A 56,351-nucleotide genomic window follows, 5' to 3' on the forward strand; every position below is an offset into this window, starting at 1 on the left:
GCATGGACAGCTATCGCATCGGTGCTCAGGAACAGCTCAAGACGCTGGGCCGGATCCTCAATGTGTCGGTGACCCATGTCGACCCGGGTCAATCCCTGGTGCAGGCGCTGGAGCCGCTGCTGCGCAAACGCGTGGTGCTGATCGATACCGCCGGCCTTCAGGCCAGCGATCCGGCACTGCGCATGCAGCTCGAAAGCCTGGCCGGGCGCGGCATCAAATCAAAAAATTATCTGGTCTTGGCAACCACCAGCCAGAAACAGGTTCTAACCGCCGCTTATCACAGTTACAAACGCTGCGGCCTCGCCGGCTGCATCCTGACTAAACTGGATGAAACGGCAAGTCTGGGCGAGGTGTTGAGCCTGGCTATCAGTCATGAGTTGCCGGTGGCTTACCTGACCGATGGTCCGCGGATCCCGGATGATTTGCATCTGCCGCGTCGTCATCAACTGGTCAGCCGCGCCGTTAGCGTGCAAATGCAGGAAGAACCCAGCGAAGAAGCCATGGCTGACATGTTCGCTGATATTTACCACAGCCCGACCAAGCAGGTTGGCTGAGGTATTAATGAACATTTTTTGTACCTACATCGATGGTCTGCCATGCATTGTTCCGATGGTGAACGCGCAGCCAGTAATGTGGCCTCCGTCTAAGTAAGACAAGGTAAAGAAATAACATGGGCAGCATGCATCCCGTACAGGTGATCGCGGTGACCGGCGGCAAAGGTGGCGTCGGGAAGACTAACGTGTCAGTGAACTTGTCCCTGGCTCTAGCTGAGCTCGGCCGGCGCGTCATGCTGCTGGATGCCGATCTGGGGCTGGCGAACGTCGACGTTCTGTTGGGACTGACACCCAAACGCACGCTGGCCGACGTGATCGAAGGTCGCTGTGAGCTGCGTGACGTGTTATTGCAAGGGCCTGGCGGTATCCGCATCGTCCCGGCCGCCTCCGGCACCCAGAGCATGGTTCATCTGAGCCCGGCCCAGCATGCCGGCCTGATTCAGGCGTTCAGCGACATCGGCGACAACCTCGACGTATTGGTGATCGACACCGCTGCGGGCATTGGTGACTCAGTAGTCAGCTTCGTGCGCGCCGCGCAGGAAGTCTTGCTGGTGGTGTGTGACGAGCCGACCTCGATCACCGACGCCTACGCGCTGATCAAATTGCTTAACCGCGACTACGGCATGAACCGATTCCGCGTCCTGGCCAACATGGCGCAGAGCCCGCAGGAAGGCCGCAACCTGTTCGCCAAATTGACCAAGGTCACGGATCGCTTCCTTGACGTCGCCTTACAGTACGTCGGCGCAGTGCCTTACGACGAAAGCGTGCGCAAGGCGGTACAGAAGCAACGCGCGGTGTATGAAGCTTTCCCACGCTCCAAGTGCGCCCTGGCGTTCAAGGCCATTGCGCAGAAAGTCGATACCTGGCCGCTGCCGGCCAACCCGCGTGGGCACCTGGAGTTTTTCGTCGAGCGCCTCGTGCAACAAACGGCAGGACCCGTGTTATGACAGCCAGCGGTTACAACCTCTACAAGCAGTCGGCACGTGACGCGCAGTACGAGCTGATCGAGCGTTACGCGCCACTGGTCAAACGCATTGCCTACCACTTGCTGGCGCGTCTGCCGGCCAGTGTCCAGGTCGAAGACCTGATTCAGGCCGGGATGATCGGCCTGCTAGAAGTATCAACCAAATATGACGCCAGCAAAGGCGCGAGTTTCGAGACGTACGCGGGTATTCGAATCCGCGGCGCGATGCTCGATGAAGTGCGCAAGGGGGACTGGGCGCCACGTTCGGTCCACCGCAATACCCGCATGGTCAGCGACGCGATTCGCTCGATTGAAGCTAAAACCGGCCGTGACGCTAAAGATCACGAAGTTGCGGCCGAACTCCAATTGAGTCTCGACGATTATTACGGGATTTTGAACGACACCCTGGGCAGCCGGTTATTCAGCTTCGACGATCTGTTGCAGGACGGCGAACACGAAGGGCTGCATGAGGATGGCGCGAGTGCTCATCTCGAGCCGTCACGCGATCTGGAAGATGAACGCTTCCAGGCGGCGCTGGCGGACGCGATTGCCAATTTGCCGGAGCGTGAGCGACTGGTGTTGGCGCTGTACTACGACGAAGAGTTGAATCTCAAGGAAATCGGTGAGGTCCTGGGGGTCAGTGAATCTCGGGTCAGCCAGTTACACAGCCAGTGCGCGGCCCGTTTGCGGGGGCGTTTGGGGGAGTGGCGAGCGCGCTGAAGGCAGTGTGGGGACACTGCGAATGGAGCTGGTGTGGTGTTGAACCGTACCGGTCTCGATCTGTTGTGCTCCAGACAGTCATTGAGTGCTTTGCCGGATTGATTGAAATGGCGCGCCCAGGTGCTGGGCGCGTTTAAGACTGCTTGGAGGTCGAATTGGACAAGAACATGAAAATCCTCATCGTTGATGACTTCTCAACGATGCGGCGGATCATAAAAAACCTGTTGCGTGACCTTGGGTTCACCAACACCGCCGAGGCCGATGACGGATTGACCGGGTTGCCGATGCTGCAAAGCGGTAACTTCGATTTTCTGGTGACCGACTGGAACATGCCCGGGATGACCGGCATCGACCTGCTTCGTGCGGTGCGCGCCGATGAAAGGCTCAAGCATCTGCCGGTGCTGATGGTGACCGCTGAAGCCAAGCGCGAGCAGATCATCGAAGCGGCCCAGGCCGGTGTTAACGGCTATGTGGTCAAACCCTTCACGGCCCAGGCGTTGAAAGAAAAAATCGAGAAGATTTTCGAACGCATCGGTTGAGAAACTGCGCCACGGGGGAGCTATGGAGCATATCGAATCTTCAAAGGGCGATTTTGAGTCGACCCTGAAAAAACACGCGGTCGAACTGGTCGAAAGCCTTGAAAAGGGCAGGTTCGGCGACGCTGTGCAACTGATCCATGAGCTCAACCAGACCCGTGACCGTGGCCTGTATCAGGAAGTGGGCAAGCTCACCCGCGAGCTGCATAGCGCGATCGTCAATTTCCAGATTGACCCGCACATGCCGCAAGCCGAGGAAGTGTCTCAGATCACGGATGCCACCGAGCGCCTGTCCTATGTGGTCAAGCTGACCGAGGCCGCGGCCAACCGCACCATGGACCTGGTGGAGAACGCCACGCCGCTGATCAACAGCCTGAGCGACGAAGCTCAGGCGCTGAGCACGGATTGGGGACGGTTCATGCGCCGCGAAGTCGGGGCTGAAGAGTTCCGCGAGTTGGCCCGGCGGGTCGACGGTTTCCTGACACGCAGCAGTGAAGACAACCGCGTCGTGTCGAGCAACCTCAACGACATTCTGCTGGCCCAGGATTACCAGGACCTCACCGGTCAGGTGATCAAGCGTGTGACCCAACTGGTCACCGAAGTTGAAAGCAACCTGCTCAAGCTCGTACTCATGGCCAGTCAGGTAGACCGCTTTGCGGGTATCGAACATGACCGTGAAGCGATGCTGGCTGAAAAAGATCCACAAAAACATCTCTCTCAGGGTGAAGGTCCGCAGATTCATGCCGATAAAAGAGAAGACGTTGTGTCCGGTCAGGACGATGTGGACGATTTGTTATCCAGCCTAGGATTTTAGAGTTTTAGCATTTTAGGTTTTTTAGGTTTTTAGACCTCAGGAGCACCCCCTTAATGAGCTTCGGCGCCGATGAAGAGATCCTTCAGGATTTCCTGGTTGAGGCCGGCGAGATTCTAGAGCAACTGTCCGAGCAGCTGGTCGAGCTGGAAAGCCGACCCGATGATGCGGACTTGCTCAATGCAATTTTTCGCGGTTTTCACACTGTAAAAGGGGGCGCCGGCTTCCTCCAGCTCAACGAGCTGGTGGAGTGCTGTCACATCGCCGAGAACGTGTTCGACATCCTGCGCAAGGGTGAGCGTCGCGTCGACTCGGAACTGATGGACGTGGTTCTCGAAGCGCTGGACGCGGTGAACAGCATGTTCAGCGAAGTCCGTGAACGCAGCCCGATCACGGCTGCCACGCCTGAATTACTCGCGGCGCTGGCCCGTCTGGCCGAGCCGCAAATGGAAGCCGCACCGGCGCCGGTCGCTGAAGTGGTTGAAGCACCGGTCGCTGAAAGCGAATCGGGCGACATTACCGATAACGAATTCGAACAACTGCTGGACTCGCTGAACGCCGTCAAGGCCCAGGCCGAGGCGCCCATAGCGGCTGCTCAGCCTGCTTCGCTGCCTGCCGCCGATGCGGCCGCCAGTGACGAAATCACCGATGCCGAGTTCGAGTCGTTGCTCGATCAACTGCACGGCAAAGGCCAGTTCGCCGCCGATGCCGTGGCCGCAGCGCCCGCTGCACCGGCTGCCCCTAAAGCGGCAGGCGACAGCTCCGACATCACCGATGACGAGTTCGAAGCACTGCTCGACCAGTTGCACGGCAAAGGCAACTTTGCGGTCGATGCGCTTGAGTCGGCAATCGCTTCGGCCCCAGCCCCGGCTGCGCCAACCGCCGCTGTGGCCGGTAGCGATCTGATCTCCGATCACGAATTCGAATCGCTGCTCGACGAATTGCACGGCAAGGGCAAGTTCACTGAAGTGGGCACGGCTTCTGCCTCTGCTGTTGTTGCAGCGCCGGCTCCAGTGGCCAAGGCTGCGGCGCCAGCCCCTGTTGCCAAAGCGCCCGAGCCCAAAGCCGAAGCGCCAAAACCTGCTGCTGCCCCGGCACCGGCTGCTGCTCGTGCCCCGGCCGCACCGCCCGCGGAAAAGCCAACCAGCGAAGCCGAGACCACCGTGCGGGTCGACACCGCGCGTCTCGACGAAATCATGAACATGGTCGGCGAGCTGGTACTGGTGCGTAACCGCTTGGTTCGTCTGGGCCTCAACAGCGGCGACGAAGCCATGTCCAAGGCCGTGTCGAACCTCGACGTGGTCACGGCCGACCTGCAAACCGCGGTCATGAAGACCCGGATGCAACCGATCAAGAAAGTCTTCGGGCGCTTCCCGCGTCTGGTTCGCGACTTGGCTCGCCAGCTCAAGAAAGAGATCAACCTGGAGTTGGTCGGCGAAGAAACCGACCTCGACAAGAACCTCGTCGAGGCCCTGGCCGACCCGTTGGTCCACTTGGTGCGCAACTCGGTCGACCACGGTATCGAAGAGCCGGCTGATCGCGAAGCGATGGGCAAGCCTCGCAGCGGCAAAGTGATCCTGTCCGCTGAACAGGAAGGCGACCACATCCTGCTGTCCATCTCCGATGACGGCAAGGGCATGGATGCCGATGTTCTGCGCGGCATCGCCGTGAAAAAAGGTTTGATGGACAAGGATGCGGCGGACCGTCTCAGCGAGTCCGATTGCTTCAACCTGATCTTCGCGCCGGGCTTCTCGACCAAAACCGAGATCTCCGACGTGTCCGGTCGTGGCGTGGGCATGGACGTGGTGAAAACCAAGATCGCCCAGCTCAACGGCACCATCAATATCTACTCGACCAAGGGCAAAGGCTCGAAGATCGTCATCAAGGTCCCGTTGACCCTGGCGATCATGCCGACGCTGATGGTCATGCTCGGCAACCAGGCGTTCGCGTTCCCGCTGGTGAACGTCAACGAGATCTTCCACCTCGACCTGTCGCGCACCAACGTGGTGGACGGCCAGGAAGTGGTGATCGTGCGGGACAAGGCGCTGCCCTTGTTCTACCTCAAGCGCTGGCTGGTCAGCTCCGCCGCTCATGAAGAGCAGCGCGAGGGCCATGTGGTGATCCTTTCGGTGGGTACTCAACGGATCGGCTTCGTCGTCGATCAGTTGGTGGGCCAGGAAGAAGTGGTCATCAAGCCATTGGGCAAAATGCTCCAGGGAACCCCGGGCATGTCCGGCGCCACCATCACCGGTGACGGCCGCATTGCACTGATTCTCGATGTTCCGAGCATGCTCAAGCGTTACGCCGCACGGCGTATTTGATTCTGGGGGAGCGGGGCGCCAGAGCCTCGCCCCGTCTAACGGAGTGTTTATGGCAGTCAAAGTCCTGGTGGTGGACGATTCGGGGTTTTTCCGCCGCCGCGTCTCGGAAATTCTTGCAGCGGATACAAATATCCAGGTCGTCGGTACGGCGACCAACGGAAAAGAGGCGATCGATCAGGCCCTGGCCCTCAAGCCAGACGTGATCACCATGGACTACGAGATGCCGATGATGGATGGCATCACGGCGGTGCGGCACATCATGCAGCGCTGTCCGACCCCGGTGTTGATGTTCTCCTCGCTGACCCACGAAGGCGCCCGGGTCACTCTCGACGCGCTGGACGCCGGCGCAGTGGACTTCCTGCCGAAGAATTTCGAAGACATCTCCCGTAACCCGGAGAAGGTCAAACAATTGCTGTGCGAGAAGATTCTCAGCATCTCGCGCAGTAACCGTCGCGTCAGTGCCTACACCCCTCCGGCACCGGTCGCCGCGCCAGCCCCGACGCCTGCGCCTTCGAGCATCGGCAGCTACGGCAGCAGCGCGCCTGCGCGTCCGGCACCGGCACCGATTGCGGCGCGTCCCCAGGCTGCGACTCCGTCGTCTCCTGCGCCGAAACGCAAAGCCTACAAGCTGGTCGCCATCGGCACCTCCACCGGCGGCCCGGTTGCGCTGCAACGGGTGCTGACACAGTTGCCGGCCAACTTCCCGGCCCCCATCGTGTTGATCCAGCACATGCCGGCAGCCTTCACCAAGGCCTTCGCCGAGCGTCTGGACAAGCTGTGCCGCATCAGCGTCAAGGAAGCCGAGGATGGCGACATCCTGCGTCCGGGTTTGGCGTTGCTGGCACCGGGTGGCAAGCAGATGATGATCGACGGCCGTGGTGCGGTGAAAATCCTGCCGGGCGACGAGCGTCTGAACTACAAGCCGTGCGTGGACATCACCTTCGGTTCCGCCGCCAAGTCCTACGGCGACAAAGTTCTGGCGGTGGTCTTGACCGGCATGGGCGCCGACGGCCGTGAAGGCGCGCGTCTGCTCAAGCAGGGCGGCAGTGCGATCTGGGCCCAGGATGAAGCCAGCTGCGTGATCTACGGCATGCCGATGGCCATCGTCAAAGCCGAACTCGCGGACGCGGTCTATAGCCTCGACGACATCGGTCGGCATCTGGTCGAGGCTTGCATCTGATGGATGTGCTCAGCCTTATCGGGATCATCATGGCGTTCGTCGCCATCATCGGCGGCAACTACCTTGAAGGCGGTCACCTCGGCGCGCTGGCCAACGGCCCGGCGGCGTTGATCGTGCTCGGTGGCACCATCGGTGCCGCGCTGCTGCAATCGCCGATGAGTGCCTTTAAGCGCGCCATCCAGATTCTTGCCTGGATTCTGTTTCCGCCTCGTGTGGACCTGGCCGGCGGCATCGATCGCGTGGTGAACTGGAGCCTGACCGCCCGCAAGGAAGGTTTGCTCGGGCTGGAAGGAGTGGCCGACGCCGAACCCGACAGTTACTCGCGCAAAGGCCTGCAACTGCTGGTCGACGGTGCCGAGCCGGAAGCGATTCGCAGCATTCTGGAAGTGGATTTCTACACTCAGGAAAGCCGCGACATCGAAGCCGCCAAAGTCTTTGAAAGCATGGGCGGCTACGCGCCGACCATCGGTATCATCGGTGCGGTGATGGGCCTGATCCACGTCATGGGCAACCTGGCCGACCCATCGCAACTGGGCAGCGGCATTGCCGTTGCCTTCGTCGCCACCATCTACGGCGTGGCCAGTGCCAACCTGGTGCTGCTGCCGATTGCCGCCAAGCTCAAGTCCATCGCGTTGCGGCAGTCACGCTATCGCGAAATGTTGCTGGAAGGGATCCTGTCGATCGCCGAAGGTGAAAACCCTCGCTCTATTGAGTTGAAGCTTCAGGGCTTCATGGATTGATGGGAGACATGGACCATGGCACGTCGCAGGCAACCTGAAGAACATGTGAACCATGAACGTTGGCTCGTCTCCTACGCCGACTTCATCACCTTGCTGTTCGCGTTCTTCGTGGTGATGTACTCGATCTCGTCGATCAACGAAGGTAAGTACAAGATCATTTCCGAGGCGTTGATCGGGGTGTTTACCGACTCTGACCGCGCCCTCAAGCCGATCCCCATCGGCGAAGAGCGACCGCTGACCGTGACCCCGGCCAAGCCGCTGGTCAAGGACAGCGAGCAGGTCGACGCCGGCATTGCCGGTGCCAGCGACCCGCTCAAAAGCATCGCCGATGACATCAGCGCGGCGTTCGGCGACTTGATCAGTTCCAACCAGATGACCGTGCGCGGCAACGAGTTGTGGGTCGAGATCGAACTCAACTCCAGCCTGTTGTTCGGCAGCGGCGACGCGATGCCCAGCGACATTGCGTTCAACATCATCGACAAGGTCGCCGCGATCCTCCGGCCCTTCGACAACCCGATCCACGTCGAAGGCTTCACCGACGATCAACCGATCCGTACCGCGCAATACCCGACTAACTGGGAACTGTCCTCGGCCCGTTCGGCAAGCATCGTGCGCATGCTGGCGATGCAGGGTGTGAACCCTGGTCGACTGGCGTCGGTGGGTTACGGCGAGTTCCAGCCGGTGGCCAACAACGCCACCGCCGAAGGCCGCGCACGCAACCGTCGCGTGGTGCTGGTGGTGTCACGCAATCTCGATGTACGCCGCAGCCTCACCGGCACCGGCACCGCCAATGCGAAACCGGATGCCGCGTTGAAGCGGGCTGGCACACAAACTGCACCGACCCCGGTCAAGTCGCCGGGACGAGAGAGCGCCGTCAATTCTCCGTCACCCGCATTAATACGTTGAGCTATTTCTCGGTCGACGTTTTCGACCGGGAGGAACAATCCGAATGAGAGTCTGGGCAGTTGCCAATCAAAAGGGTGGTGTCGGTAAAACCACTTCCTCCATCGCTTTAGCCGGTTTGCTGGCTGAGGCGGGCAAGCGCGTGGTTATGGTCGATCTCGATCCCCACGGCTCCATGACCAGTTACTTCGGTTACGACCCCGACAGCCTGGAACACAGCAGCTACGACCTGTTTCTGCACAAGGGCAGCGTGCCGCAAGGCTTGCCCGGTCAGTTGCTGATGCCCACCAGTGACGAACGCATTTCCCTGTTGCCATCGAGCACCGCGCTGGCCACCCTTGAGCGCCAGTCGCCGGGCCAGAGTGGTTTGGGCCTGGTAATCGCCAAGAGCCTGGCGCAATTGTGGCAGGACTTCGATTACGCCGTGATCGACAGCCCGCCGTTGCTCGGCGTGCTGATGGTCAATGCCTTGGCGGCCAGCCAGCAGTTGGTGATTCCGGTGCAGACCGAGCACCTGGCGGTCAAAGGCCTGGAACGCATGGTCAACACCTTGGCGATGATCAACCGCTCGCGCAAACAAGCGCTGCCGTTCAACATCGTGCCGACCCTGTTCGACCGCCGCACCCAGGCTTCTCTCGGGACCCTTCGCGTGTTGCGCGACAAGTACCCGGAAGAAATCTGGCAAGGCTACATTCCGATCGACACCCGCTTGCGTGACGCGAGCCGGGCAGGGTTGACGCCTTCGCAATTCGACGGCAAGAGCCGTGGCGTTCTCGCTTACCGCGCACTGCTCAAGCATCTGCTCGCCCAGCAACTTGTTCCGCAGGTGGCTTGAGATGAGCCTGATTCCTACGATGGTATTCGCATGACCCGGCCGGTGAAAGTCACCTCGCGTCCGCAACTGGCTCTTCAGTCCTATCTGGACGGCTTGCTGCAGGACGCAACCGAAGAGTTGCTGCCGGAAATCGAGGTGCTGCCCGAGGTTGTGGAGTCTGAAGCCGCTCTGGACGAGTTCCAGGCGGCGGTGCTCGAAGAGCAGGCTCGCGATGCGCAGACACCCGCAGTGGCCGCAGCCCCCATCGTCGCGCCAGTGGTGAAAGCACCGGTGGCCGTGATCGAAGCGCCGGCACCGATTCTGGCGCCCGTGTTGACGATTGCACCGTTGCTGCAAGCGTTGGTGCCGCCGGTGGTGGAAGTTCATCTGCCGCCGAGCAACACACCGCCTCCGGTGGAAACCGACGGTCGTCCGGCCTGGGCGGCCGAACCGTTCGAATGCCTATTGTTCGACGTCGCCGGGTTGACCCTGGCGGTGCCGCTGGTGTGCCTGGGCTCGATTTATTCTCTGGCCGGTCACGAGCTGACGCCGTTGTTCGGTCAGCCGGAGTGGTTCCTCGGGATCCTGCCGAGCCAGGCCGGCAACCTGAAAGTGCTGGATACCGCACGCTGGGTCATGCCGGACCGTTACCGCGACGATTTCCGCCAGGGCCTGCAATACGTTATTTCGGTTCAGGGCTACGAATGGGGGCTGGCAGTGCATCAGGTCAGCCGCTCGTTGCGCCTGGACCCGAATGAAATCAAATGGAGAAGTCACCGGGGGCAGCGGCCATGGCTTGCCGGCACGGTGATTGAACACATGTGCGCCTTGCTCGATGTTGCCGCACTGGCCGAATTGATCGCCAGCGGTGGGGCGAAGCACATGAGCGGCAGTAAGCCGAGCCACAAACCGACATAAAAAAACACGCATCGGCATTCAAGTGCCGGTGCACTGAATACACACCGCTAGGGCGGTTTTTCGAGGGGTCAGGGTATGAATGACAAGGCGACGGCGGCAAAAGGTTCCGAAGATCCGATCCTGCAATGGGTCACCTTCAAGCTGGACAATGAAACCTACGGCATCAACGTGATGCGCGTTCAGGAAGTCCTGCGCTACACCGAAATCGCTCCGGTGCCGGGTGCCCCGAGCTACGTGCTGGGCATCATCAACCTGCGCGGCAACGTGGTCACTGTGATCGACACCCGCCAGCGTTTCGGGCTGGGCACGGTCGACGTCAGCGACAACACTCGCATCGTCATCATCGAAGCCGACAAGCAAGTGGTCGGGATCATGGTCGACAGCGTGGCAGAAGTGGTTTACCTGCGTCAGTCGGAAATCGAGACCGCACCGAACGTCGGTAACGAAGAGTCCGCCAAGTTCATTCAAGGCGTGTGCAACAAGAACAACGAATTGCTGATCCTGGTCGAGCTGGACAAGATGATGAGCGAAGAAGAATGGTCGGAACTGGAGAGTATCTGATTGATTCTTGAGGTGGCTGTCATTGTCCTGTTCCTCTTGTGGGCAGGCACGCTGGTGATGTTCCTGGCGTACATCCGCGCTCAAAGGCAGATCGCCGCACAACAGGCCCAGGGCGATGCGCTGCGCGATCAGCGCATCAAGGACCTGGCCAAGCGCGTCGACGACTACCAGAGCGGCAATGTGCGCATGGGTGAAGACCTGCACGAGTTGCGCGCGGTGGTCGGGCCGTTGCCGGACAAACTGGCGCAGTTGGAGCAGCGTGATCCGTCGAGCCTTTCATTCGCCCAGGCCGCGCGTCTGGTGGGGATGGGGGCCAGCGTCGATGAGCTGACTCAGTCTTGCGGGTTGACCCAGGCTGAGGCGGAGTTGATGAGCAAGTTGCACAGAAACTGAGAAGAGCAAAAGATCATAGATCGCAGTCTTCGGCAGCTACAGGGGAGTACGTATTCCTGTAGCTGCCGAAGGCTGCGATCTATTGCGTTTAAACACCAATGAATAATCCGTCCTCAGATAGGGATTACGTTGCCGTAGTCCCCTGCCTATAGTTTTTCCGGATTCCTCCGGCTTGTGATCGCGCCTCGCCATCGGTAGCTTGATCATCAATTCCATGTTCCATCGCCGATGGACAACGAGGCTTGTTCCAGACATGTACGGTGCCAAGGAGGCCTATGCTCGATATTCTGCGTGGTACACCGCTATGGGTTTATGCGGTCTTTTTTATCCTGACTTGTTGCGGTGTTCTTGCCTGCTTCAAGAATCATGAATCGAAAAGATCTTTGCAGATCACACCGGCGATATTCGTTGCCATTTCCTTGGCGTCGCTGAAACTCTCCCAAGGCGCTGCAATCCCGCTCTCGGCATATGGACTAGGTTTGTTGGCTGGGTGGGTGCTGGCATTGCGCTTTTACTCGTACCACAACGTGGAACGCGAGGGGGACAGTCTGGTGCTGGGTGGCACCGTCAAGGTACTGCTTGTGTATTGGTGTTTCTTTGCCTGGCGTTACTACTGTGGTTACCAGGCGGCTATGCATCCGGAGCTGTCCAATGAGGTGCCGGTGGTGGCATGGTCAGCATTAGGGGCCGGACTTATAAATGGGTTGATTGTCGGTCGTAGCCTCAGGCTGTTGCGTTTTTTCAAGTCCGCTAACGTGAAGGCGGGGGGATGATGAGCAAGTTGCACAGAAACTGATTTTTGCGGTGTGATTTAGATCGCTATCGCGGGCAAGCCCGCTCCCACAGGATCTGTGTCGTACACAAATAGTGTGAACACCACCAATCACTGTGGGAGCGGGCTTGCCCGCGAAGGCATCCTCGAAACCTCAGTAATCGTCCCCGCGTTCAGTGACATCCTTCTCGACCCTCGGCGCTTGCGGATCCTGCCCCTCGGGAAACTTGCCCTTCAAATTCCACGCAAACGCAATAATCTCGGCAATCGTGCGGTACAACTCCTCGGGAATACTCTCTCCCAATTCCATCCGCGCCAGCAGTTTCACCAACTCGGCGTTCTCGTAAATTGGCACCTCATAATCCCGGGCGATCCGCAGGATTTCTTCAGCCAGTTCTTCGTCGCCTTTGGCGGTGAGGGTTGGGGCGTGGCTGCCGTCGTATTTGAGGGCGATGGCCTGGCGCGGTTCGGTGGTTTCGTTCATGCGGTTTCGTCGACCCAGCGTTGTTCGAGACGAGTTTGAGGGCCTTGTGGCGGTGTGCCGAGGTGGCAATCCAGATCGCCGACGTTCAGCCCTGACGCCAGCAGGCGTTCGCGCAGCCCGGCCAGATTGCTTTCGATCAGGCTTGCGGTGTACGGCCGTTCGGCCCACAGCTGACTGGAGAGGCTGCCCTTGATCAGTTGGGCCTGAATCTGCAGCGGCCCCAACGGTTCCATGTCGAATGCCAGCTCGACGCGCCACAACTGTTGCTTGGGCTCGCGCTCGTCGCGGCGTTCGTGGGGGTGTTCTTGCTCGGGCGCTTCTTCGCGCTGGAACTTGACCTGCAACGGCACGATGTCCTGCAAGTTGCGCATGGGGATTTCCAGCTGCCAGGTACTGAGCAGCCGGCCGTCGTCGGTGATGCCGGTCTGTTCCAGGCTCGACAGTTGATGGCTTTGCAGACGCGAGACGGCTGCCGCTGCCAGACGCAGCAAATGCTCCAGATCGTTTTCACCGTCCTGACTTTGCAACAGGCGTTCGGGCAGCGGAAAACTGGTCGGCGATGGCTTGGCACTGACCTGCCCGAGCAGGCCGAGGGCATTGCGCACGAAACTCGGCATAGCCTGGACCAGGGTGTTGGCGGCAATGATCGCATTGAGATTGGTGTTGGTCGGCAGACCCGGCGTCAGCTGGGCGATCAGCTTGAGCAGGTCGCCTTTCATGTCTGGCGTCAGCGTCGGGTTTTGTCCGGTCAGTAATTTGGCTTCGAGAAACAGGCCGCTATTGGCCAGCGCCTGGGCCAGGCCTTTGGGCGTACTCAATTGTTGGGCGTCCGGCAGGCCAGCGAGCAGTTTGTCCACGGCGGCGCGCAGGTCACTGGAGGTCTGATCCGATGGCGGCAGGTTTTGCAGGACTTTGATCAAGCCGTCCAGAGAACCCTGGCGACTTTGTTGGCTGACCAATTGTTGCGTCACCGCCAACTGTTCCTGACGGCTGCTCAGCGGCACGAATTTGAGTGTCTGGGTGTCTTGCACCAAGGCGCTCAGCAAGGTGCCGATGCGCAGCGGCGTCGGGCTGTCGATGCTCAAGGTGCTGCCGCTCAGCGCGGTGTTGAGCAGGCTCACCATCGAGCGAAACGCCGTCGGCTGACCCGGCACCTGCGGCATCACTTGAGAGGTCAGCACTTTGCCTTGCAGCAGGGTGCCGACCGGCAGCTGTGCCGTGTCGATACGAGTAAGGGTGGCGACGTTGGAGGCGATGGTCTGTTGCACCGTGACCGCCAGATTGCCCGCCGACGGCTGGGTGATCGACAGGCTGGTGCCTTGGGGTAACGGCTGAGTGCTGGTGGCCTGGACCGTGGTCTGGCGGCCGCTGTCGAGGGTGACCTTGAGCAACAGTTGAAAGGTCTGATCCGCCTGCTTGAGCGACAGCACTTCGGCCTTGGCGGTCTGACCGGCCGTGATCAGGCCCTCCATCGGCGTCAGCAGATTGAGCAACTCGCCGCTGATCACCAACGGACGCGCAGTCGCCGGGGTGGTTGGCGGGAGCGGGAGGATGTTCATTTCGCCTGTCATACGCGGACACAACCTGAGGAAATTGCACTCTTGAGAGTGAGACACGGCATGTATAATGCCGCCCGTCTTCCGCTGAGTGGCGAAAACATTGCAATTGATTGACGCAGCTCTCTAGAACAAGCCGTCATTGCATCTATGCTGCATCTCTTTAACGGCCGCGCCAGAGCCGACTTGAACCGTATAAGGCCCGTGAACCCTTGACCAGTCCTGTCCTGCAAACCGTTGCCCTTGCCTGTGAGCGAGACCTTCGGCTGCTCTTCGAAAATCTCGAATTGCGACTGGCCAGTGGCGAAATGTTACAGATCAGCGGCCCCAACGGCAGTGGCAAGACCAGCCTGTTACGTCTGTTGTGCGGCTTGATGCACCCGACCGCCGGTCAAGTGTTGCTCAACGGCCAGCCATTGAACGAACAACGCAGCGAACTGGCGCGTAACCTGCTGTGGATCGGCCATGCCGCCGGGATCAAGGATTTGTTGACCCCCGAGGAAAACCTCAGTTGGCTCTGTGCCTTGCACCAACCGGCCTCCCATGAGGCGATCTGGCAAGCGCTGGCGGCGGTGGGGCTGCGTGGTTTCGAGGATGTTCCCTGCCATACCTTGTCTGCCGGCCAGCAACGTCGTGTGGCGTTGGCGCGGTTGTACCTGGACAGCCCGCCGCTGTGGATTCTCGACGAGCCGTTCACCGCGCTCGACAAACAAGGCGTGGCGCAACTCGAAGAACACCTGGCCGCACACTGTGAGCGCGGCGGCATGGTAGTGCTGACCACTCACCACACGCTGAGCCGGATGCCGGCCGGCTATCGCGACATTGATTTGGGGAACTGGGCCGTATGAGTGTTTTCGGCCTGTTGGTCGCCCGTGAGGCCCGTTTGCTGTTCCGCCGTCCTGCCGAATTGGCGAACCCGTTGGTATTTTTCGCCATCGTCGTTTCCTTGTTCCCATTGGCGGTCGGTCCCGAGACTCAATTGTTGCAAACCTTGTCTCCGGGGTTGGTCTGGGTGGCGGCGCTTTTATCGGTTTTGCTCTCGCTGGATGGGCTTTTCCGCAGTGATTTCGAAGACGGGTCCCTTGAACAGTGGGTCCTTTCGTCGCACCCTCTGCCTCTTCTGGTGCTGGCAAAAGTGCTGGCACACTGGGCCTTTTCCGGCCTGGCACTGGTTTTGCTCGCGCCGTTGCTGGCGCTGATGCTTGGTTTGCCTGCCGCTTGTCTGCCGGTGTTGCTGCTTTCTTTATTGCTCGGTACACCAGTGTTGAGCCTGCTCGGTGCGGTGGGCGCGGCGCTGACGGTAGGATTGAAGCGTGGTGGCCTGTTGCTGGCGCTGCTGATTCTGCCGCTGTACATCCCGGTGTTGATTCTCGGCAGTGGCGCCTTGCAGGCGACCTTGCAGGGCATGCCGGCGACCGGTTATCTCTTGTGGCTTGGTAGCCTGACCGCCCTGGCGATAACCCTGACACCTTTTGCAATAGCTGCTGGCCTGAAGATCAGTGTCGGCGAATAATAATGAGGTCTGGTTATTTTTTAACCACTTCTTTTGAAGAAAGGCCGACCCTTTGGCTGTTTCGTGATAACGAGCAGCAACCGTGATGGAAACAGCAATGAACTGGACCTGGTTTCATAAGCTCGGCTCGCCCAAATGGTTTTACGGCATCAGCGGCAAATGGCTGCCATGGCTGAGCGTCGCGGCGTTGCTGCTGATCGGCATTGGCGTGGTCTGGGGCTTGGCCTTCGCGCCGCCGGACTACCAGCAAGGCAATAGCTTTCGAATCATCTATATCCACGTTCCCGCCGCCATGCTGGCGCAGTCGATCTACGTGATGCTGGCCGTGTGCGGCATTGTCGGGCTGGTGTGGAAAATGAAGCTGGCCGACGTCGCCCTGCAATGCGCCGCGCCGGTCGGTGCCTGGATGACCGCGGTGGCGCTGGTTACCGGGGCGATCTGGGGCAAACCGACCTGGGGTTCATGGTGGGTCTGGGATGCGCGACTTACGTCCATGTTGATTCTGCTGTTTCTGTACTTCGGTCTTATTGCGCTGGGCAACGCCATCAGCAATCGTGACAGCGCGGCCAAGGCCTGCGCGGTGCTGGCGATTGTCGGTGTGATCAACATCCCGATCATCAAATACTCGGTGGAGTGGTGGAACACCCTGCACCAGGGCGCGACGTTCACCCTCACCGAAAGACCGGCGATGCCCGCCGAGATGTGGCTGCCACTGCTGCTGACGGTGCTGGGTTTCTACTGTTTCTTCGGCGCGGTGCTGTTGCTGCGCATGCGCCTTGAAGTGCTCAAGCGCGAAGCCCGGGCGAGTTGGGTGAAATCCGAAGTGCAGAACAGTCTGGAGGCCGCTCGATGAGTTTCGCGTCATTCGGCGACTTTCTCGCCATGGGCCATCACGGCCTGTATGTCTGGTCAGCCTATGGCATTAGCCTGGCGGTGCTGGCCCTTAACGTGGCGGCGCCGATCCTGGCCCGCAAGCGGTATCTGCAACAAGAGGCGCGACGTCTGCGCCGGGAGAACGACCAGTGAATCCGCTGCGTAAAAAGCGTCTTGTCATCATTTTCGCGATCCTGGTCGGTGTCGGCGCTGCCGTCGGCCTGGCCCTGAGTGCCCTGCAGCAGAACATCAATCTGTTTTACACCCCGACCCAGATCGCCAATGGCGAAGCCCCACAAGACACGCGCATCCGCGCAGGCGGCATGGTCGAAAAAGGTTCGCTGCAACGTTCCGGCGACTCCCTGGACGTGAAATTCATCGTCACCGACTTCAACAAATCCGTGACCATCAGCTACCGAGGCATCCTTCCGGACCTGTTCCGCGAAGGGCAGGGTATCGTTGCCCTCGGCAAGCTCAACGCTGACGGCGTGGTGGTGGCCGACGAAGTGCTGGCCAAGCACGACGAGAAGTACATGCCGCCGGAAGTGACCAAGGCGTTGAAAGACAGTGGTCAGTCGGCACCTACGCCAGCCAAGGAGGGCTAACGGATGACTTCCGCACTTTTCAGTTCAGGGTTGTTCATCCCCGAACTCGGCCATCTGGCCATGATCCTGGCGCTGTGTTTCGCGCTGGTGCAGGCCGTGGTGCCGTTGCTCGGTGCCTGGCGCGGCGACCGCTTGTGGATGAGCCTGGCCCGGCCGGCCGCATGGGGACAGTTCGCTTTTTTGCTGTTTGCTTTCGGTTGCCTGACCTATGCGTTCATGGCGGACGACTTCTCCGTTGCTTATGTGGCCAGCAACTCCAACAGCGCGCTGCCGTGGTACTACAAGTTCAGCGCCGTATGGGGCGCTCACGAAGGTTCGTTACTGTTGTGGGCGCTGATCCTCGGCGGCTGGACCTTCGCGGTATCGGTATTCTCCCGGCAGTTGCCGCAAGTGATGCTGGCTCGGGTGCTGGCGGTGATGGGCATGATCAGCACCGGTTTCCTGCTGTTTCTGATCCTGACGTCCAACCCGTTCACCCGGATCCTGCCGCAGATGCCGGCGGACGGGCGCGATCTTAATCCTCTGCTGCAAGACATCGGCCTGATTGTTCATCCGCCGATGCTGTACATGGGTTATGTCGGCTTCTCCGTGGCCTTCGCCTTCGCCATCGCCGCGCTGTTGGGCGGTCGTCTCGATGCGGCGTGGGCGCGCTGGTCACGTCCGTGGACCATCGTTGCCTGGGCCTTTCTCGGTATCGGTATCACGCTGGGTTCCTGGTGGGCCTACTACGAACTCGGCTGGGGCGGCTGGTGGTTCTGGGATCCGGTAGAAAACGCCTCCTTCATGCCTTGGCTGGTGGGCACGGCGCTGATTCACTCGTTGGCGGTCACGGAAAAACGTGGCGTGTTCAAGAGCTGGACCGTGTTGTTGGCCATCGCCGCGTTCTCGTTGAGCCTGCTGGGGACTTTCCTGGTGCGTTCCGGGGTGCTGACCTCGGTTCACGCCTTTGCCTCCGATCCTGCGCGTGGCGTGTTCATCCTGATTTTCCTGCTGTTTGTGGTCGGCGGTTCGCTGACGCTGTTCGCCTTGCGCGCTCCGGTGGTCAAGAGCCATGTCGGCTTCAACCTCTGGTCCCGGGAAACCCTGCTGCTGGGCAACAACCTGGTGCTGGTGGTGGCTGCTTCGATGATCCTGCTCGGCACCTTGTACCCGCTGATCCTTGATGCGATGACCGGCGCGAAACTGTCGGTCGGCCCGCCGTACTTCAACGCGCTGTTCATTCCGTTGATGGCGATACTGATGGCGGTGATGGCGGTCGGTATGCTGGTGCGCTGGAAAGACACCCCGGTCAAATGGCTGATGAGCATGCTGACCCCGGTGTTGCTTGGCAGCGCTGCGCTGGCCGTGGTGGCGGGCGTCGCTTACGGCGATTTCAACTGGGCGGTGTTGGCGACCTTCATGCTGGCTGCCTGGGTGTTGTTGGCCGGTGTGCGGGATATCCTCGACAAGACCCGTCACAAGGGCCTGATCAAAGGCCTGCCAACCCTGACTCGCAGCTATTGGGGCATGCAAATCGCGCATTTGGGCATTGCCGTGTGCGCGCTGGGTGTCGTGTTGTCGAGCCAGAACAGCGCCGAGCGTGATCTGCGCCTGGCACCGGGTGAGTCCATGAGCCTGGCCGGTTATCAGTTTGTATTCGAAGGCGCCAAGCACTTCGAAGGCCCGAACTTCACCTCCGACAAGGGCACCATCCGGGTGATCCGCGACGGTAAGGAAGTCAGCGTGCTGCACCCGGAAAAACGCCTGTACACCGTGCAGAGCTCGATGATGACCGAGGCGGGGATCGACGCCGGTTTCACCCGTGATCTGTACGTCGCACTGGGCGAGCCGTTGGGCGAGGGCGCCTGGGCGGTTCGCGTGCACGTCAAACCGTTCGTGCGCTGGATCTGGTTCGGTGGGCTGCTCACAGGAGTAGGCGGGTTGTTGGCGGCGCTGGATCGCCGTTATCGAGTCAAGGTAAAAAGCCGCGTGCGTGAAGCGCTCGGCATGACGGGAGCCACCGCATGAGACGTTGGTTGATGCTGTTGCCGCTGGCGATTTTTCTGGTGGTTGCTGTTTTCTTGTATCGGGGGCTGTACCTGAACCCGGCCGAGTTGCCCTCGGCGATGATCGACAAACCATTCCCGGAGTTTTCCCTGCCCTCGGTACAGGGCGAAAAAAACCTGACCAGAGCAGACATTCTGGGTAAACCGGCACTGGTCAATGTATGGGGCACCTGGTGCATTTCCTGCCGGGTCGAGCACCCGGTGTTGAACAAACTGGCCGAGAAGGGCGTGGTGATCTACGGCATCAACTACAAGGACACCAATGCAGACGCCTTGAAGTGGCTGGCCGAGTTCCATAACCCGTATCAACTGGACGTCCGTGACGATGAAGGCACCTTGGGCCTGAACCTCGGCGTGTACGGCGCACCGGAAACCTTCTTCATTGACGCCAAGGGCATCATCCGCGACAAATTCGTCGGGGTGATCGACGAGCAAGTCTGGCGCGAAAAACTGGCGGCCAAGTATCAGGCGCTGGTCGACGAGGCCAAGCCATGAAGCGCTGGATTGCCGCCGTTGTTCTGGGGTTGAGCATGGCCGGTGTGGCCCACGCGGCCATCGATACTTATGAGTTCGCCAAAGAGGGCGATCGCGAGCGTTTTCGCGAGCTGACCAAAGAGCTGCGTTGCCCCAAGTGCCAGAATCAGGACATCGCCGATTCCAACGCACCGATCGCCGCCGACCTGCGCAAAGAGATTTTCCGCATGCTCGGCGAGGGCAAGGACAACCAGCAGATCATCGACTTCATGGTCGACCGCTACGGTGATTTCGTCCGCTACAAGCCTGCCCTCAACGCCAAGACCGCATTGCTCTGGTTCGGCCCGGCCGGCCTGCTGCTGGGCGGTTTTGTGATCATTGCCGTGATCGTCCGCCGTCGTCGCGTGCAACGCGCCGACAGCCCGGACGGGCTTTCTTTAGATGAGCGTGAGCGCCTCGACCACCTGTTGGATAAAACCAAGCATGATTGATTTCTGGCTCGCTGCAGGTCTGCTGCTTCTGGTAGCCCTGAGTTTTTTGCTGATCCCCGTTCTGCGTGATCGTCGCGCCCAGCTTGAAGAAGATCGTACGGCGCTCAACGTCGCGCTGTATCAGGAGCGCGTGGCTGAGTTGCAGACTCAGCAGGAAGAAGGCGTACTCAACGCCGAACAAATGGATGCCGGCCGCGCCGAAGCCGCCCGTGAACTGCTGGCCGACACCGAAGGCGTCGAGGCACCGCGAGTGTCGCGTCTGGGCAAACCATTGCCATTGCTGGCGGCGATTCTGGTGCCGGTGCTGGGCCTTGGGCTGTACCTGCATTTCGGTGCCAGCGACAAAGTCGAGCTGACCCGCGAGTTCGCCCAGGCGCCGCAGTCGATGGAAGAAATGACCCGTCGCCTGGAGCGTGCGGTGGCCGCCCAACCGGACTCGGCCGAAGGTCTGTACTTCCTCGGCCGTACTTACATGGCTCAGGACCGCCCTGGCGATGCGGCGAAGATCTTCGAACGCACCGTGAACCTGGCCGGTCGCCAGCCGGAACTGCTCGGGCAGTGGGCTCAGGCTCAATACTTTGCCGATGGCAAAAAGTGGTCGGACAAGGTCCAGAGCCTGACCGACGAAGCGCTGAAAGCCGATCCGAAGGAAGTCACCAGTCTCGGTCTGCTGGGCATCGCGGCCTTTGAAGGCGAGCGTTATCAGGACGCCATTGACTACTGGAATCGCCTGCTGGTGCAACTGCCACCGGATGACCAATCCCGTGTTGCGCTGCAAGGCGGCATCGCTCGGGCCGCCGAGAAGCTTGAAGCCAGCGGCGGCAAGGTTGCCCAGGCGCCTGCGGCCAAAGCTGCAGCAATGCTCAAGGTGCATGTCGATCTTGCTCCGGACTTGAAAGCCAAGGTCCAGCCCGGCGACAGCGTGTTCATCTTCGCCCGCGCCATCTCCGGCCCGCCCGCACCGCTGGCCGCCAAGCGTCTGACGGTCGCCGACTTGCCGGCAACCGTCGAGCTGGGCGATGCCGATGCAATGATGCCCCAGTTGAAACTGTCGAACTTCTCTGAAGTCCAACTAGTTGCGCGCATCTCCCGCGCCGGCAAGCCGACTGCCGGCGAGTGGATCGGTCGTAGCCAACCCTTGGCCACCAGCACCACCGCGCCACAAAAACTGACCATCGACAGCCCGGATAAATAACAGGAAACAACACCATGACCGCCATCGCCCGTATCACTCTCCTCAGTATGGTTTTGGGGCTAAGCGCGTGTGCGGTCCAGCAGCCCGAGCCCACACGGCTGCCGCCAATACCGCCTTCGGGGCCGAGCACCAAACCGGCTCCAACGACGACACCGAGCAAACCGGTCAAGCCGTCCAAACCGGTGCCACGCACCTCCGCCAGCTTCGCTCCGCCACCGGGCGGCAACAGCCATTGGGATGCGAAACTCGGTGTTTACGTCCTCGACAATCAAACCAACACCTTCTACCGCCAGCGCACCTATTACCGCTGGAACAACGGCTGGAGCCGCTCGATCAGCCCGAACGGGCCGTGGGAAGAGACGGATATCCATGGAGTGCCGGGTGGGTTGGGCAGACAATTCGGGCAGTAAATGGAAACGGCGATCTGAGGATCGCCGTTTTGCTTTCTGGAGTTTATGAAAGGCGATTAAAGAATGGCCTGATAGTGGGTCAACGCCTTGCTCGACCGAGTCAGGCCTTGACGCAACAGCAGTTCGAGATAAGTGCTGACATCCATCGGCGGCATCTTTAGCTGTTTGCGTTGCCGTTGTGCTGCCGCGACAACTGCTGCCGGGTCCAGATCAAAGAGGTTATCGACGAACTCGTCAGGATGCTGGGCTTCGATGCCAAAAGGTCCCAGTGTTTCATCCGGAAAATCTTTCTGGTTAAAGGTCACGATGACACTGGCATTGCAGCGTATAGCAGCAGCCAGAACATGTCGGTCATCGACATCAGGCAGTGTTAGCCCTTCGATCAGCTTTTCGTAACCGTATACGCAAGCATCGGGTATGGCCTGATCCATCAAGTCGGACGTGCGATCCAATTGCTCTCTTGTCAGGTCTGGACGGTTTTTCAGCAGATTGCGCTTCCATTCGTTATGTATCTCCAGTGACCATCGCGCCCTGAAACGCCCGGAGAGCGCGAGCCACATCAGAAAATCTCTCAAGGGCGCGGGGTACAAAACACATGCGTCATATACAGCGGTAAAAGAGGAGTGCCTCACTCGTATCCTGTCCTTAACGCTTGTGCCTGCTCGGCGAGAAGCGTCATTGCTTGCTCGCTGGCTATGTCGCGCCGGGTTTTATAGTCCATCAAATCGGCAAAGCGCACACGTCGGTGCTTGCCGGTTTTGTGGTAGGACAACTCACCGGACTCCAGCAGTTTGATCAGGTGCGGGCGTGAGACATTGAGCAAGTCCGCCGCTTCCTGGGTGGTCAGTTCAGCGTGAACCGGGACCACTTTGACGGCGTTGCCTGCAGCGAGCTCTGCCAAGATGTCGACAAGCAACCGAAGCGCTGAGGTGGGAAGTTCGACGCTGTGTGCTTCATTCTGCTCATCGAAAATCTGGATGTGCTGAGTTTCGAATTGGGTGGCGAGGTAGGCAGCCAAGGCGCGCTGACCTTCGATAGCGGCCTGGACCTCACGCTCCATGGGCAGGTTGAGGGGGGGATGGATAACTGGTGACATGATGCTTTCCAATATTCTGAATAATCGATATTGGAAGGCTATTCGAATCAAACGAAAATCGCAATAAACGAAACGACCGGCTTTTCAGCTCCTTATGCAAGTCGCGTTAGTGCTGGAAATCGGGTGTGTGGGCTTGCTCGTGAAGGCGGTGTGACATTTGGCAGAGATGTCGACTGACTTGGCGCTTTCGCGGGCAAGCCCGCTCACACAGGGGCTTACGTTTGTTCACGATGCTTCTAACGTTGTTGCACCGCCGCCAGTGCCGGCTTCTCCGACACACTCAAAAACCGCAACAACGCCAGCAACGGAAACACGCTACCGACAATCACGATCCACAACCAGCCACCGTGTTCGTACACCGCACTGGCCACCGATGAGCCGAACGCGCCGCCGATGAAGATGCTGGTCATGTACAGCGCATTCAGACGGCCGCGGCTCTTGGCGTCGAGGGTGTAGACGGCGCGCTGGCCGAGGACCATGTTCATTTGCACGCAGAAATCCAGCACCACGCCCGTCACGGCCAGGCCGATGACACTGTAGGCCGGGTGGATGAAGGCCGGCAGGAAGCTCAGGCTGGCGAACAGCATCGCCAGTAGTGAGGCGAGGCGGGTGTGGCCGGCATCGGCCAGTCGACCGGCGATGGGCGCGGCAATCGCGCCGATGGCTCCCACCAGGGCGAAGATCGCGATCTGGGTTTGCGACAAGCCATGATTGCGCGCCAGTTCCAGCGGCACGGCGGTCCAGAACAGGCTGAACGTGGCGAACATGCAACCCTGATAAAACGCCCGCTGACGCAACACCGGTTGCTGGCGCAGCAGTGTCCAGAGTGAGCCCAGTAACTGGCCATAAGAGGCGCTGTGATCAGGCTGGCGCTTGGGCACCGTCAGGGCCAGGACGACGCTGATCGCCGCCATCAACACCGAGGCGATGACGAACATCGCGCGCCAGCCGAAGTGGTCCGCCACTACGCTGGACACCGGCCGTGCCAGCAGAATCCCCAGCAGCAGACCGCCCATGATTCCGCCGACCACGCGGCCGCGCGACGCTTCCGGCGTCAGGTGGGCGGCCAGCGGAATCAGGATCTGCACCGACACCGAACTGAACCCCACCAACAACGAGACCAGCAGAAAAACGTTTGGCTGATCGGTGAACGCTGCGCCCAGCAGACTGGCAATCGCCACCACGGTGGTGATGATCATCAAGCGGCGGTTTTCCAGCAGATCACCCAGTGGCACCAGGAAGAACAGGCCGAGCGCGTAACCAATTTGCGTCAGCGAAACGATCAGGCTGGCCATGGTGTCGGTCAGGCCGATGTCCGGCGCGATCAGGCCGATGATCGGCTGGGCGTAGTAGATGTTGGCGACGATCGCGCCACAGCAGAAGGCAAAGAGCAGCACCATCCCTCGGGTCATTGTCGCGGCACCGTGGGGCACCTGAGTCGCTGAATTCATAACGTGGGCTCGCTGAACAAGAGAAATTGAGCAGAGGCTAATGGGCTGGCTAGAGCGGCGGAAGAGGGTTTGGAGTGATAGTAATCATTCCTTTGCGCAATGAGCGGCGCAGGTGTGAACGGTCTGCGGATGAATCTGTGCCCGACCAGCGGGATCCGATGATACATTCACTCTTCTTCGATAGCGTGCTTATGTTCTCTTTCGTTCCATAAACCGGAAGGCACTTCAACATGAATGCGATGTTCCGTCACCTGACCCGCGGGGCTTCAGTTGTTACCCTGATCAGCTTGTTTACGGTAGGTCTTGTTCAGGCCGCCGATGTGCCGCCGGGCATGCGTATCGGTGTGCGCGGAGAGATTACCGGCATCAGCGCCGACGTTATGAAAGTCCACGTCAATAGCGGCGAAAACGTGGTGATCAACCTGACCAAAGACACCAAAATCCGCGCCGTCAGCCTGGCCAATATCGAAGACATCAAGCCCGGCAGCTACATCGGCTCGGCTGCCGTGCCGCAGGAGGATGGCACGCTCAAGGCGCTGGAAGTCCACGTCTTCCCGCCGGAGCTGGCCGGCAGCGGTGACGGCCATCGGCCTTTTGATTTGGTCAAGGGCAGCAGCATGACCAATGGCAGCGTAGGCGATCTGGTGGTCAGCAATGGCCGGGTTCTGACCGTCAACTATAAAGGCGGCCAACAAACAATTCTGGTGCCGGAGGATGTGCCGATCGTCAATCTGGTGCCGGGGGATCGCAGCTTGCTAAAAGCGGGTGTGAAGATCGTGACGTTTGTGACCCAGAGTGCCGATGGGACACTGACTGCTCAATCCATTTCGGCCGGCAAGGACGGCGTGACACCGCCGATGTAGCGGTATCCCACAAAAAAGGCGACCTTCACAGGTCGCCTTTTGATTGAGTTCAGGAATTACTGACCGCTGTAAATCTGGTCGAAAACCCCACCATCATTGAAGTGGGTCTTCTGCACGGTGCGCCAGTCACCGAAGGTCTTCTCCACCGACAGGAAATCCACTTTCGGGAAGCGATCGGTGTACTTGGCCAACACCGCCGGATCACGTGGACGCAGGTAGTTGGCAGCCGCAATCTCCTGACCTTCCGGCGACCACAGGTATTTCAGATATTCCTCGGCAGCGGCGCGAGTGCCTTTCTTCTCGACGACTTTGTCGACCACCGACACCGGCGGCTCGGCTTCAGCGGAAACACTCGGGTAAATCACTTCGAACTGATCACGACCAAATTCGCGAGCAATCATTTCCGCTTCGTTTTCGAAGGTCACCAGCACATCGCCGATCTGGTTGGTCATGAAGGTAGTCGTGGCGGCGCGGCCACCGGTATCCAGCACCGGTGCTTGTTTGAACAGTTTGCCGACGAAGGCTTTTGCCTTGTTTTCGTCACCGCCGTTTTTCAGCACATAGCCCCAGGCCGAGAGGTAGGTGTAGCGACCGTTGCCCGAGGTTTTCGGGTTGGGGACGATCACCTGCACGCCGTCCTTGAGCAGATCCGGCCAGTCTTTCAGAGCTTTGGGGTTGCCTTTGCGCACGATGAACACGGTGGCCGAGGTGAACGGCGCGCTGTTGTTCGGCAGGCGTGTGACCCAGTTGTCCGGCACCAGTTTGCCGTTGTCCGCCAGGGCGTTGATGTCGGTGGCCATGTTCATGGTGATGACGTCAGCCCGGCAGGCCATCGATCACTGAACGGGCTTGTTTGCTGGAGCCGCCGAAGGACATCTGCAGCGTGATGTTTTCGTTGTGCTCGGCTTGCCAGTGTTTCTGGAAGGCCGCGTTGTAGTCCTTGTAGAAATCTCGCATCACGTCGTAGGAGACATTCAGCAGGGTCGGTGCAGCCTGAGCCACGCTGCTCAAGGCCAGGCCAGCGGCCAGAAGTGAGGCGCCAAAGAGTTTTTTCACTGCGCATTCCTTGTGTTATCAAACATGTTCTTTGGAAAGTGTCGGAAATTTGCCAGCGACTATAGCCGGGCTTTAATAGTCGTTTAAAGATTAAAAAACACTTTGCTTATTCCTGTTTCTTGAACAACGCATTGCCACAACGGGAGCAGAACGCCGCGCCATGTTCGTGGCTGTTTTTCTTGCAGACCGGGCAGTCGTGTTGCAGTTGTTCGCCGCGCATGGCGTTGGCCAGTTCCGCAGTGAAGATTCCCGTCGGCACGGCGATGATCGAGTAACCAGTGATCATCACCAGGGATGAAATCACCTGACCCAGCGGCGTCTTCGGCACGATGTCGCCAAAGCCTACGGTGGTCAGCGTGACGATAGCCCAATAGATGCCTTTGGGGATGCTGGTGAAGCCGTGTTCCGGGCCTTCGATCACGTACATCAAGGTGCCGAACACCGTCACCAGGGTGCTGACGCTGAGCAAAAACACCACGATCTTCTGCTTGCTACCGCGTAGCGCCGCCATCAAATAGTTGGCTTGTTTCAGATACGGGCTGAGCTTGAGCACGCGGAAAATCCGCAACATCCGAATGATCCGGATGATCAGCAGGTACTGCGCATCGCTGTAATACAGCGCGAGAATGCCGGGCACGATCGCCAGCAAATCCACCAACCCATAGAAGCTGAAGGCGTAGCGCAAGGGTTTGGGCGAGCAGTACAGGCGCAGGCCGTATTCGACGGCGAAAATGATGGTGAAGCCCCACTCGATGTACGCCAGCACGTCGGCGTAGTTCTGGTGAACGCTGTCGATGCTGTCGAGAATCACGATCACCAGGCTGGCGAGGATGATCAGCAGCAAGGTGCTGTCGAAGCGCCGACCGGCCACTGTGTCGCTCTGGAAAATTATGACGTAGAGGCGACGGCGCCAGTCGTTGTTGCTTTCCATAAGGTATTGCCCAATCCGAAAATGAGAGAAGCCTGGGTGATTGGCGAGGATTGCGCAAGCTGGACGCTGGGTACGCCATGTCCAGCCGGTCCTGGCCGTTCATGGCTTAAGAAATTGACTATCTCGTCGATATATCGACTTCCCACAGACCAAAACCCTTTGTCTTGATGTGCGGCTTGGATTTCAGGCGATGGATTTCAGAACCTCACGGAAGTGATATGGATAATAAGTTTTTCAAGAAGAGCGTGCTGGCAATGGTTGTCAGTGCTTCGACCGTTCAGGCATTTGCCAGCGAGTACGACCTGAGCCAGGGTTTCAAGGACTGGACGGGTCAACCCCTCAGTGAAACCTTGACCCTGACCGGGCAACGAACCCGCCAGAGCAATACGGACAACACAGGTGTCACGTTCTTCCAGAACACTGTCGCGGGCTCACTCATTAACCGGGGCGACTTCACTTTCGACGCTCAAGGCGCGACAGTGACCGGGATCGGACTGGATGTCAGTTTCCGCAACACCAGCGGCAGCAACATTCAGGGTGACTTCATCAATGCCGGCAAGCTTTCTCTTTCCAACGTGAATAGCGCTGAGGGAATCGAGATCGCCAATACCACTATCACCGGCAATGTCATCAACGCCGGGACTGTCTCCATCACCCAGGCATCGGGAGCCAATATCTATGGCGAGCCTGAGGGTATCTACCTCCATGGGACCACTATTGGCGGCGATCTGATCAACAGTGGTGTTGTCGACGTGCAGGGCAACTATGCCGTGGGGCTGATTCTGGATTCCCATTCCGGGCAACCCGTGAGCATCGCCGGCAAGCTTCTCAACTCAGGAACGATTCGTGCCACGGGTCAGAACGCCTCCGCTTTTCATGTCGAGACCCAAACCAGCGCGTTGAGGATCGAGAACAGCGGCTCGATCATGAGCGTCGGCAAGAACGCCGAGGCTATCGGGTTTTTGGATGGTTCAGTCGATTATTTGCTCAACACCGGGACTATTGAGGCATCGGGTGAAGACGCCGTTGGCATCAAGCTCGGGGGTGCCACTTTCACGCAGAATGCTGTGTCTGGCGCTCGGGGCATTATCAACTCCGGCAATATCATTGCGGACGGTGTTGCGATCCGGGTCGATGCGGACCAGGTATCAGCGTTCGAGATCAACCAGCAAGGTGGCGAAATTCGCAGCAATCATGCGGCGGCTATCGATGGCGCAGGGTTGGCGCAACTGAACTGGACCGGCGGTGCAATCAAGGGCGATCTGCTCAATCTCAATGGGGTGAATGTTGCGGGTCAAGCCAATTACACCGGTAGTAAAATTGGCAGTACGGTATCTGTGACGTCAGGCTCTCTGAATCTGCAAAATCAGGGCGTCGTGATTACCGGTGACCTGAACGTCGGAGCCAACAGTGGTATCGATATGTTGCTTTCGGATCGCGTCACCCCCGGTACGCCTTATTTGACGGTGGACGGCAAGGCTACCTTCGCCCAGTCCTCCACAGTGACGTTGAATGCCAAACCAGGTGATTTCACACCGACCGCTGCCGGCACTCAATACACGCTGGTCAAGGCCGGCAGCCTGCAGAACAACGGGTTGAGTGTGACCAGTTCGTCCTCGTTGTTGAACGTCGCCAGCTATACAACCGATGCCCAGACCGTCAATGCGCTGGTCACACTGAAAAGTGACAGTCAGGTGGATGAAGAGCAGGGGAATATTGGCACCTCCCGCAGCACCCGCCAGATCCTCAATCGCTTCAAGAATGGCCCGCTGGGACAATTGAACAGTGATGATGCGGTCTTCAAAGCCTTTGCCAACGCCTCTTCCCAAGAGGCGCTGGCGAAGCTCGGTGAGCAGCTGGCGCCGGAAGTCAGCCGTGGGGCGGTCAATGCGGCAGTATCGGGTCAGGCAATGATGAATGGAGCGATCAACAACCGCGTGTCCGGCCTGCGCTCGGGGCTCTCATCTGGGGATTCGCTGACAGATACCGGCGTGTGGGTTCAGGGGTTGAGCAGCAACCAGGATCAGGACAGCCGTGATGCAGTCGCCGGTTATTCGGCCAACAGCAGCGGTATTGCTGTCGGGGCGGACGGCAAGCTGAATGCCAACTCCACCGTGGGGCTGGCCTATTCGTATCTGAATACCAACGTCACCTCCGATACTGGAAATAAAACCGATGTACAGGGCCAGGCATTGACGCTGTACGGTAGCTGGGATCTGCGCAACTGGTTTGTCGATGGCAGCCTCAGTTATGGGCGCAATGACAATGACAGCAAACGTTATATTGCCGATAGCGCGGCCAAAGCCAGCTACAACAGTGACGCATGGGCACTGAGTGCCTTGAGCGGTTATACCTTCAAACTCACTGACCAACTGATTGTCGAACCGCGTGTCGCCGCACGTTACACCAATATTCAGCTGGACAGCTTTAATGAGCATGGCTCATCGGCCGCCTTGCACTCCAATGCCCAGCGCTTCGAAATTGGCGAGTTGGGCGCCGGGTTGCGAATGGCCGCTGACGTGCCATTGCTCAATGGCACCCTCACACCTGAAGCGAGCGTGATGGCTTACCACGACTTTATCGGTGACCAGATCAATCAGACCTCCAGTTTCATCTTGGGAGGCTCGCCTTTCATTGTCGCCGGAGCCAGTCCGGTGCGTGATAGTTATGAAGGTCGTATAGGGGTGAAGTATCAAATTGATGCTCTAACCCTGGGGACCAATTATGGCTATCAAACGAAGACCGGTTTTAACGCCGACACCTTTACCGTTGAAGCGCGCTACGCTTTTTGATTGACTGGATCGCAACGGTTCGCGCGGGCGGATCGTTGCGTCTGATCAACAGGTTAAAACCATGTTTAAAACACTGGCCGCTATCGGCTTCGCGGTCCTCGGGCTTAGCGGATGCTCGGGTAAAGTCGATTTGCAGGCGGTAAGTCAAGGCTCCTCGCTTACTCCTGGCACGCTCGATAGTTCACCTTACACACTCATGGCCTTGCTACCGCCACCAGGGGGCTACAAGCATCTGCGTGTTTACATTGAAGGCGATGGTCGGGCATGGGCGACACGATCTCAACCGAGTATCGACCCGACCCCTCACGCGTCCTTGATGGCGAAATTGGCCGCTGGAGATCGGGGGGGCCGTGCCTATCTGGCGCGCCCTTGTCAGTTCGTGACATCGCCGGGTTGCAACACTGATTTATGGACATCCGGTCGTTTCAACTCATCAGTCATAGAGGCCATGAGCGCAGCCCTCGATCGTCTGAAAAGCCGCTTTGCAGTGGAGCAGTTCGAACTGGTCGGATATTCGGGCGGCGCAGCGATTGCCTTGGTCCTTGCGGGGACTCGTAACGACGTCACTCAAGTGCAAACAATTGCCGGGAATCTCGACCCGGTAAAGTGGGCGGAGCTGATGCAGCTCACGCCATTCTCGAAGCCGGTGACACCTCTGCAGTTTCGCGACAAGTTGCGTGCGCTCCCGCAACGTCATTTCATTGGTTTGAATGACAAGGTCGTGCCGCCTCAAATGCTCCAGTTCTACACCACGCAGCTTCAGGGAAAATGCCTGGAAGCCGTCGAAACCCTCGCCACCCACGATCAGGGATACGATGAAAGTTGGGGCGCGCGGTCGGAGCTGCCGATGGCTTGTGAGACTGATCCATTGCGTTGAATGCAGATTCAGCCCTTTCAGATGCCACCGATTGAATCGTCGATCAATAGCGCAAGGCGTCGGCAGCAGCCTGGCGCAGCACGCTGATGCCAGCATGAACCAGCCAGCAGGCAAGAATGAACGGCGCCGTCAGCGTTGCCAGACCCAATGCGGCAAACCCGGGTGTGAGCAATAACGCCAGCAGAATCCCGAGCAGCGGCAGCCACGGTTGGCGGCGTTGCGTACTGAGCGCGAGGGCGGCGAGCACTGGGTTGTAGCCGCTCAAACCCTGCAAGGCGCTGGAAGTATCGTGATGCAACAGGGCGAAACCGAGGCCGGCGGCGGAGCCGAGCAGCGCCCACACAAAGGCGCGGCGGTCGGCAAGCAGCAACCCGGCGGCAATCAGCGCGCCGGCCAGGGGATGGCCGAGAAACATGACTTGCCCCAGGCCTTTCAATTCGGCGGCGAGCAGGTTGAGGGTGTTCGGTTCGATCAGCGGAACGGGTTGCTGTGGTGCGGCAAAGCCGAGCAACAGCCAACTCAACCCAACGAATGGTGCGGTGTAGGCCGGTAGACATGGATGATCGCCAGCGCCTTTGAGCCATTGCTGGGTGAGCATCGCACTCAGGCCGCCGCAGGCGATGATCAGCGGGGGCAGCAGCGCTGACCATGGGAAATACAGGCTCAGCAACAGCCCGAGCAAAATGCCGTTGTAACTGAACAGTCCGGCCTGACGATTGGCCTTGGCATAGCCGCGACGTTGCGCGGTGAGCAACCCGGCGACACCGCCCAGCAGCGCACCTACGAGCAAGGTTGGCGCGGTGAACAGAATCGCCAACAGACACAGTAGCCCGCACAGCGGATGGCGCTGGAGGAAAATCTGGCTGAAGCCGTTGAGCAGGGCGGTGGCCCAGTCGGGGCAGTGGGTGTTGAAGTGGTGGGCAGGCATGATGGGGGCAGTCAGTACAGATCGTTCCCACGCAGAGCGTGGGAACGATCATTGTGAGGGGGTCAGATTAATGTCTCGATGCGCAACGAATTGGTCGATCCCGGCTGCCCGAACGGCACGCCCGCCGTAATCAACAACGTATCCCCACGCTGAGCCATCCCCTGTGCCTGCGCAATCTCCAGCGCCGTCGAGCACACTTCATCCACCTGCCGCAGTCGGTCATTGACCACCGAGTGCACACCCCACGCCACCGTCAAACGCCGTGCGGTTTGCAGATTCGGCGTCAGGTTGAGGATCGGCACCGTCGGCCGTTCCCGCGCCGCCCGCAGGCTTGACGTGCCGGACTCGCTGTAGTTCACCAGCACCGCCACCGGCAGCACGTTGCTGATGCGGCGGATCGCGCAGCTGATCGCGTCCGACACCGTGGCCTCGGCTTTTGGCCGGCTCACGTCCAGTTGGGTCTGATAATCCGGGCCGTTTTCCACCTGACGGATGATCTTGCTCATCATCTGCACGGCTTCCAGCGGGTACTCGCCGGACGCGGTTTCGGCCGACAGCATCACCGCGTCCGCGCCTTCAGCCACCGCGTTGGCAACGTCTGTGACTTCGGCGCGGGTCGGGGCTGGGGAGAAGCACATCGACTCCAGCATCTGCGTCGCCACCACCACCGGTTTGCCGAGTTGGCGGCAGGTGCTGATGATGTTTTTCTGAATCTGCGGCACGCTTTCGGCCGGCACTTCCACGCCCAGGTCACCGCGCGCGACCATGATCGCATCGCTCAACTCCGCGATTTCCCGCAGTTGCGTCACGGCCGACGGCTTCTCGATCTTCGCCATCAGAAAGGCTTTGTCGCCGATCAGCGCACGGGCTTCGCGGATGTCTTCCGGGCGTTGCACGAACGACAGCGCGACCCAGTCCACACCCAACTCCAGGCCGAAGCTCAAGTCGCGACGGTCCTTGGCGGTCAACGGGCTCAGGTCGAGCACCGCTTGTGGCACGTTGACGCCTTTGCGATCCGACAGCTCGCCGCCATTGAGCACCGTGGTGTCGATGGCATCGGTGTACTTGGTCACCACCCGCAGGCGCAACTTGCCGTCGTCCAGCAGCAGGTCCATGCCGGGCTCCAGCGCGGCGATGATTTCCGGGTGGGGCAGGTTGACCCGGCGCTGATCCCCCGGCGTCGCATCCAGATCCAGGCGCAATGCCTGGCCACGATGCAGCTGCACTTTGCCTTGGGCGAATGTGCCGACCCGCAGTTTCGGGCCTTGCAGGTCCATCAGAATCCCCAGCGGATAATTCAACTGGCGCTCGACTTCACGAATCCACTGATAGCGCTGCGCATGGTCGGCATGATCGCCGTGGCTGAAGTTCAGGCGAAAGATATTGACCCCGGCCCGCACCAGTTCACGGATATCGTCGATCCCGTCGGTGGCGGGACCGAGGGTGGCGAGGATTTTGACCTTCTTGTCAGGCGTCATGTTTAGGGCTCTCGAGAATCAGGATGGCGCGGAAGTCGTTGACGTTGGTGCGGGTCGGCTCGGTGACGATCAGCGCATCCAGCGCCGCGAAATAGCCGTAGCCATTGTTGTTGTCCAACTCATCGCAGGCAGCGAGGCCGAGAGCGGCGGCGCGGGCGTAGCTGTCCGGGGTCATGAGGGCGCCGGCGTTGTCTTCGGAGCCGTCGATGCCGTCGGTGTCACCGGCCAGGGCGTAGACGCCGGGCAGGCCTTTGAGGCTGTCGGTCAGGCTCAGCAGGAATTCGGCGTTGCGCCCGCCACGGCCATTGCCGCGCACGGTGACGGTGGTTTCGCCACCGGACAGAATCACGCACGGCGCCGCCAGCGGTTGACCGTGCTGGACGATCTGCCGCGCAATGCCGGCGTGGACCTTCGCCACTTCCCGGGATTCACCTTCCAGGTCGCCGAGAATCAACGGGCTGAAACCGGCCTGACGGGCTTTCACCGCCGCCGCTTCCAGTGACTGCTGCGGGCGGGCGATCAATTGGAAATGACTGCGGGCCAGGCTCGGATCGCCGGGTTTGACCGTTTCCGACTCGGGGCTTTGCAGCCAGTTGCGCACCGAGGCCGGGACTTCGATGGCATAACGCTTGAGGATCGCCAACGCTTCAGCCGAGGTGCTCGGGTCGGCCACGGTGGGGCCGGAGGCGATGACGGTGGCGAGATCGCCCGGCACATCGGAAATCGCATAGGTGTAAACCGTGGCCGGCCAGCAGGCTTTGCCCAGGCGCCCGCCCTTGATCGCCGAGAGGTGCTTGCGCACGCAGTTCATCTCGCCGATGGTCGCGCCGGATTTGAGCAGGGCCTTGTTGATCGATTGCTTGTCGGCCAGGGTGATGCCGGCGGCGGGCAAGGCGAGCAGGGCAGAGCCGCCGCCCGAGAGCAGGAAGATCACACGGTCGTCTTCGCTCAGGTTGCTGACCAGCTCCAGAACCCGTTTCGCGACGGCCAGACCGGCAGCGTCCGGCACCGGATGCGCGGCTTCGACCACTTCGATTTTTTCGCACGGGGCGCCGTGGCCGTAGCGGGTCACCACCAGGCCTGTCACTTCACCCCGCCAGCAGCGCTCGACCACCTGGGCCATGGCTGCGGCGGCTTTACCGGCACCGATGACGATCACCCGACCGCTGCGGTCGGTTGGCAAATGGGCTTCAAGGACGTGCTGCGGATGGGCCGCGTCGATGGCTGTGGCAAACAGCTCGCGCAGCAATTGTTGCGGATCGACCGACATGGCGGGCTCCCGGAATTCTTGTTATGGGGATAAGACGACAGCAGGTGTTGCGGCGCGATCCTTGTGGGAGCTGGCTTGCCTGCGATTCAGGCGACACGGTCTTTCAGGCAGACCGAGGTGATGCCATCGCAGACAAGCCAGCTCCCACAGGGACCGAGCCAGCTTCAGATCGGGCTTACTTATCGCGAATCGAGAAATTCGCCATGTGTTCCAGGCCCTTGATCAGCGCCGAGTGGTCCCAGTTGCTGCCACCGATGGCCGCGCAGGTGCTGAACACTTGCTGGGCATTGGCGGTGTTCGGCAGGTTGATGTTCAGCTCGCGCGCACCGGCCAGGGCCAGGTTCAGGTCCTTCTGGTGCAGGCTGATGCGGAAGCCCGGGTCGAAGGTGCCTTTGATCATGCGTTCGCCGTGCACTTCGAGGATCTTTGACGAGGCGAAGCCACCCATCAGCGCTTCACGCACCTTCGCTGGGTCGGCGCCGTTTTTTGAAGCGAACAGCAGCGCTTCAGCCACGGCCTGGATGTTCAGCGCGACGATGATCTGGTTCGCCACTTTCGCGGTTTGCCCGTCGCCGTTGCCACCGACCAGGGTGATGTTCTTGCCCATGGCCTGGAACAGCGGCAGGGCGCGTTCGAAGGCATCGGCCTCGCCGCCGACCATGATGCTCAGGGTCGCAGCCTTGGCGCCGACTTCACCGCCGGAGACCGGGGCGTCGAGGTATTGCGCGCCTTTTTCGTTGATTTTGGCGGCGAAGGTTTTGGTGGCCGTCGGCGAGATCGAGCTCATGTCGATCACGACTTTGCCCTTGCTGACGCCCGCCGCAACACCGTCGGCGCGGAACAGCACGTCATCGACCTGCGGGGTATCCGGCACCATGACGATGATGAATTCGGCTTCCTGGGCGACTTCTTTCGGGTTGGCCAGCGCGACGGCGCCAGCAGCCACCAGGTCGGCAGGTGCGGCGTCGTGGTGCGCCGACAGGAACAGGCTGTGACCGGCTTTCTGCAGGTTCAACGCCATTGGGTGGCCCATGATGCCGGTGCCGATAAATCCGATTTTAGCCATGAGAAAATCCTCTTGTTTTTTGTGTGGCTCCCGGCTCTGGACCGATGAGCTCTTTGTGGCGAGGGGGCTTGCCCCCGTTGGGTCGCGAAGCGGCCCCAAAACTGTTTGCGCAGTGAATCAGGTAGAGCGCGTGTGCAGGTTTTACGACTGCTTCGCAGCCGAACGGGGGCAAGCCCCCTCGCCACACGTCAGATTGCGTTATGCGTTTTCAACCAGCCCAGACCCGCTTCAGTCGTGGTCAGCGGCTTGTATTCACAGCCGACCCAACCCTGATAACCGATGCGGTCCAGGTGTTCGAACAGGAAGCGGTAGTTGATTTCACCGGTGCCCGGTTCGTTGCGCCCTGGGTTGTCCGCCAATTGCACGTGGTTGATCTCGTCCAGGTGCGCGGCCATGGTGCGGGCCAGGTCGCCTTCCATGATTTGCATGTGATAGATGTCGTATTGCAGGAACAGGTTGGCGCTGCCGACCTGTTCGCGAATCGATAGGGCTTGCGCCGTGTTGTTCAGGTAGAAGCCCGGAATGTCGCGGGTGTTGATCGCTTCCATCACCAGTTTGATGCCCACCGCTTGCAGCTTGTCCGCCGCGTACTTGAGGTTGGCGACGAAGGTTTTTTCCACGGTGGCCTCGTCGCCGCCTTGTGGACGAATACCGGCCAGGCAGTTGACCTGGGTGTTGCCCAGCACTTGGGCGTAGGCGATGGCCAGGTCGACACCGGCGCGGAATTCTTCGACCCGATCCGGCAGGCAAGCGATGCCACGCTCGCCCTTGGCCCAGTCACCGGCCGGCAGGTTGAACAGCACCTGGGTCAAGCCATTGGCATCGAGCCTGGCCTTGATGTCGGCAGAGCTGAAGTCATAGGGGAACAGGTATTCGACACCGCTGAAACCGGCCTTGGCGGCAGCGTCGAAACGGGCAAGAAAATCCTGCTCGGTGAACAGCATGGACAGGTTGGCTGCGAAACGCGGCATGGTGATCTCCTGTAAAAATATGTGCCTGTAGCAGGTGTCAGGTCATTCTTAATCGAGCAACGAAATCGCCGTTGGCGCATCGTTGCCGACCAGCGCCAGGTCTTCGAATTCGTTGACGGCGTTGATCTCGGTGCCCATGGAAATGTTGGTCACGCGCTCCAGAATGATCTCGACGATCACCGGCACCTTGAACTCTTCGATCATCTCCTGAGCCTTGCGCAGGGCAGGCTGGATCTGACCCGGTTCGAATACCCGCAGCGCCTTGCAACCCAGGCCTTCGGCGACCGCGACGTGATCGACACCGTAGCCGTTGAGCTCCGGAGCGTTGAGGTTGTCGAAGGACAGCTGGACGCAGTAGTCCATGTCGAAACCGCGCTGCGCCTGACGGATCAACCCCAGGTACGAGTTGTTCACCACGACGTGGATGTACGGCAGCTTGAACTGTGCGCCCACCGCCAGTTCTTCGATCATGAACTGGAAGTCGTAGTCGCCCGAGAGCGCCACCACCTTGCGGGTCGGATCAGCCTTGACCACGCCGAGCGCTGCCGGAATGGTCCAGCCCAATGGGCCGGCCTGACCGCAGTTGATCCAGTGACGCGGTTTGTAGACGTGCAGGAACTGCGCGCCGGCAATCTGCGACAGGCCGATGGTGCTGACGTAGCAGGTGTCTTTGCCGAACACCTGGTTCATCTCTTCGTACACCCGTTGCGGCTTGACCGGCACGTTGTCGAAGTGAGTCTTGCGCTGCAGGCTGGCTTTGCGTTGCTGGCAATCTTGCAACCAGGCGCTGCGGTTTTTCAGCTTGCCGGCGGCTTGCCATTCGCGAGCGACTTCAATGAACACGGTCAACGCGGCAGCGGCATCGGACACAATGCCCAGGTCCGGGGTGAAGACGCGGCCGATCTGGGTCGGTTCGATGTCGACGTGAATGAATTTTCGGCCTTCGGTGTAAACGTCGACCGAACCGGTGTGACGGTTGGCCCAGCGGTTACCGACGCCCAGCACCACGTCCGATTTCAGCAGCGTGGCGTTGCCGTAGCGGTGCGAGGTTTGCAGACCGACCATGCCGACCATCAGCGGGTGATCGTCCGGGATGGTGCCCCAGCCCATCAGGGTCGGGATGACCGGAATACCGGTCAGCTCGGCGAACTCCACCAGCAACTCGCTGGCGTCGGCATTGATGATGCCGCCACCGGCCACCAGCAATGGGCGTTCAGCCTGGTCGAGCATGGCCAGGGCTTTTTCCACCTGCACGCGGGTCGCGCTCGGCTTGGCCAATGGCAGAGGCTGGTAGGCGTCGATGTCGAATTCGATTTCGGCCATCTGCACGTCGAACGGCAGGTCGATCAGCACCGGGCCGGGGCGGCCGGAGCGCATCTCATAGAAGGCTTTCTGGAAGGCGTAAGGCACCTGGCCCGGCTCCAGAACCGTGGTCGCCCACTTGGTGACCGGCTTGACTATGCTGGTGATGTCGACGGCCTGGAAGTCTTCCTTGTGCATGCGAGCACGCGGTGCTTGCCCGGTAATGCACAGGATCGGGATCGAGTCGGCCGAGGCGCTGTAGAGTCCGGTGACCATGTCGGTACCGGCCGGTCCCGATGTGCCGATGCACACGCCAATGTTGCCGGCCTTGGTGCGTGTGTAACCCTCGGCCATGTGCGAGGCGCCTTCAACGTGGCGAGCGAGGACGTGATCGATGCCACCGACCTTCTGCAAGGCGGAGTACAGCGGGTTGATCGCGGCGCCCGGGATGCCAAAAGCGGTATCGACCCCTTCACGGCGCATCACCAGAACGGCGGCTTCGATTGCTCTCATTTTGCTCATTGTTTTGTGCCTCTTACGTTTTGTAATTGTATACAAGTGGCTTTGTGCAGAGTGTATTCACGGCGGACGGCGCAGGTCAATCCATTTTCTCAAGCGGCTGTTTCATTCGTCGGAAGCCCAAATAACTGTGGATTTTCGTCGCATGTCGCGCTTCTCGAGAATTATTGTATACAAAAAAATAATTAATTGTGTTCTATTTGTTGTATCGGATTGCGCAACACAAAGCAATCCAACGGCTTTCCCAATAACAAAATGAGGACGGCACCATGAGCGCTTTAACCTTGAAAGTCGCAGTCAACCTGGCTGATCAGGCCATCACCGCAGGGCGGGCCATCTCTGCCGCGCCATTGACCGTTGCCGTGCTGGACGCCGGCGGGCACTTGATAACTCTGCAACGTGAAGACGGCGCCAGCCTGCTGCGCCCGCAGATCGCCATCGGCAAGGCCTGGGGCGCGATCGCCCTGGGCAAGGGCTCACGCCTGCTGGCGCAGGACGCCCAACAACGCCCGGCCTTCTTCGCCGCGCTGAATAGCCTGGGACAGGGCAGCGTCGTCCCGGTACCGGGCGGCGTGTTGATTCGGGATCAGCAGGGGGCTGTGTTGGGGGCGGTGGGCATCAGCGGGGATCTGTCAGATGTTGACGAGCAGTGTGCGATTCGTGCGATTGAGGGGCAGGGGTTGAGGGCGGATGCGGGGGTGGTTGGTTGAGCTGCGGCGTCTGAGCGAATGTCATCGCGGGCAAGCCCGCTCCCACAGGTTTTTTAGGTGAACACAAAATCTGTGAACCCCCTCGATACTTGTGGGAGCGGGCTTGCCCGCGATGACTATCTAGCGGACACATCCACTAAAAGTCTGCTCCCACCCTCTGGTATTTACAGGTCTAGCCTTCTCATGACATCAGTATGAAAGAGGCAAAGGAATGCCAGATTTACCCGCTTCACACCGCTTGCGAACGGGCCGCTATGTCGAACCCAATCGAGTCTATTTACTGTCCACCAATACACTTGATCGCAAGCCGGTTTTTGCCGATTACGCTTTGGGCAGGTTGGTTGTTCATCAATTTCGCCAGGCACAAAACACAGGGTTAGTGAATTCACTGGCATGGGTCGTTATGCCTGATCACTTCCACTGGCTGGTCGAACTGGAGAAATGTTCTCTCAGCAACCTGATGCGTCAAACCAAGTCATTGAGTGCTCGAGAGGTGAATCTTTCCAGTAATAGAACTGGGCCACTTTGGCAGCCGGGCTATCACGACCGAGCATTGAGGAGAGAAGAAGACTTGGTGAAGATGGCCCGATATGTAGTGGCGAATCCAATGCAGGCAGGGCTTGTAGAGCGACTTGGCGACTATCCGTTGTGGGATGCTGTCTGGCTTTAAGCTTTGAAGTTGAGTCGCCCCGATCGCGGGCAAGCCCGCTCCCACAGGTTTTTAGGTGAACACAAAATCTGTGAACCCCCTCGATCCTTGTGGGAGCGGGCTTGCCCGCGATTGGGGGTTCACTCGGTCTATCAGTCCGGCTCACACCCCTTGAGCACCAACCGGATAATCGTCTGCGCCGCTGCTTCATAGTCGGCCTCATCCAGCTTGGCCTTGCCGGTCACCGCGGAGATTTGCCAGTCGAAATCGGCGTAGGTCTGGGTCGCGGCCCAGATGCTGAACATCAGGTGGTTTGGGTCGATCGGGGCGATCTGGCCGCGGTCGATCCAAGTCTGGATGCAGTCGATGTTGTGCCTGGCCTGGCCGTTGAGCTGCTCGACCAGGTCGGGGCTCAAATGCGGGGCGCCGTGCATGATTTCGCTGGCGAACACCTTGGAGGCGAAGGGCAGGTCGCGGGAGATGCGGATTTTCGAACGAATGTAGCCGCTGAGCACTTCGCTGGGCACGCCATCGGCATTGAACGGTGTCGAGGCCTGCAGGATTGGTTCGATGATGCTTTCCAGGACCTCGCGGTAGAGGTTTTCCTTGGACTTGAAGTAGTAGTAGACGTTGGGCTTGGGCAACCCGGCCTTGGCCGCGATGTCACTGGTTTTGGTCGCAGCGAAGCCCTTGTCGGCAAATTCTTCACTGGCGGCACGCAGGATCAGTTCTTTGTTGCGCTCGCGGATAGTGCTCATAAACCAAGGAGTTCCTTGCCTGTTCTGGCGGTTGCGCATGGTAGCACCGGCCTCGCGCAGCGCTCAAGAATGCCCCGTGTGGCCTCGGGTCGCGTTATGCTGCGCACCATTCATTCAAGAAGGAAAACCGATTCATGGCAGGAAGCAGTTTGCTGGTGCTGATCGACGACATCGCCACTGTACTGGACGATGTGGCGTTGATGACCAAAATGGCCGCGAAGAAGACCGCCGGTGTACTGGGCGACGATCTGGCGCTCAATGCTCAGCAGGTTTCTGGCGTGCGTGCCGAGCGGGAAATCCCGGTGGTGTGGGCGGTGGCCAAGGGCTCTTTTCTCAACAAGCTGATCCTGGTGCCTTCGGCGTTGGCCATCAGTGCGTTCATGCCATGGCTGGTTACACCGTTGCTGATGGTCGGTGGCGCTTACCTGTGCTTCGAAGGCTTCGAGAAACTCGCCCACAAATTTCTGCACAGCAAAGCCGAAGATCAGGCTGAACACGCAGAACTGGTCGAGGCCGTGGCCAATCCGGCGGTCGATCTGGTGGCGTTCGAGCAGGACAAAATCAAAGGGGCGATCCGTACCGACTTCATCCTCTCGGCGGAAATCATCGCCATCACCCTGGGCACTGTTGCTGGTGCTTCGCTGACCCAGCAAGTGATCGTGCTCTCGGGCATTGCCATCGTCATGACTATCGGGGTCTACGGCCTGGTGGCCGGTATCGTCAAACTCGACGACCTTGGCCTGTGGCTGACCCAGAAGCCGGGCCAGATGGCCAAGAGCATTGGCGGCGGGATTCTGAGTGCCGCGCCATACATGATGAAAAGCCTGTCGGTGATCGGCACGGCGGCGATGTTTCTGGTCGGCGGCGGGATTCTGACCCATGGCGTGCCGGTGGTTCATCACTGGATCGAGAGTGTCGCCGCAGCTGCCGGTGGGGCCGGGTTTATCGTGCCGACATTGCTCAATGCAGTGGCCGGGATTGTAGCCGGTGCGGCGGTGTTGGTGGGGGTGATGGCTGTCGGCACGCTCTGGAAAACGGTGAAAGCCTGACCTTGTGGTGTTTGATGCACCGCACATGAAAAAAGGCCATTCGACGCAAATCGAATGGCCTTTTTTGTTACCGGCGAAGTTACTCGGCGATCTGCAGTTTGCGGGCCTCGGTATACACGTAACGCACTTTTTCATACTCGAACGGTGTGTTCATCTGGCCGTAGCGGAAGCTGTTCTGATGGCGTTTGTCGATGGCGCGCAGCACCCAGATTTCCGGGTGGTTGGAGCTGACTTCGGAAACGTTCAGGAAGTTGATCGCCGATTCGCCGGTGTAGTCAACCGCCAGGCCCGCGGTGTCACGCAGGTTCGATGGGCCGAGGATCGGCAGCACGAAGTAGGCGCCGCCCGGTACGCCGTAGAAGCCCAGGGTCTGGCCGAAGTCTTCGCTCTGGCGCGGCAGGCCCATGGCGGTGGCCGGATCCCACAGGCCGGCGACACCGATGGTGGTGTTGAGCAGCAGGCGGGCGGTGGTGTTCAGCGAGCGCTGACCCTTGAATTGCAGCAGGCTGTTCACCAGGTTCGGCACATCACCGAGGTTGTTGAAGAAGTTGCTGACACCGGAGCGCAGGAAGCTTGGGGTGACGTAGCGATAGCCGTTGACCACAGGCAGGAACACCCATTGGTCGAAACGGTAGTTGAAGTGGTAAACGCGGCGGTTCCACTCTTCCAGCGGGTCATAGACGTTCAGCGCGTTGAGCGATGAGCGTTCGAACTCGCGCTGGTCCAGGCCCGGGTTGAATTTGAGTTTGCTCAGCGGTTCCTTGAAGCCGTCTTTATCGATCACCACTGGGGCATTGGCTTTGCTGTTGTCGGCATTGGCGACGCCTGCACAGAGTAATGCTGCGATCAGCAGGAGGTATTTAGCCACGGAAAAACTCCAGCATGGCGTCGCTGTTGACGCGATAGTTGAGGTTGCCGCAATGGCCGCCCAATGGATAAACGGTCAGACGGTCGCCAAAGGTGCGGCGCAGAAAGCCCAGGTCGCCAGGGCCGAGGATCACGTCGTCGGCGTTGTGCATGACGGCGATTTTCGGGCTGTCGTGCAGGTAGTCCTTCAGTGCATACAGGCTGACCTGATCGATCAGTTGCAGCAGGCTGCCGCCGTCGGTGCGGGCGCGCCACATCGGGATGACCTGCTCGGTGATATAGCAATCGAAGTCGCACTGCAGCGCGCGTTTGAGGAACGGCGTGAGGGTGGTGCCTTCGGTGATCGGGTATTTCGGTGGTGTGATCAGGCCGCGACGGTTGATCAGGTCCGAGGTAAAGGCGATGTCTGCGGCCGAGAAACGGAACGAAGTGCCGATCAGCATCGCCATCTGCTCGTTGCTCAGGTGTTGCTTGGACTGCTGGAAGTCGTAGAGCAGAGCGTCGTTGAGGTCGATATAGCCCTTCTGCTGGAAGTAGCGAGTCAGTTTGTTCAGCACCAGCTCATAGAAGGTGGTGGTGTTGTTGATGCCTTTCACCTCTGTCTGTACCAGCTTGTCCAGGTTGGTGACCGAGGTGTAAAGGTTGACCGGCGGGTTGAGCAGCAAGACTTTCTTGAAATTGAAGCTGCGACGGGTTTCATCCAGATGCGCAACAAAGGCCGCATCCAGGGCGCCGAGGCTGTAACCGGTCAGGAAATAATCGGTGACCGGCAGTTTCGGGTTTTGCGCCCGCACGGCCTGCATCACCCGGTACATGTCTTCAGCATCTTCCTTGGTCACGCCCGGGGTGGCAAAACGCGAGGCGGCGGTCATGAAGTCGAAGCTGGTGGGCGACGACAGCTGCACCACGTGATAGCCGGCCTTGTAGTAGAGCTTTTTCAGGTATTCGTTGAGGGTGCTGTCATAGCGTGCACCGGTGCCGGAGATCAGAAAAATCAACGGCGCGGCATGATCCTGCGTGGCAATGCGATAGGTGAGTTTTTTTACCGGCCAGAAGTTGTCCGGCAGGCTGAATTCACGCTCCGGGCGCAATGTGACGCTGCGATCCTCTTGATTGATATCGCTGTCCAACGGCAATTCCGGGCGCAACTCCGGTGGTGTCGTGGCGATGGTCGCCTCGAACGGGTTGGTCAGGGGATAGCCATAACTGGCGGCATCAATGTCGGCCGCCAGTACGGACGCACTTAAAAGCAAGCCGCCAAACAGGGCGGCGAAGCGCAAGGAACGGAGCATGACTAGATCCCTTAGAGGAAGGTGCCGGATGAAGTTCGCAGGCTATGACCATCGGATTTGGGCCAAAGTGCCATGCATTGGCAGCAAACAGGCCTGATTTCGGAGCAACGGTAGCAGGACGATACACTTTGCAGATATTTGGTGAACAGTTAATTGATGTTATTTGCTTACCGCGAGCGGGGGATTAAGCTGGCCGCCGATTTCGTTTATTGGAGTGCTTCATGTCCCGCCGTCTGCCCGTGATTCTGCTGCTCGTTCTTCTGCCATTGTGGCTGGCCGCCAGTTATGGCGCCCGTTATGGCTTCATGGAGGATGCTCAATGGGTGGGCATCTGCGTTGATGAGGCCAGTCGTTGGGAATGCCAGGTGCGTTCGAACCTGGGCTTGATGATTCATTTCAAGGTGCTGGGCTGGGTGGCATTGGCGGCCGCCGTGACCGGTTTTGTGCTGCCGGGGCGGGCAGGGTGGTGGGTGGCGGTATTGGCGCTGGTGTTCGGGTTTCCGGCGCTGGCGTTGTACACCACCACGTTGGCGGTGTTTGCGCTGGTGATTGCTGCTTTGCGTCTGGTCCGGGCTTCTCGTAGCGTCTGATAGTCAGCCTTCGCGGGCAAGCCCGCTCCCACAAGGATTGCGTAAACCCTGTAGGAGCGAGGCTTGCCCGCGAAGGGGTCATTGAATACGCTGAAGATCAGCCCTTGCGAACCCGCAAACTGCGCCACAACGCCGCGACCATCAACATACTCACGAGCGCCCAGCCCCAGGCCTGCTGATTCTGTAAACCTTCACGAAACAGCTGCGGCGCAATGCCGACGCCGATGATGAAGGTCAGCACGGCGATTTCCCGACGCGGCACGCTCACCGGGCGGCACAGGTACACCAGCGCCGGCAGGATGAAGGCGACACTCGGGAAGCTGCGATAACGTGGGTCGAACACCAGCTCCAGCATCATCACCGCCGCGGCAAAACCTGCCGCTGCCAGCCACCAGTCGGCCCGACGCTCCAGCGCATTGAAGGCGCGTCCACGCCAACCGGTGCGGGCGCTCAAGGTCAGCGTGGCATGGGCCAGCACCAACAGATTCAACCCCGTCAGCAACGCTACCCACAACCACTCACTGGCAAACCGGGTGGTGACACGGGCCAGGTCGCCCCAGGCGCCAATCGAACAGGCCGCCAAGGCACCGAGCAATGGCAGCACCAACGCCGCGCGGGTGCTGCGAACTCGACCGCCGAGGATCAGCGTACCGATGAAGATCAAGCCGCCCACCGCCAGCCATTGCGACCAGTACGGCACGTTCGAGACCGGCCCGGCGAGCACGCCTTTGTCCTGGCGATCGGCGTCGAACAGTCCCCAATAACCGCCCACGGCACCTTCGCTGGCGCGTTTCCAGGGCTGGTCAAAAGCCTCGATCAGGTTGTAATGCCAGCCTTGCTGTTCGGCCATGACGACAAAACCACGAATGAACTTGGCTTCATTGACCCGACTCGGCAGCGCCGTTTCGCGCTGACGACCTTCGCTCGGCCAACCGGTTTCGCCAATCATTACGTCCTTGGGGGCGAACTTGTTGCCGAACACCTGACGTACTTCGGCTACATGCTGCAGCGCGGCGTCGATATTCGACGGATCGTCTTCCCAGTAAGGTAATAAATGGATGGTCAGGAAATCCACCGCCGGGGCGACTTCCGGGTGTTTGAGCCAGAACTCCCAGACGTCGGCGTAGGTCACCGGCTGTTTGACCTGGCTTTTGACTTTGTTAATCAGCGTTGCCAACTGCGCGCCAGTGACTTCCTTGCGCAGCAGGGTTTCGTTGCCGACGATGACCGCGGTCACCACATCCGGGTTGGCATTGGCCGAGGCGATCAGCAGGTCGACTTCTTTGGCGGTGTCCACCGGGTTGCTGTTGACCCAGGCGCCAATCATTAGCTTCAAGCCGTGCTTGCGCGCCAGATCGGGCAGGGCCTCGAGGCCGGTCATGGAATAGGTGCGGATGCATTCGAAACGGGTCGCCAGCAGTGCCAGGTCTGCGTCCATGCGCTCGGGGCGCAGTTTGAACGGTACGTCGAATGGCGATTGGTCCTTGTCGAACGGGGTGTAGGAGGCGCATTGCAGCTTATGCGTTGCGCTGGCTACATCCGGCAGGATTACCGGTTTGCCGAGGCCGTACCAGAAGCCGCCAAGGGCAAAAAGCCCCAGCAGGCAAGCGAAGAGATAAGCCAAAAATGGGAAACGTGATGTCGCGGGCATGTTCAGGCCGTCTGGGAGCAAAGCCGGGCATGTTACCTGTATTTGTCCCGCGCTTGGTGGCCCGCATGGTTTTGACATGCAAAGTTCGGGCGGGATAGTCGATGCATTCTTAGCGGATGCGATTAATGGCTTTCTGATGTCGTTTCTCGATGCCTTGAGGTCGCTGGCAGAGCAGGTCACTGTTGGCTTCGGGTTGATGATCGACACGTCAGTGCTCTCATCGATAAATCGTGCTGATGATCGAACGAGTTTGCGGTGGGCGTGATGGGGGCCTGTGCACCATAACAATACGTTGAGCGACTCGGCATCCGTCGAGTGCAGCACTTTCGGGGAAGTAACGATGAAGATGCGACGACTTTTGGGCGCAGGTGCCGCTTTGGTGCTGGCGATCAGCTCTACTATGGCCAGCGCTGAAGGCAAGGCAGTGACTATCGGTTATGTCGACGGCTGGTCGGACAGCGTCGCCACGACCAACGTGGCAGCAGAAGTGATCAGACAGAAACTCGGTTATGACGTGAAGCTGCAAGCCGTTGCCACCGGGATCATGTGGCAGGGCGTGGCCACTGGCAAGCTCGACGCCATGCTGTCGGCGTGGCTGCCAGTGACTCACGGCGAATATTGGGCGAAGAACAAGGATCAGGTCGTTGACTATGGTCCGAACTTCAAGGATGCGAAAATTGGTCTGATCGTGCCGGAGTACGTCAAGGCCAAGTCTATTGCGGATCTGAAAACCGACGACAGCTTCAAGGGCCGTATCGTTGGCATCGACGCCGGTTCAGGCGTGATGCTCAAGACCGATCAGGCCATCAAGGATTACGGCCTGGACAATTACACCCTCAAGGCCAGTTCCGGCGCCGGCATGATTGCCGAGCTGACCCGTGCCGAGAAGAAAAACGAGTCCATTGCCGTCACCGGTTGGGTGCCGCACTGGATGTTCGCCAAGTGGAAACTGCGCTTCCTGGAAGACCCGAAAGGCGTTTACGGCGCGGCTGAAACCGTGAACAGCATCGGCAGCAAGGAGCTGGCAACCAAAGCGCCTGAAGTTGCGAAGTTCCTGAAGAACTTCCAGTGGGCGTCGAAAGACGAAATCGGCGAAGTCATGTTGGCGATTCAGGACGGTGCCAAGCCTGAAGTCGCAGCGAAGGATTGGGTGGCCAAACACCCGAATCGCGTTGCCGACTGGACCAAGTGATTTGAGCTGAAGCGTTTGGTCTACACCTCTCAAGGCCCCTTGGCTTAAATGCCAAGGGGCTTTTTGCTTTCTGTGGGGGGCACGGTGAGGCGAACAGTCATGTCGTTCTAATACTAAGGTCGTCTGGAACCTGTCCGGTAGCCGCATAGAGTGGATAACGTTCCAACTAAAATCTGTGCTGCGAGGATAAAAACAATGAACGACAGCATTTACCTCTCGATTCAAAACAGCCCGCGCTTCAAGGAGCTGGTTAGCAAGAGGGAACGATTCGCCTGGATTCTTTCAGCGATCATGCTTGGGTTGTACTCCGGATTCATCCTTTTGATCGCCTACGGGCCGCATATTCTGGGTGCGAAAATCAGCCCAGAGTCTTCTATCACCTGGGGCATTCCGATCGGTGTCGGGCTGATTGTTTCGGCCTTTATCCTGACGGGCATCTACGTACGACGCGCCAACGGCGAATTCGACGACTTGAACAATGCGATTCTCAAGGAGGCTCAGCAATGATCCGGCGTCTAATCGCTCTCTTGAGCATCGCAGCCTTTGCACCGGGCGCCTGGGCGGCTGAGGCCCTGACGGGCGCAGTGCAGAAACAACCGCTCAACGTCTCCGCGATCATGATGTTCGTGGTGTTCGTGGGAGCAACCTTGTGCATCACCTATTGGGCGTCCAAGCGCAACAAATCGGCGGCCGACTACTATGCGGCGGGTGGCAAGATCACCGGTTTCCAGAATGGTCTGGCGATTGCCGGTGATTACATGTCCGCGGCGTCCTTCCTGGGCATTTCCGCCCTGGTGTTCACCTCCGGCTACGACGGCCTGATCTACTCGATCGGCTTCCTGGTGGGTTGGCCGATCATTCTGTTCCTGATCGCCGAGCGTCTGCGTAACCTGGGCAAGTACACCTTTGCCGACGTGGCGTCCTATCGCTTGGGGCAAACCCAGATCCGCTCGCTGTCGGCGTGCGGTTCGTTGGTGGTGGTGGCGTTCTACCTGATCGCGCAAATGGTCGGTGCCGGCAAGCTGATTCAGCTGCTGTTCGGCCTGGACTATCACGTTGCGGTGATCCTGGTCGGTATCCTGATGTGCCTGTATGTGCTGTTCGGCGGCATGCTGGCGACCACTTGGGTACAGATCATCAAGGCGGTGCTGTTGCTGTCCGGTGCCTCGTTCATGGCGCTGATGGTGATGAAACACGTCAACTTCGACTTCAACATGCTGTTCTCCGAAGCGATCAAGGTTCACCCTAAAGGTGAAGCGATCATGAGCCCGGGCGGTCTGGTGAAAGATCCGGTTTCGGCGTTCTCCCTCGGCCTGGCGCTGATGTTCGGTACCGCTGGCCTGCCGCACATTCTGATGCGCTTCTTCACCGTGAGTGACGCGAAAGAGGCGCGTAAAAGCGTGCTGTATGCAACCGGCTTCATTGGCTACTTCTACATCCTGACGTTCATCATCGGTTTCGGCGCGATCTTGCTGGTCAGCACCAACCCGGCCTTTAAAGATGCGGCTGGCGCACTGTTGGGTGGTAACAACATGGCGGCGGTGCATTTGGCCAATGCGGTGGGTGGCAGTATTTTCCTGGGCTTCATCTCGGCGGTGGCGTTCGCGACCATCCTGGCGGTGGTGGCCGGTCTGACGCTGGCCGGTGCCTCGGCGGTGTCCCATGACCTGTATGCCAGCGTGATCAAGAAGGGCAAGGCCAACGAGAAGGACGAAATCCGCGTCTCGAAAATCACCACCATCGCCCTGGCGGTGCTGGCGATCGGCCTGGGCATTCTGTTCGAGAAACAGAACATCGCGTTCATGGTAGGCCTGGCGTTCTCCATCGCGGCGAGCTGCAACTTCCCGGTGCTGCTGCTTTCCATGTACTGGAAGAAGTTGACGACTCGCGGTGCGATGATTGGTGGCTGGCTGGGGTTGGTCAGTGCCGTTGGCTTGATGGTGCTGGGGCCAACCATCTGGGTGCAGATCATGGGGCACGAGAAGGCGATCTTCCCGTATGAGTACCCGGCGCTGTTCTCGATGATCATTGCCTTTATTGGGATCTGGTTCTTCTCGATCACTGACAAGTCCACTGCGGCTGACAATGAGCGGGCGCTGTTCTTCCCGCAGTTTGTGCGTTCGCAGACCGGGTTGGGGGCGAGTGGGGCGGTTTCGCACTGAGGTTTCTTATATATAAGCTGCGCTGACACAAATGCCCCGGTCGAGAGATCGGGGCATTTTTATTGGGGCAGGCAAAGCAAGATCAAAGGCCAAAGCAAAGGCAAGATCAAAAGATCGCAGCCTTCGGCAGCTCCTACAGGGGAACGCGTTCACTTGAAGTCAGGCCGGCCGGTAGGCCGCCTCGCTTTGGCTTTTGCGGTGCACGCCCCCTCGAGAGGCCGAGTGGAGGTTCTGCGCAGTGGGCAACCCGGCATGGATGCCGGGTTAGCCGCCCCCGGCCATGGATGGCCGATGGCGGCGGGCCCACGGAGCGGGACCGGAGCGAGGGCACCCTGAGCCTAGGCGAAGGGCCGAACGAAAGGGGCAAGAGCGCTTTGGTTACTTTCCGCCGGGCCGCGCAGGCTTTTCGAAAGTGACTCGCTGTAAGAGCGAAACCATAGGCGGCCGTTATCGAAAAACGGATATGCACACGGTCAATGAGTCAATTGGTTCTCAGATTGCACAAACAAAAACGGCCTCTATCTACATAGAGGCCGTTCTCGGTACAGCTCAAGACGTTATCGCAAGACAGGTCTTACTTGCGGTCTTCAAGCCGGGTGATGTCACGCGACTCGTAGCCGGTGTACAGCTGGCGCGGACGGCCGATCTTGTACGGGCTGGAGAGCATTTCTTTCCAGTGGGAGATCCAGCCGACGGTCCGCGCCAGGGCGAAGATCACGGTGAACATGCTGGTTGGAATGCCGATCGCCTTGAGGATGATCCCCGAGTAGAAGTCGACGTTCGGGTACAGCGAGCGCTCGATGAAGTACGGGTCGGTCAGGGCGATCTCTTCCAGGCGCATGGCCAGTTCGAGTTGCGGATCGTTGGTGATGCCCAGTTCCTTCAACACTTCGTCGCAGGTCTGCTTCATGACGGTAGCGCGTGGGTCGCGGTTTTTGTAAACCCGGTGACCGAAGCCCATCAGTTTGAACGGATCGTTTTTGTCCTTGGCCTTGGCGATGTACTTGTCGATGTTCGAGACATCGCCAATTTCATCGAGCATGGTCAACACGGCTTCGTTCGCACCGCCGTGGGCAGGGCCCCACAGTGCAGCGATACCGGCGGCGATACAGGCGAACGGGTTGGCACCCGACGAACCTGCCAGACGTACGGTGGAGGTCGATGCGTTCTGTTCGTGGTCGGCATGGAGGATGAAGATCCGGTCCATGGCCTTGGCGAGTACCGGGCTGATCGGTTTGATCTCGCACGGGGTGTTGAACATCATGTGCAGGAAGTTTTCCGCGTACGACAGGTCGTTGCGCGGGTACATCATGGGTTGGCCCATGGAGTACTTGTAAACCATTGCGGCCAGGGTCGGCATCTTGGCAACCAGGCGGATCGCAGAGATTTCGCGATGCTGCGGGTTATTGATGTCAAGGGAGTCGTGGTAGAACGCCGAGAGGGCGCCCACTACACCGCACATGACGGCCATCGGGTGGGCGTCGCGACGGAAGCCGTTGAAGAAGGTCTTCAACTGCTCGTGGACCATGGTGTGGTTCTTCACGGTGCCGACGAACTGGGCCTTCTGTTCTGCGGTTGGCAGCTCGCCATTGAGCAGCAGGTAGCAGGTTTCCAGGTAGTCCGACTTTTCAGCCAGCTGTTCGATCGGGTAGCCGCGGTGCAGCAGAATGCCGTTGTCGCCGTCGATATAGGTGATCTTCGACTCACAGGAGGCGGTCGACATGAAACCAGGGTCAAAGGTGAAACGGCCCGTGGCCGTCAGGCCCCGAACGTCGATAACATCGGGACCAACGGTGCCGGTTAAAATGGGCAGCTCGACGGGGGCTGCGCCCTCGATGATCAACTGCGCTTTTTTGTCAGCCATGTGGCCTCCTATTTATGCTTGAAATCATCAGACAGACCCCCCACGCAGGGCCCGCACCACTATAGTGAGATAAATTCGAATGTCAATTTGCCTAAAGTCTTGCTCCAGAAGGCTTTAACCGGACTTTTTTCTCGAAATTGTCTGCCGTTTACGCCTTTTATGTCACTTGTGCAATCCGCTATTAGGGGAAGGTGAACGCGTTGTCATTAGTAGCCTAACTGTCTATACTCGGCCACCGACCGCCAGGGGCTTTTGGGCCTGCTTTATTGGGGGTCGCATCCCTGGGTAGTGGTTACCTGACCAGTGCACTCCCCAACAACTTTGCCCTGATTGTTAGGGGCTCTTCAGTGTGAAAAAAAAGCCGTGAAAAGCCAACGACCTGTAAACCTAGACCTAAGGACCATCAAACTCCCCATCACCGGCGTTACGTCGTTTCTTCACCGTGTTTCCGGCATCATCCTCTTCCTGGGCCTTGGCTTCATGCTGTATGCATTGGGCAAGTCTCTGGGTTCCGAGGAAGGTTTTGCCGAGGTGAAGGCATGCTTGACCAGTCCGCTGGCCAAGTTCGTAGCATGGGGCCTCCTGTCCGCTCTTCTGTATCACCTGGTAGCCGGTGTGCGCCACTTGATCATGGACATGGGCATCGGTGAGACGCTGGAAGGCGGCCGCCTGGGCTCGAAAATTATCATCGCCGTTTCCGTGGTGTTGATCGTTCTGGCAGGAGTTTGGATATGGTAACCAGCGTTACGAACCTTTCGCGTTCGGGCCTCTATGACTGGATGGCGCAACGTGTGTCTGCGGTTGTTCTCGCGGCTTATTTCATCTTCCTGATCGGATACCTCGTTGCGAATCCTGGCATTGGCTACGTCCAATGGCATGGCCTGTTCGCCCACAACGGGATGCGTATCTTCAGTCTGCTGGCCCTTGTGGCCCTGGGTGCTCACGCCTGGGTCGGCATGTGGACCATCGCGACCGACTACCTGACGCCGATGGCGCTGGGCAAGTCCGCGACTGCAGTACGTTTCCTTTTCCAGGCAGTATGCGGCGTTGCGATGTTCGCTTACTTCGTCTGGGGTGTGCAGATTCTCTGGGGTATCTGATCCATGGCTAACATTCCAACGATTTCTTTCGACGCCATCATTATTGGTGGCGGCGGTGCTGGCATGCGCGCTGCGCTGCAACTGGCACAAGGCGGTCACAAGACTGCCGTGATCACCAAGGTTTTCCCGACTCGTTCGCACACCGTATCGGCCCAGGGTGGCATCACCTGCGCCATCGCGTCTGCCGACCCGAACGATGACTGGCGCTGGCACATGTACGATACCGTCAAGGGTTCCGACTACATCGGTGACCAGGACGCTATCGAATACATGTGTCAGGAAGGTCCGGCTGCCGTTTACGAGCTGGACCACATGGGCATGCCGTTCTCGCGTACCGAGCAAGGTCGTATCTACCAGCGTCCATTCGGCGGCCAGTCGAAGGATTACGGTAAAGGCGGGCAGGCCGCTCGTACTTGCGCTGCTTCCGACCGTACCGGTCACGCTCTGCTGCACACCCTTTATCAGGGCAACCTGAAAGCCGGTACCGTGTTCCTGAACGAGTACTACGCTGTCGATCTGGTGAAGAACGGCGAAGGCGAGTTCGTCGGTGTGATCGCCATCTGCATCGAAACCGGTGAAACCACCTACATCCGTGCCAAGGCCACCGTACTGGCCACCGGCGGTGCAGGTCGTATCTACGCTTCGACCACCAACGCCCTGATCAACACCGGTGACGGCGTTGGCATGGCGCTGCGTGCCGGCGTACCGGTACAAGACATCGAAATGTGGCAGTTCCACCCGACCGGCATCGCCGGCGCCGGTGTACTGGTGACCGAAGGTTGCCGTGGTGAAGGTGGTTACCTGATCAACAAGCACGGCGAGCGTTTCATGGAGCGTTATGCTCCTAACGCCAAAGACCTTGCCGGTCGTGACGTGGTTGCCCGTTCGATGGTTAAAGAAATCATCGCTGGCAACGGTTGCGGTCCGAATGGCGACCACGTAATGCTCAAGCTCGACCACCTGGGCGAGGAAGTGCTGCACAGCCGTCTGCCAGGCATCTGCGAACTGTCCAAGACTTTCGCACACGTTGACCCGGTCGTCGCTCCGGTTCCGGTTGTTCCGACCTGCCACTATATGATGGGCGGCGTTGCCACCAACATTCATGGCCAGGCGATCACTCAGGACGCCGAAGGCAAAGACACCATCATTCCAGGTCTGTTCGCGGTTGGTGAAGTGGCTTGCGTATCGGTTCACGGTGCCAACCGTCTGGGCGGCAACTCGTTGCTCGACCTGGTGGTCTTCGGTCGTGCGGCCGGTCTGCACCTGGAAAAAGCGCTGACCGATGGTATCGAATACGACGACGCCACCGATGCCGACATCAATGCGGCCCTGTCGCGTCTGTCCGCTCTGAACGAGCGTACCGATGGTGAAGACGTGGCAACCCTGCGTCGCGAGCTGCAAAGCTGCATGCAGAACTACTTCGGTGTATTCCGTACCGGCGAATACATGCAGAAGGGTATTGCTCAACTGGCTGATCTGCGTGGCCGTATCGCCAACGTCAAGATCAACGACAAGAGCCAGGCGTTCAACACCGCGCGTATCGAAGCGCTGGAGCTGCAGAACCTGCTGGAAGTGGCCGAAGCTACCGCCATCGCAGCAGAAGTACGTAAAGAGTCCCGCGGTGCTCACGCCCGTGAAGACTTCGAAGACCGTGACGATGAAAACTGGCTGTGCCACACCCTGTACTTCCCGGGTGAGAAGCGCGTTGCCAAGCGTGCAGTGAACTTCTCGCCGAAGACTGTTCCGACTTTTGAACCTAAGATTCGGACTTATTAAGGGTGGCCGCCATGTTGAAAGTCAGTGTTTATCGTTACAACCCTGATCAGGACGCTGCGCCGTTCATGCAGGAATTCCAGGTTGATACCGGTGGTAAAGACCTGATGGTGCTGGACGTGCTGGCCCTGATCAAAGAGCAGGACGAAGGTTTCTCCTATCGTCGCTCTTGCCGTGAAGGTGTTTGCGGCTCCGACGGCATGAACATCAACGGCAAGAACGGTCTGGCATGCATCACGCCGCTGTCCGCCGTTGTAAAAGGTAACAAGCTGATCGTTCGTCCTCTGCCAGGTTTGCCGGTTATCCGTGACCTGGTCGTCGATATGAGCATCTTCTACAAGCAATACGAAAAGGTTAAGCCATACCTGCAGAACGACACGCCGGCTCCGGCCATCGAGCGTCTGCAGTCCCCTGAAGAGCGTGAAAAGCTCGACGGTCTGTACGAGTGCATCCTGTGCGCTTGCTGCTCGACTTCGTGCCCGTCCTTCTGGTGGAACCCGGACAAGTTCCTGGGCCCGGCTGCTCTGCTGCAAGCGTACCGCTTCCTGGCAGACAGCCGCGACACCAAGACGTCCGAGCGTCTGGCTTCGCTGGATGACCCGTTCAGCGTATTCCGCTGCCGGGGCATCATGAACTGCGTCAACGTTTGTCCGAAAGGCCTGAACCCGACTAAGGCCATCGGTCACATTCGTAACATGCTGCTGCAAAGCGGCGTGTGATTCAGCTGTTGTACCCGTAGGACCGCAATACCCGTAGATGCTACGGCGCAGGCTTCAACCGGCGCCGTAGTTTTAACCTGAGCAGCAGCCCATAAGGCTGCGGCTCTTATTTTGAAGAAATGAGACAAGCAGGGGCATCCGGGCTGGTACCCGGACTATCAGCGTGATCCTAAGTGGCTTGTTTTAGTCGCTGCATTCGGACTTCTGCAAGTTTGCTCGGTGTCGACGCCGGTGGTGTTCCCCTAACCGAGGGTGACCAAGCATGCAAGAAAGCGTGATGCAGCGCATGTGGAACAGCGCCTACCTTTCCGGTAGTAACGCTGCCTATGTGGAAGAGCTCTACGAGCTCTACCTGCACGACCCTAACGCTGTGCCAGAAGAGTGGCGCACCTACTTCCAGAAGTTGCCTGCTGATGGCAACACTGCCACCGATGTTTCGCACTCCACAATTCGCGATCATTTCGTCTTGCTGGCAAAGAACCAGCGCCGCGCCCAACCGGTTTCCGCCGGCAGCGTGAGCAGTGAGCACGAGAAGAAGCAAGTTGAAGTGCTGCGATTGATCCAGGCCTACCGTATGCGTGGCCACCAGGCAGCCCAGCTTGACCCGCTGGGGCTGTGGCAGCGTCCTGCACCTGCAGACCTGTCAATCAATCATTACGGCTTGACCAATGCCGATCTTGATACGACCTTCCGTGCCGGCGACCTGTTCATCGGCAAAGAGGAGGCGAGCCTACGCGAAATTCACGAAGCGTTGCAGCAGACATATTGCCGCACCATCGGCGCTGAATTTACGCATATCACCGATTCCGAGCAGCGCCAGTGGTTCCAGCAGCGTCTGGAAAGCGTGCGCGGCCGTCCGACGTACTCCGTCGACATCAAGAGCCACCTGCTTGAGCGCGTCACCGCCGGCGAAGGCCTGGAAAAATACCTCGGGACCAAATACCCGGGTACCAAGCGTTTCGGTCTGGAAGGCGGCGAGAGCCTGATTCCGATGCTCGACGAGCTGATCCAGCGTTCCGGTTCCTACGGCACCAAGGAAATCGTGATCGGCATGGCCCACCGTGGTCGTCTGAACGTGCTGGTCAACACCTTCGGCAAGAACCCGCGCGAGCTGTTCGACGAGTTCGAAGGCAAGAAGAAGGTCGAGCTGGGGTCCGGTGACGTTAAATATCACCAGGGCTTCTCGTCCAACGTGATGACCGCCGGCGGTGAAGTTCACCTGGCCATGGCGTTCAACCCGTCTCACCTGGAAATCGTTTCTCCGGTGGTCGAAGGTTCGGTCCGCGCCCGTCAGGATCGTCGTAACGACCCTACTGGCGAGAAGGTACTGCCGATCTCCATCCACGGTGACGCGGCATTCGCCGGTCAAGGTGTGGTCATGGAAACCTTCCAGATGTCGCAGACCCGCGGTTTCAAGACCGGCGGCACCGTGCACATCGTGATCAACAACCAGGTCGGTTTCACCATCAGCAACCCGCTGGACTCGCGCTCTACCGAGTACGCGACCGACGTTGCGAAGATGATCCAGGCGCCGATTCTCCA

At 59.4% G+C, this 56,351-nt stretch carries 56 protein-coding genes and 1 pseudogene (2 of these 57 cut by a window edge); 39 read left to right on the forward strand and 18 right to left on the reverse strand.

Annotated elements, in window-relative coordinates:
• The 14 genes from flhF to J3D54_RS16570 form a co-directional block, all read left to right on the forward strand.
• Positions 1-554, forward strand: the 3' end of a protein-coding gene (gene flhF / locus J3D54_RS16505; RefSeq protein ID WP_253420140.1) for a flagellar biosynthesis protein FlhF. It extends 772 nt beyond the left edge of the window; 554 of the gene's 1,326 nt are visible here — the last part of the coding sequence; the start codon falls outside the window, past its left edge; it ends in the stop codon at positions 552-554.
• 116 nt (positions 555-670) lie between these two features.
• Positions 671-1,501: a flagellar synthesis regulator FleN gene (fleN, locus tag J3D54_RS16510; RefSeq protein WP_003222917.1), complete on the forward strand. Its 831-nt coding sequence runs from the start codon at positions 671-673 to the stop codon at positions 1,499-1,501.
• Entirely contained in the window at positions 1,498-2,238 is a 741-nt protein-coding gene (gene fliA, locus J3D54_RS16515; RefSeq protein ID WP_018925059.1) for an RNA polymerase sigma factor FliA, read from the forward strand. Before fleN ends, fliA begins: the two co-directional genes overlap by 4 nt.
• A 167-nt stretch (positions 2,239-2,405) precedes the next feature.
• A complete protein-coding gene (locus J3D54_RS16520; RefSeq protein ID WP_167331167.1) occupies positions 2,406-2,777 on the forward strand; it encodes a chemotaxis response regulator CheY in 372 nt (123 codons plus the stop codon).
• A 22-nt stretch (positions 2,778-2,799) separates the two neighbouring features.
• Entirely contained in the window at positions 2,800-3,588 is a 789-nt protein-coding gene (locus J3D54_RS16525; protein WP_253420142.1) for a protein phosphatase CheZ, read from the forward strand.
• Positions 3,589-3,641: 53 nt separating this feature from the next.
• Entirely contained in the window at positions 3,642-5,906 is a 2,265-nt protein-coding gene (locus J3D54_RS16530; protein WP_253420145.1) for a chemotaxis protein CheA, read from the forward strand.
• Between the two features lie 49 nt (positions 5,907-5,955).
• The gene (locus J3D54_RS16535) at positions 5,956-7,086 is read left to right on the forward strand and encodes a chemotaxis response regulator protein-glutamate methylesterase (protein WP_253420149.1); all 1,131 of its coding nucleotides are present in this window, start codon (positions 5,956-5,958) and stop codon (positions 7,084-7,086) included.
• Positions 7,086-7,826, forward strand: coding sequence for a flagellar motor protein (locus J3D54_RS16540; protein WP_253420176.1), 741 nt, complete (start codon positions 7,086-7,088; stop codon positions 7,824-7,826). Before J3D54_RS16535 ends, J3D54_RS16540 begins: the two co-directional genes overlap by 1 nt.
• Before the next feature lie 15 nt (positions 7,827-7,841).
• Positions 7,842-8,732, forward strand: coding sequence for a flagellar motor protein MotD (motD, locus tag J3D54_RS16545; protein ID WP_253420178.1), 891 nt, complete (start codon positions 7,842-7,844; stop codon positions 8,730-8,732).
• Positions 8,733-8,775: 43 nt separating this feature from the next.
• Complete coding sequence (locus J3D54_RS16550) at positions 8,776-9,564, forward strand: ParA family protein (protein WP_253420191.1); 789 nt, start codon at positions 8,776-8,778, stop codon at positions 9,562-9,564.
• Positions 9,565-9,594: 30 nt separating this feature from the next.
• Positions 9,595-10,461 carry a CheW domain-containing protein gene (locus J3D54_RS16555; RefSeq protein WP_253420194.1) on the forward strand — a complete coding sequence of 289 codons (867 nt, stop codon included), beginning with the start codon at positions 9,595-9,597 and terminating at the stop codon, positions 10,459-10,461.
• 75 nt (positions 10,462-10,536) lie between these two features.
• Entirely contained in the window at positions 10,537-11,022 is a 486-nt protein-coding gene (locus tag J3D54_RS16560) for a chemotaxis protein CheW (protein WP_007938663.1), read from the forward strand.
• Positions 11,023-11,415, forward strand: a complete 393-nt coding sequence (locus J3D54_RS16565) for a DUF2802 domain-containing protein (RefSeq protein WP_253420197.1) — start codon at positions 11,023-11,025, stop codon at positions 11,413-11,415.
• A 275-nt stretch (positions 11,416-11,690) separates the two neighbouring features.
• Positions 11,691-12,188 carry a hypothetical protein gene (locus J3D54_RS16570; protein WP_253420200.1) on the forward strand — a complete coding sequence of 166 codons (498 nt, stop codon included), beginning with the start codon at positions 11,691-11,693 and terminating at the stop codon, positions 12,186-12,188.
• Positions 12,189-12,341: 153 nt separating this feature from the next.
• Here J3D54_RS16570 and J3D54_RS16575 read toward each other — a convergent pair whose 3' ends face one another.
• Positions 12,342-12,671, reverse strand: coding sequence for an EscU/YscU/HrcU family type III secretion system export apparatus switch protein (locus tag J3D54_RS16575; protein ID WP_253420203.1), 330 nt, complete (start codon positions 12,669-12,671; stop codon positions 12,342-12,344).
• On the reverse strand, positions 12,668-14,242 hold the full coding sequence (locus tag J3D54_RS16580; protein ID WP_253420206.1) for a flagellar hook-length control protein FliK: 1,575 nt from the start codon (positions 14,240-14,242) through the stop codon (positions 12,668-12,670). Before J3D54_RS16580 ends, J3D54_RS16575 begins: the two co-directional genes overlap by 4 nt.
• A gap of 197 nt (positions 14,243-14,439) precedes the next feature.
• Between J3D54_RS16580 and ccmA the strand changes: the two genes are divergently transcribed.
• The 10 genes from ccmA to J3D54_RS16630 all read left to right on the forward strand — a co-directional run bounded on the left by ccmA (position 14,440) and on the right by J3D54_RS16630 (position 21,833).
• Positions 14,440-15,075, forward strand: coding sequence for a cytochrome c biogenesis heme-transporting ATPase CcmA (gene ccmA / locus J3D54_RS16585; RefSeq protein WP_007939196.1), 636 nt, complete (start codon positions 14,440-14,442; stop codon positions 15,073-15,075).
• Positions 15,072-15,740, forward strand: a complete 669-nt coding sequence (gene ccmB, locus J3D54_RS16590; RefSeq protein WP_253420209.1) for a heme exporter protein CcmB — start codon at positions 15,072-15,074, stop codon at positions 15,738-15,740. The genes ccmA and ccmB overlap by 4 nt, the downstream gene beginning before the upstream one ends.
• Positions 15,741-15,837: 97 nt before the next feature.
• Positions 15,838-16,593, forward strand: coding sequence for a heme ABC transporter permease (locus J3D54_RS16595; protein ID WP_253420211.1), 756 nt, complete (start codon positions 15,838-15,840; stop codon positions 16,591-16,593).
• Positions 16,590-16,766: a heme exporter protein CcmD gene (gene ccmD / locus J3D54_RS16600; RefSeq protein ID WP_105339826.1), complete on the forward strand. Its 177-nt coding sequence runs from the start codon at positions 16,590-16,592 to the stop codon at positions 16,764-16,766. The genes J3D54_RS16595 and ccmD overlap by 4 nt, the downstream gene beginning before the upstream one ends.
• The gene (gene ccmE / locus J3D54_RS16605) at positions 16,763-17,218 is read left to right on the forward strand and encodes a cytochrome c maturation protein CcmE (RefSeq protein WP_105339825.1); all 456 of its coding nucleotides are present in this window, start codon (positions 16,763-16,765) and stop codon (positions 17,216-17,218) included. Before ccmD ends, ccmE begins: the two co-directional genes overlap by 4 nt.
• Positions 17,219-17,221: 3 nt before the next feature.
• A complete protein-coding gene (locus J3D54_RS16610; RefSeq protein ID WP_253420227.1) occupies positions 17,222-19,225 on the forward strand; it encodes a heme lyase CcmF/NrfE family subunit in 2,004 nt (667 codons plus the stop codon).
• Entirely contained in the window at positions 19,222-19,758 is a 537-nt protein-coding gene (locus tag J3D54_RS16615) for a DsbE family thiol:disulfide interchange protein (RefSeq protein ID WP_253420230.1), read from the forward strand. The genes J3D54_RS16610 and J3D54_RS16615 overlap by 4 nt, the downstream gene beginning before the upstream one ends.
• The gene (locus J3D54_RS16620; RefSeq protein WP_253420233.1) at positions 19,755-20,228 is read left to right on the forward strand and encodes a cytochrome c-type biogenesis protein; all 474 of its coding nucleotides are present in this window, start codon (positions 19,755-19,757) and stop codon (positions 20,226-20,228) included. Before J3D54_RS16615 ends, J3D54_RS16620 begins: the two co-directional genes overlap by 4 nt.
• Positions 20,221-21,423: a c-type cytochrome biogenesis protein CcmI gene (gene ccmI / locus J3D54_RS16625; RefSeq protein ID WP_253420236.1), complete on the forward strand. Its 1,203-nt coding sequence runs from the start codon at positions 20,221-20,223 to the stop codon at positions 21,421-21,423. The genes J3D54_RS16620 and ccmI overlap by 8 nt, the downstream gene beginning before the upstream one ends.
• Before the next feature lie 14 nt (positions 21,424-21,437).
• Positions 21,438-21,833, forward strand: a complete 396-nt coding sequence (locus J3D54_RS16630) for a hypothetical protein (protein ID WP_253420239.1) — start codon at positions 21,438-21,440, stop codon at positions 21,831-21,833.
• A 56-nt stretch (positions 21,834-21,889) separates the two neighbouring features.
• On the opposite strand, the gene J3D54_RS16635 is transcribed toward J3D54_RS16630, so the two are convergent.
• The 3 genes from J3D54_RS16635 to J3D54_RS16645 form a co-directional block, all read right to left on the reverse strand.
• Positions 21,890-22,465 carry a PIN domain-containing protein gene (locus J3D54_RS16635; RefSeq protein ID WP_253420241.1) on the reverse strand — a complete coding sequence of 192 codons (576 nt, stop codon included), beginning with the start codon at positions 22,463-22,465 and terminating at the stop codon, positions 21,890-21,892.
• Positions 22,462-22,929, reverse strand: a complete 468-nt coding sequence (locus tag J3D54_RS16640) for a helix-turn-helix domain-containing protein (protein WP_253420244.1) — start codon at positions 22,927-22,929, stop codon at positions 22,462-22,464. Before J3D54_RS16640 ends, J3D54_RS16635 begins: the two co-directional genes overlap by 4 nt.
• A 236-nt stretch (positions 22,930-23,165) precedes the next feature.
• A complete protein-coding gene (locus J3D54_RS16645; protein WP_253420247.1) occupies positions 23,166-24,380 on the reverse strand; it encodes an MFS transporter in 1,215 nt (404 codons plus the stop codon).
• A 230-nt stretch (positions 24,381-24,610) separates the two neighbouring features.
• Between J3D54_RS16645 and J3D54_RS16650 the strand changes: the two genes are divergently transcribed.
• Entirely contained in the window at positions 24,611-25,243 is a 633-nt protein-coding gene (locus tag J3D54_RS16650; RefSeq protein ID WP_253420250.1) for a hypothetical protein, read from the forward strand.
• Positions 25,244-25,299: 56 nt separating this feature from the next.
• Here J3D54_RS16650 and J3D54_RS16655 read toward each other — a convergent pair.
• Both J3D54_RS16655 and J3D54_RS16660 read right to left on the reverse strand, forming a co-directional pair.
• Positions 25,300-26,299, reverse strand: a pseudogene (locus tag J3D54_RS16655) (sulfate ABC transporter substrate-binding protein).
• A 106-nt stretch (positions 26,300-26,405) separates the two neighbouring features.
• Positions 26,406-27,230: an ion transporter gene (locus tag J3D54_RS16660; RefSeq protein WP_253420253.1), complete on the reverse strand. Its 825-nt coding sequence runs from the start codon at positions 27,228-27,230 to the stop codon at positions 26,406-26,408.
• 218 nt (positions 27,231-27,448) lie between these two features.
• Here J3D54_RS16660 and J3D54_RS16665 point away from each other — a divergent pair, with 218 nt between their 5' ends.
• Both J3D54_RS16665 and J3D54_RS16670 read left to right on the forward strand, forming a co-directional pair.
• Positions 27,449-30,022, forward strand: coding sequence for an autotransporter domain-containing protein (locus J3D54_RS16665; RefSeq protein WP_253420256.1), 2,574 nt, complete (start codon positions 27,449-27,451; stop codon positions 30,020-30,022).
• A 61-nt stretch (positions 30,023-30,083) separates the two neighbouring features.
• Positions 30,084-30,899, forward strand: a complete 816-nt coding sequence (locus J3D54_RS16670; protein WP_253420259.1) for a serine hydrolase family protein — start codon at positions 30,084-30,086, stop codon at positions 30,897-30,899.
• Between the two features lie 43 nt (positions 30,900-30,942).
• Here J3D54_RS16670 and J3D54_RS16675 read toward each other — a convergent pair whose 3' ends face one another.
• The 6 genes from J3D54_RS16675 to gcl all read right to left on the reverse strand — a co-directional run bounded on the left by J3D54_RS16675 (position 30,943) and on the right by gcl (position 38,436).
• A complete protein-coding gene (locus J3D54_RS16675; RefSeq protein ID WP_253420262.1) occupies positions 30,943-31,827 on the reverse strand; it encodes an urea transporter in 885 nt (294 codons plus the stop codon).
• 62 nt (positions 31,828-31,889) lie between these two features.
• A complete protein-coding gene (gene pyk, locus J3D54_RS16680) occupies positions 31,890-33,305 on the reverse strand; it encodes a pyruvate kinase (protein WP_253420266.1) in 1,416 nt (471 codons plus the stop codon).
• Entirely contained in the window at positions 33,295-34,575 is a 1,281-nt protein-coding gene (locus tag J3D54_RS16685; protein ID WP_253420269.1) for a glycerate kinase, read from the reverse strand. The genes pyk and J3D54_RS16685 overlap by 11 nt, the downstream gene beginning before the upstream one ends.
• A 175-nt stretch (positions 34,576-34,750) precedes the next feature.
• A complete protein-coding gene (locus J3D54_RS16690) occupies positions 34,751-35,641 on the reverse strand; it encodes a 2-hydroxy-3-oxopropionate reductase (protein WP_253420271.1) in 891 nt (296 codons plus the stop codon).
• 188 nt (positions 35,642-35,829) lie between these two features.
• On the reverse strand, positions 35,830-36,612 hold the full coding sequence (hyi, locus tag J3D54_RS16695; RefSeq protein ID WP_253420273.1) for a hydroxypyruvate isomerase: 783 nt from the start codon (positions 36,610-36,612) through the stop codon (positions 35,830-35,832).
• Between the two features lie 48 nt (positions 36,613-36,660).
• Positions 36,661-38,436: a glyoxylate carboligase gene (gene gcl, locus J3D54_RS16700; protein WP_253420275.1), complete on the reverse strand. Its 1,776-nt coding sequence runs from the start codon at positions 38,434-38,436 to the stop codon at positions 36,661-36,663.
• A 266-nt stretch (positions 38,437-38,702) separates the two neighbouring features.
• Between gcl and J3D54_RS16705 the strand changes: the two genes are divergently transcribed.
• Both J3D54_RS16705 and J3D54_RS16710 read left to right on the forward strand, forming a co-directional pair.
• Positions 38,703-39,143: a heme-binding protein gene (locus J3D54_RS16705; RefSeq protein ID WP_253420277.1), complete on the forward strand. Its 441-nt coding sequence runs from the start codon at positions 38,703-38,705 to the stop codon at positions 39,141-39,143.
• Positions 39,144-39,354: 211 nt separating this feature from the next.
• Positions 39,355-39,813 (forward strand): transposase, encoded by a 459-nt coding sequence (locus tag J3D54_RS16710; RefSeq protein WP_253420279.1) that lies wholly within the window; start codon positions 39,355-39,357, stop codon positions 39,811-39,813.
• 131 nt (positions 39,814-39,944) lie between these two features.
• Here J3D54_RS16710 and J3D54_RS16715 read toward each other — a convergent pair whose 3' ends face one another.
• The gene (locus J3D54_RS16715; RefSeq protein ID WP_007939160.1) at positions 39,945-40,550 is read right to left on the reverse strand and encodes a TetR/AcrR family transcriptional regulator; all 606 of its coding nucleotides are present in this window, start codon (positions 40,548-40,550) and stop codon (positions 39,945-39,947) included.
• Between the two features lie 134 nt (positions 40,551-40,684).
• On the opposite strand from J3D54_RS16715, the gene J3D54_RS16720 reads away from it, so the two are divergent.
• Positions 40,685-41,599 (forward strand): DUF808 domain-containing protein, encoded by a 915-nt coding sequence (locus J3D54_RS16720; protein WP_253420281.1) that lies wholly within the window; start codon positions 40,685-40,687, stop codon positions 41,597-41,599.
• Positions 41,600-41,678: 79 nt separating this feature from the next.
• Here J3D54_RS16720 and J3D54_RS16725 read toward each other — a convergent pair whose 3' ends face one another.
• Together J3D54_RS16725 and J3D54_RS16730 are read right to left on the reverse strand one after the other, a co-directional pair.
• On the reverse strand, positions 41,679-42,467 hold the full coding sequence (locus J3D54_RS16725; RefSeq protein ID WP_253420285.1) for a VacJ family lipoprotein: 789 nt from the start codon (positions 42,465-42,467) through the stop codon (positions 41,679-41,681).
• Positions 42,460-43,758: a serine/threonine protein kinase gene (locus J3D54_RS16730; protein WP_253420288.1), complete on the reverse strand. Its 1,299-nt coding sequence runs from the start codon at positions 43,756-43,758 to the stop codon at positions 42,460-42,462. Before J3D54_RS16730 ends, J3D54_RS16725 begins: the two co-directional genes overlap by 8 nt.
• Before the next feature lie 221 nt (positions 43,759-43,979).
• Between J3D54_RS16730 and J3D54_RS16735 the strand changes: the two genes are divergently transcribed.
• On the forward strand, positions 43,980-44,348 hold the full coding sequence (locus J3D54_RS16735) for a hypothetical protein (protein WP_253420291.1): 369 nt from the start codon (positions 43,980-43,982) through the stop codon (positions 44,346-44,348).
• Between the two features lie 97 nt (positions 44,349-44,445).
• Here the strand turns inward: J3D54_RS16735 and J3D54_RS16740 are convergent, their stop codons facing one another.
• Complete coding sequence (locus tag J3D54_RS16740; RefSeq protein WP_253426645.1) at positions 44,446-46,041, reverse strand: beta (1-6) glucans synthase; 1,596 nt, start codon at positions 46,039-46,041, stop codon at positions 44,446-44,448.
• Between the two features lie 298 nt (positions 46,042-46,339).
• On the opposite strand from J3D54_RS16740, the gene J3D54_RS16745 reads away from it, so the two are divergent.
• The 3 genes from J3D54_RS16745 to J3D54_RS16755 all read left to right on the forward strand — a co-directional run bounded on the left by J3D54_RS16745 (position 46,340) and on the right by J3D54_RS16755 (position 49,353).
• Positions 46,340-47,191 carry a glycine betaine ABC transporter substrate-binding protein gene (locus J3D54_RS16745; protein WP_253420294.1) on the forward strand — a complete coding sequence of 284 codons (852 nt, stop codon included), beginning with the start codon at positions 46,340-46,342 and terminating at the stop codon, positions 47,189-47,191.
• Positions 47,192-47,386: 195 nt separating this feature from the next.
• On the forward strand, positions 47,387-47,698 hold the full coding sequence (locus J3D54_RS16750; protein ID WP_008026759.1) for a DUF485 domain-containing protein: 312 nt from the start codon (positions 47,387-47,389) through the stop codon (positions 47,696-47,698).
• On the forward strand, positions 47,695-49,353 hold the full coding sequence (locus J3D54_RS16755) for a cation acetate symporter (protein WP_253420297.1): 1,659 nt from the start codon (positions 47,695-47,697) through the stop codon (positions 49,351-49,353). Before J3D54_RS16750 ends, J3D54_RS16755 begins: the two co-directional genes overlap by 4 nt.
• A 574-nt stretch (positions 49,354-49,927) precedes the next feature.
• Here J3D54_RS16755 and gltA read toward each other — a convergent pair.
• Positions 49,928-51,217: a citrate synthase gene (gene gltA / locus J3D54_RS16760; protein WP_105339798.1), complete on the reverse strand. Its 1,290-nt coding sequence runs from the start codon at positions 51,215-51,217 to the stop codon at positions 49,928-49,930.
• 363 nt (positions 51,218-51,580) lie between these two features.
• Here gltA and sdhC point away from each other — a divergent pair, with 363 nt between their 5' ends.
• From sdhC to J3D54_RS16785, 5 genes are all read left to right on the forward strand, one after another.
• On the forward strand, positions 51,581-51,955 hold the full coding sequence (gene sdhC, locus J3D54_RS16765) for a succinate dehydrogenase, cytochrome b556 subunit (protein WP_015096190.1): 375 nt from the start codon (positions 51,581-51,583) through the stop codon (positions 51,953-51,955).
• Positions 51,949-52,317, forward strand: coding sequence for a succinate dehydrogenase, hydrophobic membrane anchor protein (gene sdhD / locus J3D54_RS16770; RefSeq protein WP_253420300.1), 369 nt, complete (start codon positions 51,949-51,951; stop codon positions 52,315-52,317). The genes sdhC and sdhD overlap by 7 nt, the downstream gene beginning before the upstream one ends.
• A gap of 3 nt (positions 52,318-52,320) precedes the next feature.
• Positions 52,321-54,093: a succinate dehydrogenase flavoprotein subunit gene (gene sdhA, locus J3D54_RS16775; RefSeq protein WP_019648150.1), complete on the forward strand. Its 1,773-nt coding sequence runs from the start codon at positions 52,321-52,323 to the stop codon at positions 54,091-54,093.
• A gap of 11 nt (positions 54,094-54,104) precedes the next feature.
• Positions 54,105-54,809 (forward strand): succinate dehydrogenase iron-sulfur subunit, encoded by a 705-nt coding sequence (locus tag J3D54_RS16780; protein ID WP_007936040.1) that lies wholly within the window; start codon positions 54,105-54,107, stop codon positions 54,807-54,809.
• Positions 54,810-55,071: 262 nt separating this feature from the next.
• A protein-coding gene (locus tag J3D54_RS16785) for a 2-oxoglutarate dehydrogenase E1 component (RefSeq protein ID WP_253420303.1) crosses the window boundary here: on the forward strand, positions 55,072-56,351 show its 5' portion. It continues 1,552 nt past the right edge of the window; only the first 1,280 of its 2,832 coding nucleotides appear in the window; it begins with the start codon at positions 55,072-55,074; its stop codon lies off the right edge, out of view.

The sequence above is a fragment of the Pseudomonas sp. GGS8 genome (assembly GCF_024168645.1).
Lineage (GTDB): Bacteria > Pseudomonadota > Gammaproteobacteria > Pseudomonadales > Pseudomonadaceae > Aquipseudomonas.

Coding starts and splice junctions, on each gene's coding strand:
- J3D54_RS16540 (WP_253420176.1), top strand. CDS start 7,086: ATGGATGTGCTCAGCCTTATCGGGATCATCATGGCGTTCGTCGCCATC.
- J3D54_RS16575 (WP_253420203.1), bottom strand. CDS start 12,671: ATGAACGAAACCACCGAACCGCGCCAGGCCATCGCCCTCAAATACGAC.
- J3D54_RS16610 (WP_253420227.1), top strand. CDS start 17,222: ATGACTTCCGCACTTTTCAGTTCAGGGTTGTTCATCCCCGAACTCGGC.
- J3D54_RS16650 (WP_253420250.1), top strand. CDS start 24,611: ATGAATGCGATGTTCCGTCACCTGACCCGCGGGGCTTCAGTTGTTACC.
- J3D54_RS16735 (WP_253420291.1), top strand. CDS start 43,980: ATGTCCCGCCGTCTGCCCGTGATTCTGCTGCTCGTTCTTCTGCCATTG.
- J3D54_RS16560 (WP_007938663.1), top strand. CDS start 10,537: ATGAATGACAAGGCGACGGCGGCAAAAGGTTCCGAAGATCCGATCCTG.
- J3D54_RS16675 (WP_253420262.1), bottom strand. CDS start 31,827: ATGCCTGCCCACCACTTCAACACCCACTGCCCCGACTGGGCCACCGCC.
- J3D54_RS16525 (WP_253420142.1), top strand. CDS start 2,800: ATGGAGCATATCGAATCTTCAAAGGGCGATTTTGAGTCGACCCTGAAA.
- ccmB (WP_253420209.1), top strand. CDS start 15,072: ATGAGTGTTTTCGGCCTGTTGGTCGCCCGTGAGGCCCGTTTGCTGTTC.
- J3D54_RS16665 (WP_253420256.1), top strand. CDS start 27,449: ATGGATAATAAGTTTTTCAAGAAGAGCGTGCTGGCAATGGTTGTCAGT.
- J3D54_RS16520 (WP_167331167.1), top strand. CDS start 2,406: ATGAAAATCCTCATCGTTGATGACTTCTCAACGATGCGGCGGATCATA.
- J3D54_RS16535 (WP_253420149.1), top strand. CDS start 5,956: ATGGCAGTCAAAGTCCTGGTGGTGGACGATTCGGGGTTTTTCCGCCGC.
- motD (WP_253420178.1), top strand. CDS start 7,842: ATGGCACGTCGCAGGCAACCTGAAGAACATGTGAACCATGAACGTTGG.
- J3D54_RS16750 (WP_008026759.1), top strand. CDS start 47,387: ATGAACGACAGCATTTACCTCTCGATTCAAAACAGCCCGCGCTTCAAG.
- J3D54_RS16645 (WP_253420247.1), bottom strand. CDS start 24,380: ATGAATTCAGCGACTCAGGTGCCCCACGGTGCCGCGACAATGACCCGA.
- J3D54_RS16570 (WP_253420200.1), top strand. CDS start 11,691: ATGCTCGATATTCTGCGTGGTACACCGCTATGGGTTTATGCGGTCTTT.
- J3D54_RS16620 (WP_253420233.1), top strand. CDS start 19,755: ATGAAGCGCTGGATTGCCGCCGTTGTTCTGGGGTTGAGCATGGCCGGT.
- J3D54_RS16640 (WP_253420244.1), bottom strand. CDS start 22,929: ATGTCACCAGTTATCCATCCCCCCCTCAACCTGCCCATGGAGCGTGAG.
- J3D54_RS16685 (WP_253420269.1), bottom strand. CDS start 34,575: ATGTCGGTCGATCCGCAACAATTGCTGCGCGAGCTGTTTGCCACAGCC.
- sdhD (WP_253420300.1), top strand. CDS start 51,949: ATGGTAACCAGCGTTACGAACCTTTCGCGTTCGGGCCTCTATGACTGG.
- J3D54_RS16705 (WP_253420277.1), top strand. CDS start 38,703: ATGAGCGCTTTAACCTTGAAAGTCGCAGTCAACCTGGCTGATCAGGCC.
- fliA (WP_018925059.1), top strand. CDS start 1,498: ATGACAGCCAGCGGTTACAACCTCTACAAGCAGTCGGCACGTGACGCG.
- J3D54_RS16660 (WP_253420253.1), bottom strand. CDS start 27,230: ATGGAAAGCAACAACGACTGGCGCCGTCGCCTCTACGTCATAATTTTC.
- J3D54_RS16755 (WP_253420297.1), top strand. CDS start 47,695: ATGATCCGGCGTCTAATCGCTCTCTTGAGCATCGCAGCCTTTGCACCG.
- J3D54_RS16715 (WP_007939160.1), bottom strand. CDS start 40,550: ATGAGCACTATCCGCGAGCGCAACAAAGAACTGATCCTGCGTGCCGCC.
- J3D54_RS16710 (WP_253420279.1), top strand. CDS start 39,355: ATGCCAGATTTACCCGCTTCACACCGCTTGCGAACGGGCCGCTATGTC.
- J3D54_RS16730 (WP_253420288.1), bottom strand. CDS start 43,758: ATGCTCCGTTCCTTGCGCTTCGCCGCCCTGTTTGGCGGCTTGCTTTTA.
- J3D54_RS16780 (WP_007936040.1), top strand. CDS start 54,105: ATGTTGAAAGTCAGTGTTTATCGTTACAACCCTGATCAGGACGCTGCG.
- J3D54_RS16555 (WP_253420194.1), top strand. CDS start 9,595: ATGACCCGGCCGGTGAAAGTCACCTCGCGTCCGCAACTGGCTCTTCAG.
- sdhA (WP_019648150.1), top strand. CDS start 52,321: ATGGCTAACATTCCAACGATTTCTTTCGACGCCATCATTATTGGTGGC.
- gltA (WP_105339798.1), bottom strand. CDS start 51,217: ATGGCTGACAAAAAAGCGCAGTTGATCATCGAGGGCGCAGCCCCCGTC.
- gcl (WP_253420275.1), bottom strand. CDS start 38,436: ATGAGCAAAATGAGAGCAATCGAAGCCGCCGTTCTGGTGATGCGCCGT.
- J3D54_RS16690 (WP_253420271.1), bottom strand. CDS start 35,641: ATGGCTAAAATCGGATTTATCGGCACCGGCATCATGGGCCACCCAATG.
- J3D54_RS16720 (WP_253420281.1), top strand. CDS start 40,685: ATGGCAGGAAGCAGTTTGCTGGTGCTGATCGACGACATCGCCACTGTA.
- J3D54_RS16670 (WP_253420259.1), top strand. CDS start 30,084: ATGTTTAAAACACTGGCCGCTATCGGCTTCGCGGTCCTCGGGCTTAGC.
- ccmI (WP_253420236.1), top strand. CDS start 20,221: ATGATTGATTTCTGGCTCGCTGCAGGTCTGCTGCTTCTGGTAGCCCTG.
- J3D54_RS16530 (WP_253420145.1), top strand. CDS start 3,642: ATGAGCTTCGGCGCCGATGAAGAGATCCTTCAGGATTTCCTGGTTGAG.
- pyk (WP_253420266.1), bottom strand. CDS start 33,305: ATGACGCCTGACAAGAAGGTCAAAATCCTCGCCACCCTCGGTCCCGCC.
- hyi (WP_253420273.1), bottom strand. CDS start 36,612: ATGCCGCGTTTCGCAGCCAACCTGTCCATGCTGTTCACCGAGCAGGAT.
- fleN (WP_003222917.1), top strand. CDS start 671: ATGGGCAGCATGCATCCCGTACAGGTGATCGCGGTGACCGGCGGCAAA.
- J3D54_RS16580 (WP_253420206.1), bottom strand. CDS start 14,242: ATGACAGGCGAAATGAACATCCTCCCGCTCCCGCCAACCACCCCGGCG.
- J3D54_RS16615 (WP_253420230.1), top strand. CDS start 19,222: ATGAGACGTTGGTTGATGCTGTTGCCGCTGGCGATTTTTCTGGTGGTT.
- ccmD (WP_105339826.1), top strand. CDS start 16,590: ATGAGTTTCGCGTCATTCGGCGACTTTCTCGCCATGGGCCATCACGGC.
- J3D54_RS16550 (WP_253420191.1), top strand. CDS start 8,776: ATGAGAGTCTGGGCAGTTGCCAATCAAAAGGGTGGTGTCGGTAAAACC.
- J3D54_RS16745 (WP_253420294.1), top strand. CDS start 46,340: ATGAAGATGCGACGACTTTTGGGCGCAGGTGCCGCTTTGGTGCTGGCG.
- J3D54_RS16595 (WP_253420211.1), top strand. CDS start 15,838: ATGAACTGGACCTGGTTTCATAAGCTCGGCTCGCCCAAATGGTTTTAC.
- J3D54_RS16630 (WP_253420239.1), top strand. CDS start 21,438: ATGACCGCCATCGCCCGTATCACTCTCCTCAGTATGGTTTTGGGGCTA.